We start from the raw sequence: 57,316 nt of genomic DNA, 5'->3' as shown, positions 1-57,316 counted from the left end.
CTTAATATTTCCATATAAAGTGTTTCACATTTTTCATTTGATGCTTCATCAATGTTTTTTGTAATATCTATGAATTCAATAGTTTTTGGTTCCTCACTATTTTTAGCAAATTTACATTCGAATTTCCAGAAATCTGCACCTTCAGGTAAGGGTTTCTTTTTTTCTCTCTTTATATATTTTCTAATTTCATGTTTAATAGATTCTACTTGTCTATCAGGGTGTTTATTTTCAACGTTTAATTTAAATGTTTTTTTCATTATTTTCCTTTATTGCATTATATCTGAACATTATTTGATATCACATTTCCCAAATTTGCACTTTAAAAGTCGATATAGCATATAAATAAAATATATTAAAATACCTATTTCAAATATTTGGTAAATTATTTCCATATTGAACTACTTAATGTTCATTTGAATCTAGATTTTCCATAATATAGTGGTAAATTCTTTCATATTCACTATCTTCTGTTTTATCTTCTTCAATTACTGCAAGTACATTTTGAAGTTCTACTAGAAGTGATTCCATTTCAGTCATTGCTAATTTATCATCTTCAGTTTCTTTATTTTCTTCTAAAAGTTTATGTAGATCTTCTAAATAAGCTTCTACTTCTGGAATCATTACTGTTGTAACTACATCTTTTAGTTTGTCTTTTATTTGTGACATATCTTTTCCTTAAATTAAAGTGTAATTATATTGTGAAAAAGATAGGTTTAGCTTAGATGTAATTTATTATGAAAAAAATTATTGATATTTTATTGTTTTAAACTAATTTTTCTTTTGAAATAAGAACACCATCATTATCTGCATAAAGATAATCGCCTTGATTAAATGTCAATCCATGAAAACTTATACTTTCACCTCTTGAAGATTGCGTTTTTTCAAAATTTCTTAAAGGACAAGTCCCAATTGCAAAAAGCCCTACATTTATATTTTGTGTCTCATCTGTATCTCGTACATATCCATTTACAATAATTGCTTGCCAGTTGTTTTTAGCAGCAAAGGCCATAAGTTTGTCACCTACAACACCAAAGAATTCTTCTGCATTATCAACAACAACTATTTTTCCTTCTCCATCTTCATCTCTAAGCATTTCTAATAAACGCCAATTACTTTTATCAAGTTTTATAGTTTCAATTTGACCATAAAATCTTTTTAATCCACCATAGTTTTTAAACTTTGATGGTAATACTTTTATCTCTTTATCTTGGTTCTCATCGCATAAATCTGCTGTATGTATATTCATTTCTCTTCCCTTCTTCTTAAATCTTAAATTCAAGGTTCTTATAATAGTAGAAAAAAATGTAAAAAAAGTGTAAATATTAAATAAATATTAAAATTTATAATTAATTTTAATAAATAAGTTAAATAACAAGTGATTTTAAAACTTTTAGCTTAAAAATTAGTATATAATTTGCAAAAAATAAAGATGTATTTATGAAAAAGTTTACAAACCAATCAATGTATGAGATTATAGAGTATTTTGAAAATATTTTAATAGAGAAAAATATAGTTAGTTTTGAAGTATTAAATCCTGATATTTGCGTTGATAATTATTCAGGTACAACTATACATTTAGATGAAAAATATATTTATCGTTCATATAAATCATGGACTGATTTATCAGAATTGATGTTTTGTAAGATGTTAACACCAATTATTAGTTCAAAATATACTGTAATTTTAAATTTTAAAAAGATTGATTTAGAAAACTCTTTTCATAAAGATGAAAATGATTCCAAAAATGAGAAATATGGAATAAAGTCAGAATTTTCAAAAATAAATAAAAATGAAGAACCATCATTTTTATTCCCTTATAAAAAAGCTCTTATTCACGCTAAAGTATATGAAAAAAAACAGATTCTAAATTTAGGTGTTAATAAAGCAGATGAGTTTAAAATCATTAAACAGATTGTTTATCCTGAAGTATTTAAAAATATAAATTTTGTGGGAATTGATTATTCTAAAAGTGTGATAGAAAAAGCAAAACAAAAATTTAGTGAAGATAATTTTAATTTTTATGCTCATGACATAAATAAACTTGATGAGTTGAATTTAAAAAAATCTGATTTAATCATATCTATTAGTACTTTACAATCAAGTAGTATAAATTTTAAATTAGTTTTTATGTCTTTAATCCAAAATTATTTAGAAGAGGGTGGTAGTATCATTTTAGGTTTCCCAAACTGTAGGTGGGTGGGGTCTGATATTATATATGGTGCTAAAAATCCAACTTATTCTTATTCTGAACAATCACTACTGTATAAAGATGTTTATTTTTGCAAAAAATATTTGCAACAAAAGAAATTTAAAGTTACATTAACAGGTAAAAATTATCTATTTTTAACTGCAACATCTATTAAAAAAAACATTAAATAACTATTTGTATTTTTTTTATTTTATGATACAATAGTTGTAATAAAATTCAAGGAGTATATTATGCCAAGTAAACATATTGAAGTAAAAACATTTAAACTAGCTCACTCTACAAGTGATACTGTTAAAATTGAACACGTTGAAAAACCATATGGTGAATATAGTAGTCCAGTTGTAAGTATTGCTATTTATTCTGATGGAACTAAAAAAACTTCTGAAATTGAAATACCCTATGAAAATATTGAAGAGTTTTTTAAAGCATTAAATGAATCAGTTGCACTTTGTGATTCAATTCCTAGAAGCGAAATTCATGCAGAATTAAACGCACCAATTGGTGGTGGAGCATAAAAGATGAGTTTACTCATCTTTTATAAGCTTTTCTTATAACTACTAAATCACTTCTAAAAAAAACTAAAAATTAAACTCCAAATCTAACCTAAAATATCGATAGTTTCTGATATAATTTTTCAAAAAATTAATAGGAATTATTTTGAATTCAACATCTACATATGTATTTTTATCTTTTATAACAGCTTGTTTAGCGACACTTGGTAGTTTATTTTTCTCAGAAATTATGGAGTTTATACCTTGTTCTATGTGCTGGTATCAAAGAATATTTATGTATCCATTAGTACTAATATTTTTAGTAAATATGTTATATCCAGATGATAAAATTGTTAAATATGCAATGCCTATTGCTTTTGTAGGCTGGGCATTTTCTGTTTATCATAACTTATTAATGTTTGAAATAATACCAGAGAGTATTGTTCCTTGTGTTCAGGGAGTTCCTTGTTCTACTGAGTATATAAATTGGTTAGGATTTATTACAATTCCTTTCCTTTCTTTTGTAGCATATTCAATCATTCTAGTTCTGTTATTAATTATAAAAAAAGGAATTTCTTCAAATGAAAAATAAAAAAATAGTTGTTATATCTTTACTTGTTTTAGTAATTGGTTTTATTTTTGCTACTTATGCTTTTAAAAGTAATGAAAGTAGTAAAGTAAGTGGTATGGTGAATAGTAAATCAGAATCTCCATTAGTGAGAGAACATTCACCAAAGTTTGGTGACAATAAAAAAGGTGTTGTAGTAGTTGAATTTATAGATCCTCAGTGTCCACCTTGTGGTGCTTTTCATCCAATTATGAAAAAAATGTATAAAGAATATTATGAAGATATTTCTTTAGTTATAAAATATATACCAAATCATCAACATTCTAGATTTGCTGTAAAACTATTAGAGGCGGCAAGATTACAAGGTAAATATACAGAAGCATTAGATGCAGTTTTTTCTAATCAAGATAAATGGGCAGATGTAAATAATCCTAAACCAGAATTATTGTGGACTTTTATATCTCAAATTGATGGTATTGATATAGAAAAAGTTAAAGTTGATATTAAAAACCCTATATTTGATGAAATGATGGATATTGATGCAAATGATTCAAGAACTTTAGGAGCTCGTGGAACACCTACTATATTTGTAAATGGGAAAAAACTAGAAGTATTATCATATCGTACTTTAAGTGAGCTAGTTGAGTCGGAAATATACAAATAGTATATTTTTCGTACTTTACAGTACTTTATATAGAGAAAATATAAAGAAAAATTATGTATACTAATATAAAAGTAGAAAAGTAAAAGGAAGTCAATGTCATTTCTAGAAAAAGTTAAAGAGTTCTTATCATTAGCTCAAGAAACAAATTTTGATATCGCACAAATGTATGCGCAAAATCCAAATGGTATATACGCTACTGTTTTAGTATTATTAGTAATCTTACTTATAATCATATTTTTTATAAGAAGAGCAGCTAAAATATCATCGGCTGTAAAACTAGTATCAAATATTCAAAACTCAAATGATTTTGAGGATTATGATTCAAAGCTTACAAAATTAGCAACTGAATTACCTAAAAGAGGTCCAAGATTAGCAAATAGTATTAATGCTCAGAAAAATGACATCTTAGAAAAAGAGTTAAATTTATTAAAAGATTTTAATATAAAAGACAAAATTTCGAGATATAAACAAATCTCAGCACAGTATGCACTGATTTCTCAAAATTCTAAAAAATTTAAAATGGATGATTTAACATCATATTATGATGAAAAATCAAAAACTTTATTAAGTGAAAACTTAAGAGATGAGATTACAGAATATAGTTTAAATACTAACTTTAATGAAAATGATGTTGAGTTTGTAAATAGTATTGTTTCTTATGCAAACACAACAACTGAGCCTGAATCACTTTTAACTCCACTTATTGAACAAATAAATAGATTTTCTTATTCGCATAATTTAGATTTATTTAAATTTACAAAAGCTTTAACTAAAGATAAATCAGTTCAAGTATATAAAAACTGTAATGAAAAACTAAATGAAGTTTTAGAAAGTGAAGATGAAAAAGTTTCAAATGTAATTTTATCATATATGTTAGAAAATGATGAAAAAGAAGTTGTATACTCTTATATTTCAAATCTTAAATCATCTACATACTTACAAGACTTATACCATAACTTCTTTGCAAAAACTGAAGATATTGATTTAGATTTAGCTTTTGTAGCAAATGAAACAAAAATTTCTTCTGATTATTCAAATCACATAGATTGTAAAATCACTGATAACTGGAGAGATTTAACATATGTTAATCACATAATTAAATCTCCAAGAGTTCTTGAAGCTATTGGACATATTTCATATAGAAATGTTTTAGAAAGAATCGAAAGACTTGAAAAAGATGAAGAAACAAATAAAGCTATAACTGAAGTTCTTCAAGTAGCTAGACGTGCAGAAGCAATTGCAAATGAAGCAAAAGAAATAGCAAGACAAAAATAAATATGTAAGGCTTTTGCCTTACATTACTTAAAGATAATATCATGGATTTACTAACTCTTATTTTAATTTTTCTTATATTTTTTGCAATCTTTTTATTTATTACAGCTAAAAAGAAGAAAAATATAAAAGCGCCTGTTGTTAAAAAAGAAGAGCTAATTCAAGCTTATAAAAATCAAATGAAAGAGCTTTTATTAAAGTATGAAGATGATAAGAAGCTTCAAACACAAGAAAGAATAAAACTACTAAAAAAGATAAATCAAGAGTTATCAATGAATCTTTTTTTTGAAAAAGAAGAAGCTACAAAACTTTTAAAAGAACTTTCAACTCTTAGTTAAGATATTTATTAACTATTAACTTATTTTTACTATAATTTCAAGTAATAAAACTAATAAACATTTAAAATAATCAAGGATAATCATGAAAATCAATTACATATTTGCCACATTAATTACAGCACTTTTTTTATTTACAGGTTGTGATTCAAAAGATATCGATGAAAGCTTAATTGCTAATACAAAAGAAAATACACCCTATGTAGAAAAGTTTGTTTCTCAGACATTTAAATTAACGACAACAGATGGAAAAATAATAGAACTTACAAATACAGAAGAGGGTTTAAACTTTAAAGATTATAAAGGGAAGAAAGCTATTTTAGTTGATGTATTTGCAACATGGTGTCCACCTTGTATTAAAGGTATTCCAGTTTTAAAAGAATTAAGAGAAAAATATAAAGATGATTTTGAAATTGTATCTGTATTATTTGAAAAAGAAGAAGATAAACCTACATCAGAAGTTATTGAGTTTATTGAAAAATATGGTATTACATATCCTATTACAGTCGGAGAGGAAAACTTTAAATTAGCAAAAGCTTTAGGAGATGTTCAAAGAATCCCTGAGTTGTTTTTATTCTCAAAAGATGGTGAATTTGTAAAAAAATTCCTTGGTGAATCAGAGTTAGAAACGTATGAAAAGTATGTTAAAATGGCTATAGGTAAAGAATAGATTTGAGATATGATGATATTAGTTCATTTATTGTAATGGATATTGTGCGTGAAGCACAAAAGTATGAAGATTCAATACATTTTGAAATAGGTCAGCCAGACTTAACACCAAGTCCAAAAGTGAAAAAAGCATTACAAAAAGCTTTAGATGAGGATAAGTTCTCATATACAGAAAGTCTTGGTTTACTTGACTTACGAAAAAAAATATCTACAATGTATAAAGAAAACTATAATGTAGATGTCCCACCAGAACGAATACTTTTAACGCCTGGTACTTCAGGTGCATTTTTAGTTGCTTATACTTTAACACTAAAGTATAAAGAAAACTTAGGTTTATCCGATCCTTCATATCCTTGTTATAAAAACTTTGCAAGTATGTTGGATATAAACCCAAGTTTTATGAATATTGATAAATCTACAAATTATGAGTTAACAGTAAAGCATTTAGAAAAAGAAGATATTCAGGCTCTTCAAATATCATCACCTTCTAACCCTACGGGAAATTTATATTCAAAAGAAAATCTTAAAGAATTAATTCAATATTGTAAGCAAAGAGAAATTTCTTTTATTTCAGATGAACTTTATCATGGTTTAACTTATGAAGAAAATGCACATACCGCTTTAGAATTTTCTGATGATGTTTTTGTAATCAATGGCTTTTCAAAATATTATTGTATGCCAGGTATGAGGTTAGGGTGGATTATAGTTCCAAAGAATTTATCTCGTGAAGCAGAAAAGATTGCACAGAATATATTTATCTCTGCACCCACATTATCACAATATGCTGCATTAGAAGCATTTGATAAAGAATATCTAGACAAGGTTAAAAATATATTTAAAGAGCGTAGAGACTACTTATATGCTGAATTAAGCACTATCTTTGATATAGATGCAAAACCTGATGGTGCATTTTATCTTTGGGCTAATGTTTCAAAATACACAGATGATAGTTTTGCCTTTGCTAAAGAGTTGCTTGAAAATATTCATGTAGCTACAACTCCTGGAGTTGATTTTGGTTCTAATAAAACAGAACAATACTTACGGTTTGCATATACAAGAGATATTGAGCATATGAGTACTGGAATAAAGAAACTAAAAGAATATTTAAATGATAGAAAATAAAAAGTATATTCTTTTTGATAATGACGGTGTATTAGTTGAAACTGAGCCTTTATATTTTGAAGCTAATGTAAAGGCATTAAAAGAGTTAAATATCGAATTATCATTTGATAGATATATGAAAATAATGGCAAGAGGTGGAACTGCTTGGGAGTTAGCTTACGAGAAGGGAATTTCTAAGAAAATAGTTGATAATAAAAGATTTCAAAGAGATATTTATTATCAAGAGTTGATTAAAACAAGACATATTGAAATAGCAAATGTAAAAGAAATACTAAAAGAGCTATCTAAAAAATATAAAATGGCAATAATCACAACTTCAAGGCGCGAAGATTTCGAATTAATTCATAAAAATAGAGGAATAGTTGATTTTATGGATTTTGTTTTATGTGTAGAAGATTATCCAAGAGCTAAACCTTATCCTGATCCATATTTAGCAGGGCTTAAAAGGTTTAAAGCATCAAATGATGAAACTATAGTAATAGAAGATTCACAAAGAGGATTGATTTCAGCTGTAAATGCAAAGATTGATTGTGTGATTGTTAAAAATGATTTTACCTTAACTCATGACTTTTCAAAAGCTTCTTATCGTATTGATAGATTAGAAGAGTTAATTAATCTTCTATCTTAGTTTGTTGCCATTATAAAACCATCATTTTCTTCTTCTTTAAAACATCCAAGTTGACAATTTGATACTTTAATATTTGACTCTTTTATTGAAGCTCCTATATCACTGATTGCTTTACCTTTTTCTTGTGATATTTTCCATGCAACTTCGCAATCTATTTTTGAATTATGAGAACGTTTTTTTAATATATTAAATATATCTTCATTCATGTCATTAAATTCAAGTTTTCCAAATACACCTAGTTCACAATTAGTGATTTTTATTTTCATATCTCGTGCAATTTGTGCGATGTGTTTAGGTTCCATTCCAATTAACTTTGCTACTTTAAATGCATTTATACAAGATAATGCACCATTTTCATCTAAGTTTGTAAGAACTAAATCTGTTTGTATTGAATCTAATTTAATCATTAAGTTAAGGGCCTTTTTATTTGAACTTATTATAAAAGTTTCAAGCTTATAATAACTTTATATCTATAAAATTATTACAACTTTAATGTATAAAAATTATACAATATTTATAAAAAAAAGAGTGCCTATAGAGGCACTCTTATGTTAACTTGTATTTGTAGGAGAAATCAAGTCAGTAAAATTAGGTTTTGGTTAAGAATATATCCTAACGCATGTAAGAATTATAATAGTTATCAATTAACCTATTTTAAATACAAGGTTAACAATTAGTAAATAGGAGAAATAATATCCTATTTACTAGTATTAAATGGTTTTAACATGATGATAAGTTTTGGAAGTAATAATAGTGCAGAAGCTAAAATTGTAGCCATTACAACAACTGTTAATACTCCAAAGTAAATTGTAGGAATAAGATTTGATAAAACTAAAATAGAAAAACCAATCATTACAATAATAGAAGTGTAATACATAGCATAACCAATGCTCTCATGACTTCTTTTCATTGCATTTAAGTAGTTATGGTCAGTTTTAAATTCTTCTTTAAATCTATGGATATAATGAATTGTATCATCAACACCAATTCCTATTGAAATAGCAGCTATTGTAATAGTCATAATATCTAAAGGAATTCCCAAAAATCCCATAATCCCAAAAATTGAAGATATTGGTATAACATTTGCAAGTATTGCTATGAATGCTACTTTTATTGATCTAAATAAGATTAAGAACATTATGAATAATAAAACAACTACAATACCTAAAGTTTTTATTTGAGAATCAAATAATGATTGAAGCATGTTGTTATATAAAATCATTAGATTTGACAGTTGAAATGTAGTTTCTTTATTTCTAATAATTTCTCTTAAATCTTTGTTGATTTTAGCAATTAATTCATTTCTTCGTAAATTTTCATTCGAATCTATAATTCTCATACTAACTCTAGCTTCATTGCTTTCTATATTTATATATGGAGCTAAAATCATATTTTTGTATTCTTCTGGAATTTTTTTGTAAAGTAGGGCTAACATAACTCCATCTAAATCTTTATCTTGATTTAAAAGTTTTCCTACTTTTAATAATGAAGCTAAAGATTGAACTTTTCCAACTTCTTCCAGATTATCTAAATATTCATGAACTCTTGTAATAGTATCCATTTTATCTTGAGAAAACCAGTATTGTTCATCATCAGATTTTGCGTCTATTTCTGCTTCAAAATCTCCAAATTCATCATCTAAAAAGCTTGTATCTTCATCTTTTTCTACTTGAACCACAGCTTTTTTTTCATCATCTTTAAACTTAATAATTACATCTAAAGGAGTAGTTCCTCCTAACTTTTGATCAATTACTTTCATTCCTTTATATATTTCAGTACTTTGTTTAAAGTAATTAATAAAAGAGTTTTCAACTACTAGTTTTGACGCACCTATAGTTGAAAAAAGAATAACTACTAAACTTCCAATAATAATAGTTATTCCTCTTTTTTCAACTAAAGAAGCACATAAAGTTATAAGTGAAAATGATGACTTAGCTTTTCTCTTTTCATGCTCATCTTTTTTAGGAAGCATTATTAGAATAATAGGAAAAACAAAAAAGGCAATGAACAATGAAACAGCGATACCAGCACTCATCATAAGTCCAAGGTTTTTAACAGGTTGAATACTTGATAATACAAGTGAAGCAAAACCTGTAATTGTTGTGATTATTGCAAAAAAAGAGGGTGAAAGTTTTGATAAAACAGTATTTATTACTAATTTATATTGGCTTGCATTCTTATATTTTACGTTTAATTCTCTATATCTTACAATTAAATGAAGAACAATTGCAAGTGTAATAATTAATTGTAATGATATAAAGTTTGATGAAATTACAGTAACTTCAAGGTTAAATAAACCTAAAATCCCAGCTGTTGAAACTACAGATAATAAACAAATAGTAATAGGTAAAACTACCCATCTTGGATGTCTAAATATTACCCATAAAATAAAGATAAGTAAGAAGATTAAAGTTGAACCATAAATAGCTAAATCACTTTTTACAAAACCAACAATATCATTTGCAATCATATCTATTCCACCAAGGAAAATTGATGCATTAGAATTATATTTTTTTATGATAGTTCTTATTTCTTCTATCTCTTTTTCATCTTTTTCTCTTATGAAGTCTCTATATTCTTTAAATTCTTGTATAGTGATTTCTAGTTCTACTTTCTCTTTTTCATTAAGATTTGAAGTTCTTTTCTTAGTTAAAAGAGTATTTCTTTTTTCTAAAAGTTCAAAATATTTCTCATCATTTTTTAAATTTAAAAGCATTCCAGTCGTTTTAAAATCAGCACTTACAAGATTGTTTGAATAAAGTTGTGAGTTTAAGAACTCTTTTTTTACTAAATCCATATCAAAAGTAGCAGTTTCCAAACTATCAACACCATCAACTAAATCAGTAATAGGTCTAAGAGGTGATTGTATTAAAGGAACATTTAAAATAGAAGTTATGCTTTCTATCTTTTCAACTTTTAATAACTCTTCGCTTAATCTTTTTAGAGTATCTATGCTTTTTTTTGAGAGTAAGTCTTCATTTGGAGTATAAGTAACAACCAAAAAGTTTGGATTGTAGTATCTTTTATTTACTTCACGTGAGAATTTTAAGTCTTTATCATCATCTAAAAGAAGTGTTTCAGCAGAGGCATCAATTTCAAGTTTTGTTGCATGATATGCAAGAGTACTAATAGCAAGAAAAAATGCTATTAGTACTGTAATTGGGTATTTTAAAACAATCTTGTCATAAAACTTTTTAACCATTTATTTTATTTTTAGCTTCAATTTCAGATATCATCTCTTCAAGAGATTTTTGTTTTAACAAACCTGCATATTGTTTTCTAGCAGTTGCAATTACACTTGTACCTGCTAAATCAATATCGTAAATTAACCATTCCTTGTCTCTATTTTGATAAAATAAATAATTTACAGTATAAGACTCACTTTGACCTATTAATTCTGTAATTAGTTTTATTCTTTCTACATTAGATTTTTGTGTAAATGTAGACTCTAAATCAACAACTTTTACTTTTTGATCTGTATATAAACCTAATTTGTCAATATATGAATTTTTAAGATTAATTTCGAATGCTTTTAAATATCTTTTCTTTTGATCTGTTGTTGCACTAACCCAGGCATCTCTACCTAAAGAAATTAGTGCCATTTTTCTATAATCAAAAACTTCATCAATAATTTTTACAATTTCTTGACCCTTTTGTTTATTTGTCATATTGTCTTTTTTTATAATAGAAATTGAATCATCAATTTTTTTTGACATCACTGTTTTTATTTCATCTTTTTGTAATGCAAAAAGTGAAGATATTGAAAAAAGTGTTATTAGTAAAACTTTAAATATATTTTTCATTTTATTCCTTAATTAGTGTATTTCTTCTTTGATTATATAAATCCCTAAAATATGGATATAAATCAAAGGCATCTTTCTTTAAACTTTCATATAGACCAAGTCTTAATGAAGTACTATTTATTGTATCAGTTGCTGTTATAGCTAAACTTTGTGTTTGAGTATCAGGTATTTTATATTTTATATCACTAGCCCCTGTAAATGATAATGCACTTGTATACGAATCAGCTACAAGTCCTACCATATCTCTTAAGTTTGATGGTCCTAAAAATGGTAATACTACATGGAATCCTTCTCCCACTCCATAAAACCCTAATGTTTGACCAAAATCTTCATTATGTTGAACCCAACCTAATTCAGTTTTTGCAGGATCCATAAATCCAGCTAATCCAAATGTTGTATTTATTAAAAATCTTCCTAACTCTTCAACTGAGTTTTGAAATTTAAATTGTAATATGTTATTTGTAAATCTTAATGGAAACATTAAGTTATCAAAGAAATTTGATACTCCTGATCTTACAGTTTTAGGAAGTATGTATGCATATCCTTTAGCTGTTGGATTTAAAGCATAAATAAATACTTTGTCATTAAAAGATGTCATAATTCTGTTATAACCACTTAGTGGATCAAATACTTCTTCTATTTTTGCATATCCACCATCAAAATCATCTCCAAAATCGTCATTGAATTCTTCTTCTAAAGTTTCCTTTGAAGTTTTATTGGCTATTTTTTTTTCTGAAATAGTAGGAATTGGTTTATCAATACTGCTTTTACTAGAACAAGCTGTAAATCCAAAAACTACAATAATCATAAAAACTAAATTTTTCAAAAGAGTCCTTTTTTTTAATTAAGATATTATTATATTGAAAAAATGTGGAAATAATGTTTAAGCAATTAAATTATTGCCTTTTAAGTTGGTTTAATAATGATATTGCGTTTAATGGGTCTACTTGAATACCATGTATTCTAAATGAAAAGTGTAAATGAGGACCGGTAACTCTTCCTGTATCTCCACTAAGACCTAGTATTGTTCCTTTTTTTATAAAATCTCCAACTTTATAATTCATTTTACTTAAGTGATAATAGCAAGAATAAACACCTTGTCCATGATCTATTACTATGGATCCTCCTGCATAAAATCTATCTTGTGATATTTTAACAATTCCTGAGTTTGATGCGAGTATTGGTGTACCAATTTTTGCTCTAAAATCTGTACCACTATGGTAAGATTTTAACTCTCCATTATAAACTCTTTTAGTTCCAAAATCACTTGTAATTTTTGTATTTAATGGATAGATAAAATCTTCATTCCATAAAATATCTTTTGAAACAGAGTTATAAACTTTCATAGCTTGTGCATACTCTTCTTTTGTTCTTTTTACTCTTGCTGGGTTTGGTTTAAATTTAGTTTTAGGAACATTTATAACTTCACTTTTATAATTTCCATCGATAACTTTTAGGTTTTTCCCTTCAAATATCTTTTTCCCATTTTCAATATATGAAACAATTACTCTATAATCTTTTTTTTGTTGATAATAAGATATAGGGAGAAGTGCATAATATGTATTTTCTTTAAAAGGATTTTTAAAAAAATTTATATTTTGCTTATGGAAAGTTAATTTTACATCAGAGATATTTTTCTTCTTTATATCAAGAAGGACTGTGTTCGCGTTTTTAACAGTTGATTGGTTTATTTCTAAGGCAAACAAATTGCAAAGAAAGATAAGTGAGATAATTAATATTTTTTTCATAAATTAATAATATCCAAAAATATTTTAGTAATAGTTTTAACAACTTATTAGTCTATAATTACAAACCTGCTATAATCCAAATAAAATTTGAGAATATAAACTATTGGAGTAATAATGGGTAGAGCCTTTGAATATAGAAAAGCGTCAAAATTAAAAAGATGGGGAGCAATGTCTAGATTGTTTCCTAAATTAGCAAAAGCTATTGAAATGGCAGCAAAAGCAGGGGTTCCAGATCCTGAAATGAATTCAGCACTTAGAACTGCTATTTTAAATGCAAAATCTGAAAATATGCCTAAAACGAATATTGAAGCAGCAATTAAAAGAGCAAGTGGAAAAGATTCGGCTAATTATACAGATGTAAACTTTGAAGGAAAAGGTCCTCATGGAGCTTTGATTTTTGTAGAAACTGCAACTGACAATAATACAAGAACAGTAGCAAATGTTAAAATGTACTTTAATAAAAATGGTGGAGCATTAGCACCAACTGGTTCTTTAGAATTTATGTTTGATAGAAAGGCATTTTTTGAGTTTAATAAAACTGAAGATATGGATTTAGAAGAATTAGAAATGGAACTAATAGATGCAGGTTTAGAAGAACTTGAAGAAGAAGATGGACTTGTAATCGTAACAGCTAACTATACTGATTTTGGAACTTTAAATAAAGCATTTGAAGATTTAGGAATTGAACTTACAAAAGCAAAATTAGAAAGAATTTCTAATAATCCACAAGAATTTACAGAAGAACAACAAGAAGAAATTGGAAAGTTACTTGAAAAACTTGAAGATGATGATGATGTTCAAGCTGTTTATACAAATATAATTTAGTTAGTTTAAATTAAACTAGAATAAGTTGAAATCAGAATTTGATTTCAACTTATTTAAAATCTCTTTCGAATTTTTCTAAAATATCAAGATTAAAATCTTTTACAACACTGCTTAATTTAAATCCATCTATTATCCATAATATAAAAAGACCAATTAGTATAATATAACCTATAAATATAACAGTTGTAATAAGCCCAATAAGACCTAAAACTATATAAATCCACCACTTCTTCTGTTTTGTATAAAGTCTATGCATTCCAAATATTCCAACAAACCACCATAGTAAATAAGCTAATACAACGTTTAATTGTTGTGTTTTAGCTTTTTCAAGTTCAAGATTATTCATGATTATTTTCTTTCCATTTTAGTAATAACATTTTTTATATCTTCGATTCTTGTTTCTGAACTTGGATGTGTTGAAAAGAATTCATTTGTACTTTCTTTTCCATCACTCATATTTTTCCAAAAGTTTAATGCTTCATAAGGATTATAACCAGCTTTTGCCATTAGGTAAATACCAATTTCATCAGCTTCACTCTCTTGTAATCTTCCATAAGGTAGCATAACACCAAGTTCTGTACCAATTCCATAAGCTTGATTAAATGTATTAGTAAATTCAGGTGCAGTTGTTGCAAGTACAACATTTCCTAATAATTGAATACCTTGTTGTATTTTTGATGAACTAACTCTCTCTGCTCCATGCCTTGCAAGTGCATGCGCAACTTCATGTGACATGACTGTTGCTAATTGGGCATCATTTTTAGCAGCTTTTAAAATACCTGTATAAACTACAACTTTTCCTCCTGGAAGACAAAATGCATTCATTGCCGTATTTTCTACAAGATTAAATTCCCATTTAAAATCAGGTCTATTTGCTGCAGCTGCAATTTTTTCTCCAATAGCTTTTACTCTTTTTGAATCATAAGTATTATTAACAACTTTTGCTTGGGATAAAGCTTGTTTATATGATTGTTCACCAAGTGCTAGTTCTTCTTCTGATGACATAAAAATCATCTGTGATCTATTAGTATATGGCGTTTTATGAGTACATCCTGCAATTATAAATAATGTAGTGATTACTAGAATGATATTTCTTAATTGTTTCATTTATTTTCCTTTTGTTAATCCTTAAATATTACGAACATTATAGCAAAAGAAAATTATCCTAAACTATAAGTGATAACTATATAAGTTATAATAATGCTTTTTTGTGAAGAATTGTGTAATTTAATAAAAGCTGTCAGTAATATAAAATATAGTATCCTAAGAAAAAATAATAAAGAGATTATAGATGAAATGTCCACACTGTCAAACAAATGTTAAACTAGACTCAAAGTTATATTTTAAAAGTTTTTTAGGAAGATATACATGTCCTTCATGTCTTAATAAATTTAAGTTAAAAAGAGGGATTAAGTATTATATTTGGATACTCATTGCTATATGTGTTGCTTTCTTAGATTCATATTTAGTAATGAATTTTGCGCAAACAACAACTTTTTCAGGTGTGATATTTGCTTCATGGTTAGTTTTATTATTCTTTGCTTTTTGCTATATTGATAGAAAACTTGAAAATAATATGCCTACAATAAAGATTGATTAGTGCAGGTTAGAAGAGGAAATATATATGGAATTTTCACAATTCTTTTATATTCATCATTAGCACTTTTTTCAATATTTACAAGTAATATTCCTGCTTTTGAATTAACATCATTATCTTTTTTTGTAGCTTCTTTTGTTGGATTAGCTTTCTTGAAAAAACAAAAAGTACATATTTCAAAACTAATTAAAATTCCTGCGAAAGCCTGGATTATAGGAATAAGTGGTTTATTTGGATATCACTTTTTTTACTTTCTAGCTATTAAGAATGCACCTGCTGTAGAAGCAAATCTAATAAACTATTTATGGCCATTATTAATTGTAATCTTTTCATCTTTTTTACCAAATGAGAGGCTAAGATGGTTTCATATTTTAGGAACAATTTTTGGGTTATTAGGAGCTTTTCTTTTAGTTTCAAAAGGTGGTAGTTTTTCTTTTGAAACACAATATACTTCAGGTTATATTTTTGCAATAATTGCAGCTTTAATATGGTCATCATATTCTGTAATTTCAAGAACATTATCGCATGTTCCTACTTTTGCAGTTACTGGTTTTTGTATGGCTACAGCTATATTATCAGGTATTTGTCATTTTATATTTGAAACTACTGTTATTCCAAATACTACAGAATTATTTGGAATATTAATGCTAGGCCTTGGACCTGTTGGTGGGGCTTTTTATTTATGGGATTTTAGTGTTAAGAATGCTGATATAAAACTACTTGGCTCAATTTCCTATTTCACACCATTATTATCTACGCTTTTACTTGTAGTTTTAGGATATGCCGAATTTACAACAGCAGTTACGCTTGCTTGTATTTTTATAATTGTTGGTTCTTTTATAAGTTCAGCGCAATATTTAAAATCAATAAAAAACTTCTTTTTTAAGAAATAAGGAAAATAGAATGCAAGAGATTATAAGCACAAAAGAAGTAAGTGATATAAATGAACCACAAATTAAAGAGTTTGTCTCTTTACGAAAATCAGCACATGATGAAAAGTATGTAGTAGTTGAAAGTACAACCGTTTTTAAAAAACTATTTTCTGCAAATATTAAAATACATAAGGTTTTTACAACACCTGAACATTTAGATTTTATAAAACAAAATTGTAAAAATATTGACTTTGAGATATTAACTGCATCAAATGAAATCATGAAGCAAATAGTAGGGCATAAAATACATCAAGGCATGCTTGCTGTTATTGATAAGCCAGAATTTATAAGCTTTGATGAAATTCAAGGAAATATAGTAATCCTAAATGGACTTACATCTCCTGAAAATGTAGGTTCAATAGTTCGTTCTTGTGCAGCTTTTAGTATTGGAACTTTAATCATTGATGAGAAAACTTGCTCACCTTTTATAAGAAGATGTATTAGAGTTTCTACTGGAAATTTATTTAATGTAAATGTATATAAATCAAGTGATTTAAAAAATGACTTGAAAAAGCTAAAGCAGGGTGGATATACAATATCTACAACTGCAAATACCCCTGATGCAATTAGTTTAAAAGATTATACTTTTCCTTCAAAATCTGGTATTGTTATAGGAAATGAAGGCTTTGGAGTCGATAAAGAAATTTTTGAATTATCAGATAATATACTAAAAATTGATATACATGAAGAAGTTACAAGTCTAAATGCAGCAATTGCTACGTCTATAGTTTTGTTTAAAATGAGTATTTAATAGAATATATTTTTATAAGATATCTTGCAAAAATGATGATAAATACAATAGATGGAGTAGTAACACTAGCAGAGAAACTAATCTCAATAGTTCCCAAAAGATGCACAACTAATTGTAAAAGTAAATGTACTAAACCAAGATATTTAAAGATTTCTTCTTCGAGTATACCTAAGATTATTAAAAATGGCAGTTCATGACCTGACCCCTTGTTTTTTTTCAATCAAGGTTCTACTCAACACCATTGGCTGATACACACCTTTTAAATGCTATTAAATATGTAGAACAAAATCCAGTAAAAGCCTTTATGGTTAAATACCCTTGGGATTATAAATATACATCTTGTTTAAAAAGACTAAATCTTGTAAAAGAAGATATTCTTCTTTCTTCTCATTCATTAATAAATAGTATTGAGAATTATAAAGAATTTTTAGAAGAAGATAATAAAATAGACTTAATTAAAGAAAAAACAAGAACAAGTAAGCCTTGTGGAGATGTAGAATTCTATAATAAAATAAAAGAAATTACAGGTATAGATTATACAAATAAGAAAGCAGGAAGACCAAAGAAAAATGATTGAAAATTAATTGGTATACTGTCCCCGGATTTTGGTCCCCGGATTTTGCTTTATCTATCCAATTATTAGGTATTTGGATGAAGGATTGAGTGTACGATGATTAAAAATATTAAGTTAATAAAGGATGATAATGAGTGTTAAGATTGTTGAAAAAGATGGTAAGAGATATATTAATGAAGAAGAAATATTACTTGAATATAAATGTATTAATAAATTACAAATCTTATTTTTTAGATTACCAATTTTTTTATTAATGATATATCTTTTTTTTAGAATAAATAAACAATTAGATACATATACTTTAGTTTGGTATTTATCATTTATTTTAATTTTTGGAGCATTATGGTCAATAAAAAGAGATATACAAAATTTTTATTATGTTGGCTTTTATTTGACGAATAATAACTTTATTACTTTTTCAGGAAGAGTTATACCTCTTAAAGAAATATATTTTAGTTTGGGTGTTGGATCAATGGGTTGGGGGGCTAGCTCTTAGTTTTTATTTAAAGAAGAATTTTATTATACATTGTATCGTAAAAAATAATTTAGATTTTAAAGAATTATTAAAAGTTTTATTTCAAATATCGAAAAATGAGCAATTTAAAGTATCCTCAATAACATTTGATAATAATTTGTTTGATTATACTAAAGTCAATAAAGAAGAAAAATATAAATTAATAAAAGAAGGAAAATAATATGGCTGATGGAACTGAATACTTAGAGAATATAGATGGAATCTATTTTGATTCTGTATCAACATTACTTACTGAAACTGGAAGTTCTATAGCTGGAAAATTCACCGCTACCGTTGGTTTAATCTCTGGAACCAAAATCCGGGGACAGTATACTAATTAAAAAATATTAAAACCAAGAAATACTTGTATCTATATGATTTAATAAAGCTTTCAATAAAAAATAGAAAATAGGGGTCAAGTTCTGAATCTCCACTTTTAAACTTTTAATAGAATAAGATATATTTATTATGTTGGTATTAATTTTATTGCCGAATCAATACTTGTTACATGAAATTATTACTAATATAGACAAAGTCTATATTAGTAGGAATTATTTATAATATTTGATGGAATAAGTATATAATTTTAAGAGTTATTTAAAATTATAAAGTTTATAATTAAATAAGATATATTTATATTAAAAGATCTTGTTCATATAACTACATCTTATTTAACTTTTATAATTCTTAAAGGAGTACTTATGGCTAATTTAAAAAAAAGACCAACTTCTGTTTCTTCAAGAGCAAAGAGCTCAAGAATTTCACCACGAAAACTCAATATTAAAGGTTTAGATAGTTCTGAACTTCTAAGTACAATTTTTGAGAAAAGGTCAAAGAGTAAAATAAACATAAAAATTCCAATGACCTTAAATGGAAAAACAAAACAAAAAACAAAAAACTTACCTGAATTACATATTTCATTAGATGATGATTGGAGAGAAATATATAAAAGGGAAAAGATTATTGAGATAAAGATTTATAATGCTGGCTTAAGTCCTGCCTATAATGCTTTTTTAGAAACATACACAACGCCAAAAGATCTCATAAGAAGAGGTGCTTCTTTAGGTACTATTGGACATTTTCAAGAAAGAACTTTTCAGAAATTAGAAACGATATACCCTGATTCTGAAGTGTCTATTCGTATTTTTTCTCCTGGATATGTTCTTTATGGTACTTTATTTGAGCCATATTTCTTTATGTGCTATGACATGCTACAAGATCCAAAGCCTGATATTCAAATTACTGAAAGTACAGATAACCTTTTGAATTATCTTATCGATAGTGCTTTAGAAAATAGAAAGTTACTTTATCTTGAACCTCGTAGAAGTTCAATTCTTTATAAACGGAAACCTTTTCCCGGTCAAATAAATGATTTATCTAAATATAGAAATATTAATATAAGCGCAAGGAGATAATTATGCCTGGAGTAGTAACACATATGGCTATTGCTGAAATAATAGCGGATAGATTAGATATGAATGTAGCTGATGAAGAAAAAATTAGTAATATAATTGAGAATAATGAAAAATATTATAAGATGGGTTCATTAGGACCTGATATGCTTTTCTTTGCACCTGATTATAGTCAAGATATAAAAGAATTATTAGAACAAATCACAAGCTTTTATGAAACTATTATTGAACCTATTGAAGAATTTCATGATACTTATATTGAACCAATAACTGATTTTGTAAGTGATGTAGGAGAAACTATTGATGAAGAAGTATTTTGTGGACTTTTTGGTGAAGTTGGAGATCAATGTGATCAAACAATGGAACTTGTTTCAGGAGTTATAAACAACTTTGTATTTTTAGCAGCAGATAGGAATATTGATATATTTGACATGATGCAACCTGCAATTCAAAAAGGTGAAAGTGAAAAGTCTTGGTATTGGTTTGATATGCTTCATTACAGAAAAACTGGTGACTTTGCAAAAAATATGTGGGCTAATGCTAAAACTGATAAAGAAAAAGCATTTGTTTTAGGATATGTAACGCATATTGCAGCTGATATTACTGGGCATCCTTTTGTAAATACAGCAGTAGGTGGACCTGCAAGATCTCACAATCAAAGACATCATTTCGTTGAAAATATGATGGATTCATGGGTATATGACAATATGCTTGGTCAAAGACTAACATCATCTTTTATACATAGAGATTTACCTCATGGCGAACTTTACGATGAAGAGGAATCACTACTTAGGACATTAGCTAGAAATGCAGATGAAGTTCCAGATGATTTAGATGGTATTTATGAAATAATGAATAGATCGATGAAAGATACTTTTCATTCAGAGATTCATCCTGAAAGATTAGATTCAGAGTACTTAACAAAAAAAGATTTAAACTTTTCATATTTAGCTATTTTAGCTTCAATTAAATCAGTATCTTCAAGTCATATTAGTAAACCAGCAGATCCTACTGAAGATATGTTTGATTCAATAAATGATGCAATGAATGAGTTTTTAGAAACAGTATCTAACCCTCCAACAAATTCTTCAAGTTCTAATGGTTCTTGTATTCCATTTTGGGATGATGATTGTGGTTTATCTGTGGACTCATTTCTTAATTTCTTAGAAAGTGTATGGGAAAATATTAGCTATTTAGGAGAACTTATTCAATGGGTTGGACAAGTTTTAAAAGATATGTGGGATTTAATAGCTTGTAGTATTACAGCACCATTAAAAGTAGTTATAAAATCATTATTTTGGATTATTCAATCTTCATTATATGTTATTTATGAAGAAGTTAGACAAGTACTAGTACTTGCAGCGTTATTGCCTCCTGAAAGTGAATGGTTAGATCAAAATCCTATAGCACAATCATGTGTTTCCTTGAAAGATAGATCTCCAGATGATGGACTTTTATATGGTAAATATTATCCACATAGAGCAGAGAAATCAAATAAAGGGTTTATTCGTTATCCAAAAACTTCACCTGAATCTGATACCACTGCACCTGGACCATATCCATATACTTCGACACCCGAAGATTTTATACTTAACACAGCCAATAATGAACAGTTATTTAGTGCTTATAGTCAAAGGGAAACTCCAATAGAGACTATAAAATTACAAGAAGAAACTAGATTAGAGTCTTTTGGTTCTTCAGTTGATGTTGCTAAAATACTAATGAAAAAAATATTTAATGGTAAAAGTATTCCTAATTGGAATTTAGATGCAGATAGAGGATTTGGATATAAAACTTGGAAGGTTAATCCTTCATCTAATTATAATCCTTTAGCTTGGAATAGTGGTAACGCTACAGTCAATGAAGAATATATAGATTAAAAAAGGCGTTTTAAACGCCTTTTAAATTTGATAGTCAGGTGTATTATCTTCCCATTCGAAAATAAAACACATTGGTAATTTATTCTTTTTATTTAAAAGAAGTGCTGTTACTATTGCAGAACCCATTATCGAAATAATAGCCAAAGCAGAAGCAAAAGCAAGTGTTGAAAGACCTGTAAGACCTTGTCCTACTGTACATCCAATTGATAAAACACCACCAACACCCATAAGTGCTCCACCTATCATATTGTATTTAGTTCTATTGATATTTTGAGCTGCAGTACATCCAAAACTATATTTTTTATTTATAAATGACATTATAAATGTCCCAAATAATACACCACATACCAATGAAATTGGAAATGATAATTCATTTACTTCATAATACATAAATAGTTCTAGAGTTTTTGCAGTTGGATAAACAAATGTAATTCCATCAAGAACAATTTCCCTCTCCATACTCTCAGCACCTACAACACCTGAAATATACCAAGCAAGTGATATTAAAATACCAATTACAACTCCATCCCAAAGGGTAAATAGTCTTTTGACTTTTTTGATTATAAATAGTAATAAAGCTACAAGTACAGCTAATACTACATATATATTCATAGTAATATTTGGTATGTAAGCAGATAGATTGATTAAAGTTTCATTGTTTATAATAGGTGATAATACACCATACAATAAACCTTTAGTTGTAGCATATGCAAAGATACCAATAAAAATAATTGTAATCAAAGAGTTTGAATCACCTTGAGCAAATTTTATTAGTTGTCTATTTCCACAACCATCTGCTAACATCATTCCTATACCAAAAAGTATTCCACCTGCAATAATTACAAAGTAATTAATATTTTCTTTATAGTACTTTGTTTCACTCAAATCAAGTTCAAAAACTGAAGACATAATTGCAGTTGCAATAATAGCAACTATCATTGCCATAACCACAGAAGCTGCTCTTTTCGTAGATTTTGTAAGAATATAATCTTTTATAGAACCAGAGAAACAAAACTGTTGTTTTTGAGCTACCATTCCAAATACAGTTCCTAGAACTAATGCTAAGATGTTTACTGTTTCAAATATTTCTAATTCAAACATATTATTTATCTATTCTCATTTCTTCTAAAACTTCTAAGATTTCGATTGCATCTTCATCTTTTAAGTTATTACTTTCAATGTCTATTAATACTTCATCAAAATATAGTTTAATATCTTCCATATATTTTAATTCATCTTTATCTTCTTTTGTAGATTTTTTTCCATCAACGATATCCATTAACTCATCAATGTTTTCATCAATTTCAGGTATTACATCTTCTTTTAATAGTTTTTCAAGTTCTGTTATTTTACTCATAAAATTTCCTAATTTTTTTTGAAAGTATATCAAAATAAGTTTCATTGCTTCATTATTTTGTATTTATAGTTAATTGAATGAGTAGAAAAGGAAAGGTTTTGTGAATATTTGTAAATAAAAAGGGAATAAATCCTTTTTATTTACATATTATTTATAACAATGAGCTGCTTTTACTTGACCAAATTTATTTTTAGTTCCAGTCTTGTCGCTTTTTGAAGAATAGTTTGTAGTTATTGGGTTACAAGAATCTATCCATTTATAAAACTCATAAACCTTTACCTTTTTAAATCCCATTTGTCTAAATGTTTCTGCTTCAATCGATGCTCTTCTAGCTGTATTACAAATAACAATTAGGTTTTGTTTTACAAAGTTGTCTTCATCATCAAGTGCATAGTTTGCAATTGCTTTTTCAGGAGCTTGTCTTCCTATTCTAACTGCACCTTTAATTCTACCTGCTGACCATTCTTCTTTTGTTCTTACATCTGCCACTATCCACTCTTTTGAAGCAATAGCTTCTTTAACTTCTTTCGTTGTTGCATAATTTCCAGCTTTTTTATTTTCAGCTACCATTTTACTTGTTAATGTTTTGTAATCAATAAATTCATTAGCTAGCAATGCACTACTTGTAAGTATTCCTGTCATTAGTAATATTTTTAATTTCATTAGTATTCCTTATGTTTTATTTATTGTCTATTATAAGAAATAATTATTAAAATAATATAAATATTTAGAATTAATTATAAGAAATACAAATAGATAAAAATTACTTATACTTATTGTAATAAATGTACCAATATTGGGGACTTTGACTTTTAACTTTTTATTATGTAAGATTGTTAAAAAAAGGACAGATTATGAAAAAGATATTAACATTTTTATTTGTAGGATTAATTGCATTTTTTACTACATTAAATGCTCAAGAAACAGCTGAACCAAAGGTTCACAAAGTTGTGATTCAAGTAAGCACTGATGATATGAGAACACAGAAAATTGCTTTAAATAATGCAGTTAATTTACAAAAACTTTATGGTCTAGATAATGTTGAAATAGAAATAGTTGCCTTTGGTCCAGGAATTACTTTACTTACTGATAAAAGTAGACAAGTTAAAAGAGTTGAAAGTCTTGCTTTGCAAGATATCTCATTTTCTGCTTGTTTAAATTCAATAGAAAAACTTGAAAGTGTAAGTGGATCAAAAGTTGAATTGTTAGAAGGTGTAGGAACAGTAAGAGCAGGGGTAGCTAGAATTATTGAATTACAAGAAGATGGATATTCATATATAAGACCATAAATAAAAAGAGTAATAAGTAGAATAAATTTCTACTTATTAAAAATTAAAGTTTAATCACATAGATTCCTTCAAATTCAACACATACTTTATTATCTTCGATTATTTTAGATTTTATTTTTAATGATGCACTACCTTTGCTATTTATTTTCTCTTTTAATATTGAAATTTCTTCTTTTGAAGGTTTTTGTGTATAGCAGATAATATCTTTTCTAACAGGTTTTAAATAAGAATTTTCATTTTTGATAATAACTATATTCTTACTATCAATTTCAAGTTCTTTAGAAATTAGCCAACAGATACTCCAAGCAGAAATAATTGTTATAGTACTTAGGCTTCCACCAAAGGCTGTACCTTTATCATTTATATTAACATTTAAAGGAGCAGAGGTAATTAATTCTTTTTCATTATAAGTATTTACTTTTAATTTCATTAGTTTAGTTAAGGGAATCTCTTCATGTAGTTTTTTTTCTAATTGTTTAAGCAAAGTTATCCTTGTGTATTATTTAATATAGAATTATAATAATAAAAGCTTAAAGCAATCTCCTTATCAAAAGCACAAAAGTTGTACATATATAGAATATATACAGATAAACTACTATTAAAAATAAAAGTGTGTATAAAAGTAGCTATTATAATTAACTCTTCTAAACACCTTAAAAGACTTAAAATAGATGTTTTTATCTATCTTCACTAATAATAAAGCTAGATATTGTAACTTTTATTTACAAAAATAAAAACTTGTACATCTCTTTACAATAATTGTACATACTAATTTTATGCTTTATGCTATAATCTTATCAATAAAATTAAATCAAATAGGAGATAATATATGAGTTTATTAGTAAATTATAAAGCACATACAGAAGAAAGAGCTAACGAAGGTGGTTTACCTCCATTAGCATTAACTGCTGAAGAAACAGCACAATTAGTTGAATTATTAAAAGCTGATACAGTAGCTGAGTCTGAGTACGTATTAGATTTATTCAACAACAAAATCAACCCAGGTGTTGATGATGCTGCTTATGTTAAAGCTGCATTTTTAAATGATATTGTTCAAGGTAATGTTGCATGTTCAGTAATTTCAAAATCTGAAGCTGTGAGAATTTTAGGAACAATGATGGGTGGATTTAATGTTGTTCCATTAATTGATGCACTTAAAATTGAAGAAGTAGCTGCTGCTGCTGCTAATGAATTAAAAAATACTATCTTAGTATATGATTCATTTAATGATGTTAAAGATTTAATGGATGCTGGAAACTCTTATGCAAAAGAAGTTATTGAGTCTTGGGCAAATGCAGAATGGTTTACTAACAAACCTGCACTAGAAGAAGAAATGACTTTAACTGTATATAAAATTCCTGGTGAAACAAATACAGATGATTTATCTCCTGCAACTGTTGCATTTACTAGGTCAGATATTCCATTACACGCAACTGCAATGTTACAATCAAGAATGGATAATCCATTAGATACAATGAAAGAACTTAAAGCAAAAGGTCACCCATTAGCATACGTTGGTGATGTTGTTGGTACTGGTTCATCAAGAAAATCTGGGATTAATTCTGTTCAATGGCACATGGGTAGAGATATTCCAGGTGTTCCTAATAAAAGAACTGGTGGTGTTGTAATTGGTTCTATTATTGCTCCAATTTTCTTCAATACTGCAGAAGATTCAGGATGTTTACCAATTGAAGCTTCTGTTGATGCTTTAGAAACTGGTGATGTTATTACTGTTAAACCATACGAGGGTGTGATTCTTAAAAATGGTTCAGTTGTTTCTGAATTTGATTTAGCTCCTAATACATTAACAGATGAAATGAGAGCAGGTGGAAGAATTCCATTAATTATTGGTAAAGGTCTTACAGTTAAAGCTAGAGAAACTTTAGGATTAGATGCTACAACTGCATTCGTTGCTCCTTCTCAACCAGCTGATAACGGTAAAGGATTTACTCAAGCACAAAAAATGGTAGGAAGAGCTTGTGGTATCGAAGGTGTTAAACCTGGTATGTACGTTGAGCCAATTGCTACAACTGTTGGATCTCAAGATACAACTGGACCGATGACTAGAGATGAGATTAAAGAATTAGCTGCACTTTCTTTTGGTGCTGATATGGTTATGCAATCATTTTGTCATACTGCTGCTTATCCAAAGCCAGCAGATATTAAATTAAGACATACTTTACCTGAGTTCATTTCTTCAAGAGGTGGAGTTACATTAAGACCAGGTGATGGTGTTATTCACTCTTGGTTAAATAGATTATGTTTACCTGATACTGTTGGTACTGGTGGAGATTCACATACTAGATTCCCAATTGGTATTTCATTCCCAGCTGGTTCTGGACTAATTGCATTCGCTGGTGTTACTGGTGCTATGCCTTTAACTATGCCTGAGTCTGTTCTTGTTAAATTCAAAGGTGAAATGCAACCAGGAATTACTTTAAGAGATTTAGTAAACGCAATTCCTTACCAAGCTATTCAAGATGGTTTATTAACTGTTGAGAAAAAAGGTAAAAAGAATGTATTCGCTGGAACAATTATTGAAATTGCTGGTTTACCTGACTTAAAAGTTGAGCAAGCATTCGAATTATCAGATTCAGCAGCAGAGAGATCAGCAGCAGCTTGTTCTGTTCAATTAGATAAAGAACCAATTATTGAGTACTTATCTTCAAACATCGCTTTAATTGAAAAGATGATCGAAGAAGGTTACGAAGATGCTAGAACTCTTCAAAGAAGAGCTGATAAAATGAGAGAATGGATTGCAAACCCAGAATTACTTCAACCAGATGCTGATGCAGAATATGCAGCAACTATTGAAATTGATTTAAATACAATTACTGAGCCAATCTTAGCTTGTCCAAATGATCCAGATGATGTTGATACATTAACTAACATCTTAGCTGATGATAAAAGAATTAAGAACATTGACGAAGTATTCGTAGGTTCTTGTATGACTAATATTGGATTATTCAGAGCACTTGGTGAAGTACTTAAAGGTGAGGGTGAAGTTCCAACTAAATTATGGGTTGCACCACCAACAAAAATGGATAAAGAACAATTAACTGAAGAGGGTTACTATTCAATCTTTGCAGCTGCGGGTGCAAGATTAGAAATTCCTGGTTGTTCATTATGTATGGGTAACCAAGCATCAGTTTCTGAAGGAGCTGCTGTATTCTCTACATCTACTAGAAACTTTGATAATAGATTAGGAAAAGGTTCTCAAGTTTATCTTGGATCTGCTGAAGTTGCTGCAGTTGCTGCACTTCTTGGAAGACTTCCAACAAAAGCTGAGTACATGGAAATTGTACCTAAGAAAATTACAGAAAAAAACAAAGAGGGTGTTTATAAATACTTAAACTTCCACGAAGTTACTTCTGAACAATTAACAAACTTAGTTCACTCTTAGGAACTATTTCAAAGATAAGTTGGGGTTTATCCCAACTTATTAACTCTTTAATATACTTCTAAAGGCTAATAGTTCTTATTATTTGGTAAGGTAATTGTAAATTTTGTACCTTTGTAGTTTTTTTCATTATATTTAAAGTGAATATTAGAAGCTTGAATATTTCCATCTGAACCATCAACAATAAGATTATATGTCATATGAAGACCTAGTCCTGTCCCTTGAGATTGATGTTTTGTAGTAAAATATGGATTGAATATTTTTGTAAGAATATCTTTTGGTATCCCTCCTGCACTATCTTTAAAAGTAATAACAACATCATCTTTTTTCTCTTTTACTTTTATGAAAATTAGTCTATCTTCTTCATTAAAATCATTTAATGCATCTTTACTATTGTTAAAGATATTGATAAAACACTGTATTAGTTCATTCGGAAAACCAAACATATTGATATTATGATCTGTTTCTACAACTAGTTTTATTTGGTGATTTTTTATAGAGCCTTCTACAAGTTGAATAAAACTATTTATGACATCTTTTAGGTTAAAGTTTTTTTTAGATCTATCACCTTTAATGAAATTCTTAAAATCATCTATTGTTTTTGAAAGGTACTGGGCATTTTTATTAATTGTAAGCATATTTTTTAAAAATATATCATCTGTTAAATCATTTAACTCTTTTAACATCATAGTACCTGTTGCACATGTTGATATTACAGATAGAGGTTGTCTCCACTGATGAGCTATATTACCTATCATTTCACCCATTGTAGCCATCTTTGATTGCTCATAAAGAAGTTTATCTTTAATATCTTTTTGTTCAATATTTCTGCAAGAAATTAAGGAATGCGTGAATTTCTTATTTATAGGTATTAGTGCTTTGCATGTATTTACTTCAAAAGTAGTATGATTCTTTATAAACATAATTAATCCAAAATCTTTTAATTCATTTAGATAATAATATGCATCGTCTTTTGAAATAAAATAGGGTAAATCTTTATTAAAATATTCTTTCTTAATTGTTTCTATATTTTTTTCTATATTTATAATTATTTCTAAAATTGTTGAGTCATTTTTAAAGATTTTAGGTTTTGCAGTGTGTAAATTATATTTACTATCATTTTGTTCAAATAATATAACTCCTGAACAATCTAATTGACGTAAATAACTTGTTAATGCATCTTGAACTGTTGTCTCTAATTCAAATGAAGTACCAATATTTAATAAGATTTCTAATAATGCATTATTTAGTTGTAGATTATTCATTGTCTTCTACCTTTGCTATTACAGCTGTTTTATTATAAAACTCTAAATAGTGTTTTTTATTGTTAGCTATTTCACCTAAGGTTAATGCACCAATTATAACGTGTTCATCATCATTTACAATATCAAGTTCCTTATGAAACTCTTCTTTTAGAAATAATACTCTTGAAATACAATCAATAAATAAAACAAAATAATTTTTTTCTTTTATTATTGTTTCTTCTTTAGCTTGTAAAGCTGCATTGATTAAAGAGTCTACATCTCCTTTTAAAACAGAGACAAAGGAGTTTTCATTGATTTCTCCAATACAAACTAAACTTGTATCTTCTAATATAATAGGATCACGTACTATTATGTCTCCTTGAAGTTTATTTATCCCTAATGGATAATCTTTTGCAATATCAAAGAAATTCTCTTTAGAAATACTTTTTTTAGAATATTTTTCTACAATCTCTTTATATGCATGATATGCAGGTTTATAATCCAATTCAATTATTCTATTATCTTTTGACTTTGTGACTTTAAGTGCCTGAGAAATAGGAGTCCAGCCATGTTTTACTCCTATTTCACTATTTAATATTGAAGATGCAATAACAGCACAATCTTCATGTATTCCAGTATTTGTAATAATAGAAGGTTTCTTTATAAAAGATAAAGAACCAGCTCCTGCACCTATATAATTAATTGATAAGCCAAAGTTATCAAATAAAGTTGATATTAAATTATTAATATTTTTACTTAAAGCATCAACAAAGACAAACATCATTTTTGTATCATTACTAAGTACATCATAATGCTTTTCAATTTTTTCATCTAAGACTTTGTTTGTGGAAGATGATAAATTTTTGATTAATAAAATATCTAAATAATCATCTAAGGGAACTAATATTGTTCCTTTTTTATAGTTTTTATTTTTATAAATTATTTGAGGGAAAATAGCTCCAATGATTGGAATTGTATGTTCTTTTAAAATATTGTTCATCTTATCTGTATTATAATTGTTTTCATCACAGCTAAGAATCAAAATAGACTTTGCACTTTGTGATAAATTATTTAATTCTTTTTCTAGCTTATTTATGTCATCGTTTATAAATTTAATTTTCATATTGTCACCACTTTAATAATTTCTAAAACATTGGTTTAACTACACTAATGTTAAAAATTGTACCATAAATAATATTTAAATAAGATATTTATTTAGATATGGAGTCTAAATATAATAATTTATATTCTTAATTTAATTATCTAAATATTATGATTTTTCTACATATTAGTTACATTTTATTTTAATAACTTTTTAGATACTATTCATGCTTTATTTTAAGGATTTGAACATGAGTACAGCACGATTTAGTCGCTTTGGATTTATTTTAGCAGCAGTAGGTTCTGCAGTTGGTTTGGGAAATATTTGGAAATTCCCTTATGTTACAGGTGAATATGGTGGTGGAGCTTTTGTTCTAGTTTATTTATTAACTGCCTTATTTATTGGGGTTTTTATTTTAATTGCAGAGTTATTAATTGGTAAATTAGGACAAAGTGATGCGGTTAGTATGTTTGAAAAACTAGCAACTAAGAAGAAAAATATTTGGAAATATGCAGGATTTATTGCGATTGTTCCTTTGATAATTCTTTCTTATTACTCTGTTGTAATTGGATGGATTTTTCATTATATTGCTATCTCCTTTCAATCTTTACCTTCTTCAGTTGAAGAATCAAAAAATATATTTATGGGTTTATTAACATCTGATTTAAAAACACAATTAATGTATCATACAATTGTGTTTGTATTAGTTACATCTATTATATTAAAAGGTGTAAAAGATGGAATTGAAAAGATAAATAAGATTTTAATGCCATTATTAGCCTTAATTTTAACTATTCTTTTTGTTTATTCTATTTCAGTTGATAGTTTCTCAAAAGCTGCATCTTTTATGTTTAATGCAGACTTTACAAAATTAAGCTCAGAAGCAGTTATTGTTGCAATTGGACAAGCTTTTTATACTTTATCTTTAGGTATGGGTATTATAATAACATACGCAGCGTCACTTCCTAAAAAAGTGAATATTGTAAAATCATCATTACTAATAGCAGTTATTGATACATTAGTTGCACTTGTAGCGGGACTTATTATCTTCACTTTATTATTTGATAAAGGCGCTGAATCAACAAAAGGTGCTGGGTTAGTATTCATTTCCCTTCCTTCTGTTTTTTATGAATTTGGTAGTATTGGTACTTTTTTAGCTGTTTTATTTTTTGTAGCTATTGCTTTTGCAGGTATTACATCAGCTATTTCAATGCTAGAACCTATGGTTTCATATTTTGTAAATAGATTTAATTATTCAAGAGTAAAAGCTGCATTAATATGTAGTATTTTCTTTTATGTACTAGGAATTGCTGCTTTATTATCAAATATTACAGATTATTCACCTATGTTAATGGTAGGAGATAAAAACTTATTTGATTGGTTAGATTTTGTTTCTTCAACTATTTTAGTTCCTTTAGGTGGAATTTTAGTTGTTGTATTTGTTGGACATTTTATGGATAAAGAAAAAATAAACGCAGAACTAATACCTTTAATAGGAACATTTTTTACAAAGGTTTGGTTCTTTATGGTTAGATATATTATACCTATAGCACTGATTATTGTAATTTTAAATGAAACAGGATTATTTAAATTCTAAATTAAAAGTAGGTACTTAGTACCTACTTCACTATCATTTTTGACTATAATCGATCCCTTCTTCCTATTACTTTAGAATAATAGTAAAACTATATTTAAATACTTATCACTACTAGATATATATTAAAACAAATCAAAAGGAAAATAATGAATAATAATTTTAAAACAACAATATTAAAACCTGTATTTATACCATCAGTGTTATTTATAATATTGTTAGTAGTCTTTACAGCTATTAGTCCAGAGCTTGCAAATAATATTTTTAATACAGTAAAGAGTTTTGTAGCAGAAAAATTTGGCTGGCTTTATATGCTAAGTGTAGGAATTTTTGTACTTTTTGTACTTTTTTTAGCAATTTCACCTTTTGGTAAATTTAAACTAGGTCCTGATCATTCAAAACCTACATATAGTAATTTATCATGGTTTGCAATGTTATTTTCAGCAGGAATGGGAATAGGGTTAATGTTTTGGGGTGTTGCTGAACCTGTTATGCAATATGTTTCTCCTCCTGTTGGTTCAAAAGAGAGTATTGAGTCTGCAAAATTGGCTATGAATATTGTATTTTTTCATTGGGGAATTCATGCTTGGTCAATCTATGCCTTAGTTGGATTGGTATTAGCATATTTTTCTTTTAGACACGGTTTACCTTTATCAATTAGATCAGCATTATATCCTTTAATTGGTGAAAAGATTTATGGTGGAATTGGACATACTGTTGATACAATTGCTGTTTTAGGTACTGTTTTTGGTGTTGCTACTTCACTTGGTTTTGGTGTTTTACAAGTAAATTCAGGTTTAAACTATTTATTTGATATTCCAGTTGATATTATTACTCAAATAATATTAATATCTGTTATTACTGCTTTAGCTACTATTTCAGTTGTTTTAGGTTTAGATGGTGGAATAAAAAGATTATCAGAAATAAATCTTTACTTAGCAAGTTTTTTACTTCTTTTTGTATTTATTGCAGGTCCTACTTTTTTTCTTTTAGGTGCATATGTTCAAAATATTGGAGCATATTTATCAAATATTGTTGAAATGACATTTAATCAATATATTTATGATAAAACTTCTTGGATGAGTTCATGGACATTGTTTTATTGGGCATGGTGGATTGCTTGGGCTCCTTTTGTTGGTATGTTTATAGCTAGAGTTTCAAGAGGAAGAACTATTAGAGAGTTTGTAATAGGTGTACTTTTTGTTCCTGCTGGATTTACATTTCTTTGGATGACAGTATTTGGAAATAGTGCCTTAGATGCTATTATGAATGATGGTTTTGTAATGTTAACTTCTGCTGTATCAGCAGATGTTTCAACTGCACTTTTCAAATTCTTAGAACATTTTCCTTTCTCTGGATTTACTTCAATTATTGCAATTATATTAGTAATCACTTTCTTTATAACTTCAGCAGATTCAGGTGCTCTTGTAGTTGATACAATTGCATCAGGTGGAAATGATAAAAATCCTGTTTGGCAAAGAATCTTTTGGGCAGTAACTCAAGGTATAGTAGCTATTGCTTTATTAATTGCAGGTGGTTTAGGTGCCTTACAATCCGCTTCTATTATTATTGCGATACCTTTTGCTATTGTTATGTTAATTGCTGCTTGGGGATTATATAGAGCTTTAAAACTTGAGACGATTAGAAATGAAAGTTTAAAACATCATATGAATGCAGGTCGTCATGGAAAAATAAGTGGTTCTTGGAAAGTAAGATTAAATAGAATTATTGAATTTCCAAATAAAGATGAAGTGGAAAGATTTATAAATGAAGATGTTACATTTGCAATGGAAGCTGTAAAAGAAGAGCTTTCTTCATATTCATGGAATGCAGAAATAAAAAATGACAAAGAAAAAGCTATTTCTATTTTAAGAGTAGAGCATTCTGAAGATTTTGATTTTATCTATGAAGTTCGTACAAAGAATTATGATACTCCAAGTTATGCATATCCTGAGTCAATAAATCCTACTAAAGAGCAAAAAAGGTATTCAAGAGTAGAAGTTTATTTACAAGATGGAAATAAAGCATATGATATTTATGGTTATGATCATAATGCAATTGTAATTGATATTATAGATCAATTTGAAAAACATAGACATTTTTTACATAATACATCAACATTAAACCCAGTAGTTCCAATAGATTAATTACTACTTTTTATACTATAATATCAATCTTAATAAAAAAGGATTGATATAGTGTATAAAGCGGTACATTTAATTACAAATGAGAATGACGAAGAAACCCTTAAAAAAATTACAGATTATATAAAAGAAAAATATACTTTAGAAACTAAGATATTTTCAAATACTCTTCGAATAGATAAAACCCATGATAAAACTTTACATCTTTTACTTTTAGATGATAAAAATGTAAAAGAATTTTTAAAAGACAATCTTAATAGCAGTATTCAAATAGGTCTTTTACCTCATGATCAATGTCCCAATACAATAAGTAATTATGGTATTTGTTCAGATATCTATGAGGCAATAGATGATTCATTAAATCTTGAATTGTTAAGCAAAATAGATCTATTAAAGTGTAATGATAATATTGCTTTAAATCGTATTTCTATTGGAGATATGCATGGAATGAATCGTGTTGATTATAATAAAAATAGCAAATTTCAGAAATTTAAAATATTTTATAAGAACTTAAAAGAGTTAACATTTAGGACTTATACTTTAACAACATCAAAAGAACACTCTATTCAAACAGTGGCTTCTGGAATAACTATTTTAGAACATTCAACTATAATAAATAAACAATCAGCAATTAATGATGAACTATCTATTCATGATGGAAAATTAAATGCTTATATCTTAGCTCCAAATTCACTATTCTCTTATATTTGGTATTTAATAGCGATATTTTTTTATCAAAAAATATCTTTAGTTTCCTTACCAAAAAGTTTAGGATATATAAAAACTGAGAAATTAACAATCTCTTCGGATAATATTTTAGATTATAAAATAGATAATTGTGAACTACATCAAGCTTCAAATATTGAACTTGAAGTATTAAAAGATTGTGTAAGTCTACATTTAGGAAGAGTTTTATTAGATGTTGTTAGTGCAAATAGTAATAATACAGAAGAAAAAGATGTTATTAAAGTAAACTTATTACCAAAAGGTGAGTTGAAAAATATTTTAATTAACAATAAAATCCCTTTAATTAAAAAGGCTAGTGACGATGATTTTAAAGATTTATTAACAGTTTTAAAAGATAACTCAAAGTTTTCAGCAACATATTTAATTCTTATGATTTTAAGTACATTATTAGCTACTACCGGACTTTTTGCAAATTCTGCACCGGTTATCATTGGTGCAATGATATTAGCCCCTTTAATGGCTCCTATTATCTCACTATCAATGGGTATAATTAGAACTGATCAATTTTTATTATTTAAAAGTATTAAAACACTGGCTATTGGTATTTTTATGGCTTTACTATTCTCTTCTGTTTATACACTATTTATTCCTTTAGAACAAATAACTGCTGAAATGCAAGGGCGATTACATCCAAATTTATTAGATTTATTAGTTGCTGTTTTTTCTGGAATTGCAGGAGCTTATGCTACATCTAAAGAAGAAATTGCAAAATCACTTGCAGGTGTTGCAATTGCTGTTGCCTTAGTTCCACCTTTAAGTGTTACAGGTATTGGAATTGGTCTTGGAAATTTTGATGTAATTTATGGCTCATTTTTACTTTTTATTACTAACTTAGTTGGTATTACACTAAGTGCTGCCTTAACTTTTATAGTTTTAGGATTTGCCCCTGTAACAAAAGCAAAAAAAGGAGTATTCTATACTTCCCTAATCATGGCTATAGTAGCTATTCCATTGTTTTTATCATTTATGAAAGTAGTAGATAGAAATAAGTATTTGGATGATTTAAATAGTATTAAAACTATAACAATAAATAAAGAAAAAATAGATTTAAAAATTAACACAATAGAAAATAGAAAAGATAATATATTAGTAAATATTGAAGTGATTTCAAATAAACCATTAAGTCTTACAACATACAATAGTATAAAAAATAAATTACAAGAAAAAACAGATAAAAAAATTGTTTTAAAAGTAACACCTATTTTTCTATTAAATTAGAAAATAGGGTAGTTACCTTCTTTTATTCCTAACATCTTTAATCCATAATAAATTTAAAATAAATACAGATAAAAATGCTAAAACAGTAGATGTGATAGCCGTACCTACATATAAAGATAAAGCTATTTCATTTATATTTTCATTCATAGTTTCAAAACTAAATTCAATAGGATCTTTCACGTTTAATACAAAATTTCCTAATTCATACTCAAAATAGTAGATAAAAGGCATTGTCAGTGGATTGGAGATCCAAACTAATAAAATAGTAATAGGTAAGTTAACGTTAAATATAATGGCTAATAATGCTACTAAAGGCATTTGAAAAGGCATTGGTATAAATGCTACAAAAATACCAATAAAAACACCACCTAGAATTTTTCTTCTTGAAGAACTCCATATTTCTCTTTTATTAAGTAGTTTACCAAAAATCTTTAATATCTTTTGTTCTTTAATTTTTTCATGTGATGGTAAAATTTTTCTTAATCTTGCTCTTGGCATTTTCCCTCTTTTTAATACAATTTTATATTATATTGTGAAATTTATTAAAATTGATAATTATAAGGAGAAAGATAATCAAAAAATTATTCTAAGTTAAGTTTATAACCAAGACCTGAATAGTTTTTAATTATATTTTTAAAAGTTTTCTTTCTAAAATCTCTGATTAAAGATTTTAATGCAGCATTTGTACAGTCCTTATCCCAAATATAATATTCCAATTCTTCATAAGTGATTATTTTTTCAGGATTTTGAATAAGTAGATTTATTAGTAAACTCTCTTTTTTATTTAAAATATAAGAAATATCATCTTTTATAATACTTTGTGTTTGAAAATTAAAGAAGATACCTTTTGAAAGTTTTGTATTACTATAAATTCTTCTCTCAATTATCTCCATACATTTATTAAGCGCTATTATAAGGGTGTCTTTTGTAAATGGTTTTACAATATACTTTGTAATATAAAGCTCCATTAACTCACTTAAATATTGATTTTCTTGATTATTTGTTAAAACTATAAAGGCCGTTTTTATATCATCTTTTCGTAAATCTGATAAAAAATTAATAGTGCGTTTATCTTTAAACGCACTATCAACTATTATTAAACAAGGGGAGTGTTTAAAATATTGTTTTTTAGATTCTTCTATTGTTTGGGAAAAGAAAACTTTATTAACGCTCTCATATAGTATTTCAGATACCTCTTCTTTACTACTTTGATTATCCGTAATATAAAGAACTGATAAATCTGAAAGTTCCATATTACTCCTTTATTAAGTCAATTATTTCATCTGTTGTTTGTACTTTTGCAAAAGCAAACTCTAAAGCATACATATATGCTGCATGAACTGAAGCAGCATCTACTTTTACACCTTTAAATTCTAAGTCATGAGTTGCACAAGCATCATGAGCTACAAAACAGTTATATCCAAAATCACTAGCTGCTCTAGTAATAGAATCAATACATATATGTGACATTGCTCCAACGATAATAACATTTTTTATATTAGAATCATCTAGAATCTCTTTAAGTTTTGTATCTTTAAAAGAGTTGACATTGTGTTTTAAAACTTGTATTTCATCGTTTAAAGGTTTTAAAGATTCATGTATTTTTGCACCTTCAGTATTTGGCTGAAAAAATGGAGCATCAGGTGCTTCAAACTCATGATGAACATGAATAACTTTAATATTCTGTTCTCTACATTGCTTTAAAATCTTAAGTGCATTAAAAGTAGCATCTTCTGTTTTATCTAATTTCCATTTAGCAGTTTGAAAAGTAGGGAAGTAGTCATTTTGTAAATCAACAATAATTAGGGCTGTATTTTTCATTTTTTAATCCTTTTTTTTTAATAAAAAATTATACAAATAAAAAGGAGGAAAAAAGAAGGATTATAGAAAAGTATTTTATAATTTAATATTTAAAAGTATAGAAAAAAAATGAAAATGTATAAGTATAATATGAAAAATAGTATAGATATGATAAGTGAATATTTATATCTATTAAAATGCTCATAAAGTAGTATAAGATAAAAATACACAACAAATGTAATAGTATTATTATAGTTTAAATAATAGCCTTATAGACTATATATAAGCTATTTTAAAATCATAAAGATCTTTAATATCTATACAATTATTTAAAATATAATGAAGAACTCACATTTAAGAATAACAGGTTAAATAAAGTTTAGAACTCTTTGAAATTAAAAGAATAGTATATTATATATTATACATATTTATACTCTTTGTTTTTGAAAAAAATATAGATTTATTGTTATATTAGCTAAATATATTATTTAACTTTAATAATAACTCTTAAATTAAATAAATAGGGTAGGGCTTATGTGTTTTTTACAAGCTTTTAAATTTTAATATAAATTAATTTTATATAGCTATTTATTATAAAATTAATGTTATACATAATAGTTGAATTATAAGAATATCTATATGTATACATAATGTATATAAATACTCTATATACATTAATATGTAGTGCTTATAGAATTAATAATTTTTTGAAATAAAAATCATTATATAGATTATTAAAAGAAGGTATTGTATTCAATTAAATATTACAAAGTGTTAGTATTATAATATATATAAAAGATATACAATATAAAATAATAAATTTTATTTTTCTGATTTATTAAGATAGATAAAATTACTATATGCTAGAATTACAAAAAAATTAAGGCTAAGAAAATATGATTAAAACAACTCATGAAATATCAAATGAAGATGGATATATTAAGTATAACTTTTTTGAAATACATCCTAGTTTAGAAGGAATTTTAAGTGATGATTATTATAAATATGCTTCAAAAGATTTTACAAAAGATGAATTATGTGAAGCTTTGTATAAAGAAAATTTTTATGATAAATATGATGAATCTCAATACAAAGAAGTATATGAAAAATATATAAACAATAAGAACTTTAAAGATAAAGCGTTGTTTATTTATTCTGTTATTGATTTTGATAGATATAAAGAGTTTGCTTTAGCAAATGATACTATTGAAAATCCAAATGAATTGACTCTTACTTATAGTATTCTTGATAGTTCAGGTGTTAAAGTTAATATTTATAATTTAACAATAACTGATATTTCTTTTGTTTTTTAAAATACACTTTTTTTAATATTCTATCCTTTACATCTGTTATGCTATAATTCCGCCTATTAAAAACTAAGGCTTATGTATTATGGAAACACCAGAAGTAAAAACACAAAAATTTATAGTAAAATTTTTCCCAGAAATTATGATTAAAGGTTCATCTGCTAAAAAGCAGATGATTAATCAACTTTTTAACAATCTTACAAAACTTCTTAAACAAATTGATGAAGAAATAAACTTACGAAAATTCTTTGATAAAATTGAAATAGTATGTCCAATTGATTTAGTTACAGAAACTAGACAAGTACTTTTAGAAACACCAGGTATTGAACTTGTGTTAGAAGCAATTCAATTTGATCAAGTTACTACATTAGATCAAATCAAAGTTATTGTAAATGATGCTATGTATCAAGAAATAGAAGGTAAGACATTTGTAGTTAGAGCTAAACGTTCAGGAACTCATGATTTTAAATCAACTCAAATAGAGCAAACTGTTGGTGGATATATGCTAGCACATAATAAAACTAAAGGTGTAAATTTAAGAACTCCTGAAGTTACTATAAATGTAGAGCTTATGAATAATCAATTAAATATCATTACTTTAAAACATAAAGGACTTGGTGGTTTCCCTCTTGGCACTCAAGGTGATATTTTATCTTTAATGTCAGGTGGTTTTGATTCTACAGTTGCATCGTACCTTACAATGAAAAGAGGAATTAAAACTCACTTTATTTTCTTTAACCTTGGTGGTGTTGCACATGAAATTGGTGTTAAACAAGTTGCTTTATATTTATGGAATAAATTTGGTTCCTCTCATGATGTTTCATTTATTTCTGTACCTTTTGATGATGTGATTACTGAAATATTCAGATCAACTGCTGAATCATATATGGGTGTAACTCTAAAAAGATTAATGCTAAAAGCTTCTGAAAAAATTGCTGATGATTTAGGAATAGATGCTTTATTAACAGGTGAAAGTGTTGCTCAGGTATCAAGTCAAACATTAAGAAACTTAGCTTTAATTGATCAAGTTACAAATAAACTTATTTTAAGACCACTTTCAACTATGAATAAGCCAGAGATTATGAGTATTGCAAATGATATTGGTACAAGAAGATTTGCAGAAACTATGCCTGAGTATTGTGGTGTAATTTCAAAAAATCCGATTACTCATGGTTCTTACAAAAGAATGGAAGAAGAATCTAGAAAGTTTGATTATTCTGTATTAGATACAGCTGTTGAAAATGCTGTTAGTATTAAAGTAAAAGAAATTGTAAATGATGTTTCAGATATTGGCCAAATGGAAGTAATTAGTGATCTTACAAGTGGAGAATTTACTGTTATTGATATTAGACAAAGTGATGATTGTATTGAAACTTCTAGTGAAACTTTAAAAATTCCATTTTATAAATTAAAAAGTGAATTCAAAAAACTTCCTAAAGATAAAGAGTATTTATTTTATTGTGATAAAGGTATTTTAAGTCAACTACACGCTCAGTATTTAAGAGATGCAGAAAACTTTACTAATATAAGAGTTTATAGACCATAAACCCTTACTCTAAAAATAAGAAATAAAGTGAGTATAAACCCACTTTATTTTTAAAATTGTATTGCAATTTTACCTATAGCTTTTCCTGATTCACTTAGTTTATGAGCATCTTTTATATTTTCTACATTAAATCCCTGAAAAGTTTTTGATAATGTTGTTTTTATTTTACCACCATCAACTAATGTAGCAATTTCACTTAATATTTCACCTTGTTTTTCAATATCATTTGTATTAAACATTGGTCTTGTAAACATAAATTCCCAGATAAAAGTTACTGATTTTGATTTTAATTTATTTATATCAACAGGTATTTCTGCATCTACAATTGAACAGATTTTTCCTTGTGGAGCAATAAGTTCTGCCATGGCATCCCAATGAATTTCAGTATTTGCTACATTAAAAATATAATCAACAGTTTCAAAACCTGTATTTTTCACTGAATTTACTAAATCCTTATGATTTACTACATAATCTGCACCCATTTTTTTACACCAAGAAATTGTTTCTTCTCTTGATGCTGTTGCAATTACAGTTAAGTTAGTGCTCTCTTTTGCAATTTGTGTAGCAATAGAACCAACACCACCAGCACCACCAATGATTAGAATTGTTTTTTTATCATTTTTATTTATGTTCATTCTATCAAACATTGCTTCCCACGCAGTTAATGAAGTAAGAGGCAATGCCGCTGCTTCATCATCTTTTAAAGAAGTAGGAGCTAGGGCTACTATTCTTGAATCAATTAGTTGAAACTGCGAATTTGAACCATTTTTTGAAACATCTCCTGCATAAAAAACTCTATCACCTATTTTAAAATTTGTGATATGTTCTCCAATCTCATCAACAATACCAACTGCATCATATCCAAGTATTTTGGGTTCATCAAGAATAATATCTTTTGCCGCATTTGCTCTAACTTTTGTATCAACAGGGTTCATTGATACTGCACTTACTTTTATAACTATATCAAAATCTTTTGCTTTTGGTTTTTGTATATTAAATTCAATTAAACTCTCTTTGTTCTCAATTTCTTGTGATGTTTTAAATCCTATTGCTTTCATTTATTTCCTTTTATTTTGTTTTTTATAAGTAAATTATTCCATGTTTTTTATAAATTAAAAAATCTTGAATTATTTTTTGTCTTGATTCTTTAAAAAATGCTTTTAATTCATCGGCTAAATTTTTACGTTATTGAACCAGATTTTAAATAAGTAATATCTAAATCTTTATTTAAAAAATATATGCTTGCTAAACTAGCAAAAGGATGATAAATTTCTATATTATTAAACGATGGTTTCGCTGGTAATAATTCAAATCCTACAAAAGTATTATCTACTGAAATTTTTTTTGTCATATATTCCCCTTAAGTTTTTTTATAAGTATAGTCAATAAGAATAATTAATTCTCTATCTTAAATTTCAAAATTATTATCTTATATTGCTATTAATCCTATCTTATGTTATAGTAAGATATGAAAAAAGACACAAAACATATACGAGCAGATATTGTAAACAAATCACTAAACTATATTTATAAATATATTGATACAAATATAAATCTTGAAGAATTAGCAAAGTTAAATAGTGTTAGTAAGTTTCATTTTCACCGTATTTTTAAAGAAGAAACTGGCGAAAACTTATTTGATAGAATAACTTCTATAAGATTACAAAAAGCAGCTAACCTTCTTATTACTAATAATTATTCAACTGTTACCCAAATTGCTAACTCTTGTGGATATGCCTCTCATACTTCATTTATTAAAGCCTTTAAAAAACGATTTACATATACACCAAGTCAATGGAGAAAAGGATCTTTTAAAAATTTTACTAAAGATAAATTAGATTTAGAAGAGAACTTTTTAGAAAGCTTTCATGGATTAGAACCAAAGATAAAAGTAATTCCTAAAAAAACATGTGCATATATTAGATATAAGGGGTATGATGGAGTCGCTCTTTCAAAAATTTGGCAAAGACTTTTAGCATTTGCATATCAAAGTGGACTAAATGACAATACTCAAATTGGGCTTTATCATGACAGTACAATTATTATTCCCTATGAAGAGTGTAATTATATTGCAGCTTTAGAAGTAAGCCCAGATTTTGTACCAACTAATTCTATAAGTAAATTTGAAGTTCTTGAATCTTTATGTGCAGTTTTTTTCTATGAAGGTAAATATGGAGATATTTGTAAACTAATGACTTATATTTATCAATACTGGATGCCAAATAGTGGATATGAAGCTATAACTCTTCCTTCCTATGCGATATACCATCAAAATCATTATTTAGAAGAGAATGAAACGTTTATTTTAGACTTTTATGTTCCAATACGTGTTGTCTAATTTTTATTATCTAATGTATATTTATTAATACATAGTTAATTTGAAGGTTTTATAAAATGTATATAGTATAGTTTTTACTAGGGCTTGTTACTCTTTTGTTAACAAATTTTAAGTATAATGCAAAAAAATTATTACTTATGAAAAGGGGGACTTCTATGGAAAGTATAGAATTTTATTTACTAATTACATCTTTTTTATTACTTCTTAGTGTTGTATCTAGTAAATTATCAAATACATTTGGAATACCTTCTTTATTTATTTTCCTAGGATTAGGAATGCTAGCTGGTTCTGATGGGGTTTTAGGAATATATTTTGATGATGTTGAACTAGCCCAAAATATTGGAACTTTAGCACTTATTTTTATATTATTTGGAGGTGGTTTAGATACTACTTGGAAAGCTATTAAGCCTGTTTTAAAAGATGGTTTGATTTTGGCAACACTTGGAGTAATTTTAACAACTTTTTTTGTAGCTTTATGTGTATATTATTTACTTGATTTTACTTTTTTAGAATCTTTATTATTAGGTGCAATTATTTCTTCAACCGATGCAGCTGCTGTTTTTGCAATATTAAGAGCAAAAGGTATTTCTTTAAAAAAGAGACTTTCTCCACTTTTAGAGCTTGAATCAGGAAGTAATGATCCTATGGCGATTTTTTTAACAGTTGCTATTTTACAAGTGTTAATGTTACCCGAGAGTTCGACACCTGCTGAGTGGATTTTCAAGTTTTTCTTACAATTTTTTATAGGTGGAGTTTTAGGATATTTATTTGGATATTTATTACCAATAATATTAAATAGAATACATTTAAATTTTTATGGTCTTTATCCAGTATTTACAATAGGATGGGTTTTACTTTTATTCTCTTCTTCTGTATTACTTGAAGGGAATGGTTTTTTAGCTGTTTATATAGCAGGAATTGTTGCAAATACAAAAGAGTTTGTTCATAAAAAGAACCTTATTGGTTTTCATGATGGATTATCATGGATTATGCAAATTACAGTTTTCTTAGCTTTAGGACTTTTAGTTTTTCCCTCAGCACTTCCTGATGTGGCATTAACAGGTTTATCTATTGCTTTTTGGTTAATGTTCGTTGCTCGTCCTGCTGGAGTGTTTTTAAGTACAATGTTTAGCTCTTTTACTTTTAAAGAAAGGGCTTTTATTTCTTGGGTTGGTTTAAGAGGAGCTGTTCCTATTATTTTAGCAACCTATCCTTATTTACAAGGATTTGAGAAATCAAACTTGATTTTTAATATTGTATTTTTTATTGTATTATTTTCAATTTTAATTCAAGGTACAACACTTCCTTTAATGGCAAAATGGTTAAAAGTTGAATCAAAAAAGAAAGATGTAAAATCAGAAAAACTAGTAGCTTCACCACTTTTTTATCATACATTAAAACAGTTTTATATTGAACCAAAGTCTAAAGTGATAGGATTGAGTATTATTGAACTTGATTTACCAGCAGATTTTTTAATTCTTTTGATAAAAAAAGACAAAGATTATATAAAACCAACAGGATCTACTCTTTTAGAAGAAAATGATATGCTATTAATTCAATGTAATAGTGATAGAAAATATAAAAAGATACTAAAGAAATTTAAACCAGAAGATGAAGCTCTTTAAAAAGCAAGCCAATTTTATTGGCTTGACTAGAAAATAAATAAAAATAAATAAATACAAACACCCATATATGAGCTAATTGTTAAAGAAAGAAAAATAGCTTTTCCTATTCTTTTATGCTTTGTACTTTGTATAGTTTTAAACTTGTCTTTTTTATATGCTTTAAAAGAAGTAATAAAAAGATATAACCATCCTGAAATAGATGCAATTGCAATAATGATATGAATAATTAAAAATACTAACATAAAATTATATGAAATATTTGTATCTTTTGAATACTCTATAAATCCACCAGAAACTCTAATTCCAATTTCAAATATAATAACAACTAAAAGTGTTACAAATAAAAGAACTGCTTGAGAAGAAAAATGTTTTTTATAATTCTTTTTAATTGCATAATAAATACTAAAAGCTAGAAGAAATGGAAGTAGTGCAAAATAAATTGTAACTAAATCCATATACATAGGAGCTCTTGTTCCTAAAAAACCTATTTGTGAAAACAAAAACTTAATCTTTGTTTTGGTTTTTTATTGCTTTTTCAATTAGAATAAAACCAAAAGGTATAAGAGAATATACAAATAACTGTAAACCTAAACCTTTATTCCATTTGCACTTAAACATAACATTGAATAGTGCAATACAAAATAGTATAAACAGCACACCATGTGCCATACCTACTACTTTTACTAAATAAGGGTTGTCTGCTAAGTATTTCATTGGCATTGCAATAAATACTAGTATTAAATATGAAAGACCTTCAATAAGTGAAATAAGTCTAAATCTTGAAAATGATGTGTTTAACATTTGATTCCTTTTGTAAATAAAAAATGATTATATTAAAAAATGATTAATGAAAAGATATAATATAGTATAAATTAAAAAAAAGAGTTAATATGGATATGAGTAAAATTATTTTTGCCCTTTTAGTATTATATATACTTGCAGATATGGCAAAAACTTATTTATTTTAAAAAAGAAGAATTAATCTTCTTTTTTATTTAAGTCACATTGTTTTGAAATCATGCAGGCAGGACAAAAGTTTGCAACACCAGCTATTAAAGGAATTATTCCTAAATAAAACCATGGATTACCAGTATATAAACCAATAGCAATTAATACAAGACCTAATATAATTCTTAATGGTCTACAAAAAGCTCTCATTTTTTCAAAGATATTCATAAGTTTTCCTTATTATTTAATATTTAAATATTATAATTATATCTTATATAAACTTAACTTGTTTTAAACTTTTGAATTTTGCCATTAATTATACATCTTTATCTTACGGCTTAAGTTTTTATATACTATACTCAATAATCTAAAAACATTAAAAGTATATTTATGAAAAAACACTTTCTTGAACAATCAATCATCTTTTTCTCCGTAAGCAAATGGCTAATAATATCAACTGTAATAGGTATAATAATAGGTTGTATCGTAACTTTTTTTGTAAATACTTTAGAGTACGCAGAAGATTCAAGAGATTTACTTGGATTTAAATACTACTACTTACTTCCCTTTGCTTTAGTTTTTACAGTATGGCTTACTAAAACCTTTGCACCAAATGCAAAAGGGCATGGAACAGAAAAGGTAATAGAAGCAATTCACAAAAGACATGGAAAAATTGATATTTTAGTAATTCCTATAAAACTAATAGCAACAGTTATTACTATTTTTGCAGGTGGTTCAGCTGGTAAAGAAGGTCCTGCTGCACAAATAGGTGCGGGAGCTGCATCTTTTATAGCTGATTTATTTAAGTTTTCAAAAGAGCATAGAAAAAAAATTGTAATTTGTGGAATAAGTGCTGGATTCGCTGCTGTATTTGGAACACCAATTTCAGGTGCAATATTTGGAGTTGAGGTTCTAATTGTAGGTATTATTATGTATGATGTTTTACTTCCTTCTTTTATTGCAGGATTTGCTGCTTTCACAACTGCTCAATTTTTAGGTTTAAACTATACATACTTTGATATGAGATTCTCACAAGCTATTCCACTTGAACTTACTTTAATAGGACAGGTTGTACTAGCTGGACTATTTTTTGGAATTATTGCAGATTTTTTTATTACATTTTTAAAAAAATCAGAATCATCAATTAAATCAATTAAAATGAATGGCTATTTAAAGGCTTTTCTTGGAGGAACTTTTTTAGTTGCTTTATCTTTTATTGTAGGTGATGCTTATTTTGGTTTAGGATTAGAGACTGTTAATAATAGTTTCTTTTCTGATAAAAGCTTATCAGCGGATATTCCTTGGTATGCATTTATATTAAAAACTATATATACTTCAGTAACTCTTGCAGCTGGTGGAAGTGGGGGAGTTTTAACACCTTTATTTTTTGTTGGTGCAACTAGTGGTAATTTATTTGGTACTTTAATGGGAGATCATATTGCTTTCTTTTCAGCAATTGGATTTGTTAGTTTATTAGCAGGTGCTACAAATGCCCCAATAGCAGCTATTATTATGGCTGTTGAGTTATTTGGTTTAGAAATTGCACCTTATGCAGCAATATCAGTTGTAATTACATTTTTAATTACAGGGCATAGAAGTGTTTTCCCTTCTCAAATATTAAGTATGAAAAAAAGTGAGATGTTAGATATTAGTATGGGTGAGGATATAGACCACTCTTCTATTAATGTAAGAGAACAAGATAAGCAAAAATTTAAAGAGTTAAAACAAAGACTTAGAGCTAAAAATAAAATAACACATATAAGAGTTCATAAAGAAAAAGATAAAAAAGAAACATAATTATTTTTAATATTTCCCTAAACAATTACTAACGATGATTGTGTTATAATAACTTTAATTATATAATACAAATATCGGAGGAAGTTATGAGTATCAAGAAAAATATTGTAGTAGGTATTGATTTTTCAAAATTTAGTACAGAAGTTTTAAAAAGAGCATTTCAATTAACAAAACAAAAAAATGCGAAACTAACAATTGTTCATGCAATTGATAAAGGTTTATTTGATAAATACTTCTCTAATTCAAACAATGAAGAATTAATAGCAAAGGCTAAAACAAATATTGAAGAGATAATTACAACTCTTCAAATTAATGATATAGAATATGCAATTGTAGTGAAAATTGAATCACCATCAAGTTTAATTATTGATACAGTAAAAGACACTAATCCTGAACTTATAATAATAGGTGTAAATAGTGTTGATAACTTTAAAACAAAAGTATTTGGTTCAACAGCAATTAGAACTATACAAAATACAAAATTACCTGTATTAATAGTAAAAAACAATTATGAAAAAGATTATGATAGTATTTTAGCATTTACAGATTTATCACCTATTTCAGTAAAAAGTATTAACTTCACAAAAGAGTTTTTTGATAAAAGTAGCATAAAAGTAATTCATGCATATAAACAGTTAAATGACTTTGTCTTAACTTTCCATAACTCACTTGAGCATAAAGATGAAATTCAAGAAGATATAGTTATAAAAGCAAAAGAGAGATTTGAAGAGTTTGCTAAAGAAAATGAAATTACAGATAGTGAACTTATTGAAGTACATCATGGTGTAAGTCAAGTATTACTAGAAAAAGCAAAAGATGAAAATAAAGACCTTGTTGTTCTTGGTTCAAATGGTGTTAAGAATGCAGGTTCATTCCTTTATGGTTCAACTTCATTATATATGATGGAAAATGTTACAAATGATGTTTTAATTTACGTACCAAAAGAAGCATAATAAAAATCTGCTTCTTTACTATTTAGTTTATGATTTGATAACTTTCATATATACTAATATAAAGCTAATAATTACAAATAAAAATATACCTATAGTAAAAAAGAAGCTTTGAACTCCAAGGTAGGAAACAAGTGGATGAAATACTATAGGTGAACTAAATTGACCGAAGAAAATAGCTGAGGTAAAATATCCAGATGTTTTGACTCTTTTTTTAATACTAGTCTTACTTAACATCCATGCAGTTATATTAGTCATCATAATACCACCACCAAAACCTAAAATTGGACTTGTTATATAAAATAAATATGAATGGTTTACAAGACCAACTCCTGTAAAGCCAATAGCAATGATAAATAATCCAATTAAATATATATTAGAGTAAGAAAATCTATTCTTTATCTTAGCAAAGGTAATAGCGCCAAGAGCATTAGATACAAAAGCAAGGGCTATAATCGTTCCTGCAAAACTACCACTTGCTTGAAATTTCTCTATAAGTAAGAAAGGTATTTGCGTTGGCAAAATAAAAAAGATTAGCATATAAAAGAATGCGAGAAAATATATAAAGTACATATTAGAATCAACTTCTATTTCCTCACTATTATTATCATTTACTATAACTTCTTTGATTTGAGTTAACACAAAAGGTAGAAGAATAAATCCAATTAAATAAATACCAAAAGAGTAACGCCAGTTAATATCTGATAAAACTCCCCCTCCTATTACAAAGACAACTCCACCTAAAGCCATAAAAGCACTTTGGTATCCCATAAATTTATGTCTATACTCAGCTTTAAAATAATCTCCTATAAGTGAAGTTGACACAATCATTAAAGTCGCAACTGCTATACCAAAAATAGCACGTGAAAAAAGAAGCATTTCTAGTGTTTGTAAATACAGACCAGCACTTCCTGAAATAGAAAAAATAACAAGTGCAATAACAACAGATTTCTTTTTTCCATACTTAAATATTATATGACCAAGTATTGGAGCTAAAAGTGCAATTACAAGTGAAGGAAGAGTAAGCATAAGACGTGAATAGAATTCAATATTTGCTATATTTGTAAAATGTTCTTTTAGATGAGGTAAAGCTGTTACTATTGCTACGTTTGACATACTAGTAGTCATTGCTAGAAGCAAAAGGGTAAAAATTGTAAGTTTTTTTATATTTGTCATTTAGGAAGTATATAGAAGTATTGTTTAAATCTTTGACTAAAAATTAGTCAAAGATTTTTTTATAAACATGACAATATGGAGTTTTGCCAGTTCTTAGATAATAATTTTGATGATACCCTTCTGCTGCATAAAAAGGTGAGTGAGGTTTAAGTGTAGTTGCTACATCATAACCTTTTGTTTCAAGAATTTTTATCAAGTTTTCAGTTATTTTCTTTTCCTTCTCATCTCCATAAAATACTACAGATAGATACTGACTTCCAATATCTGGACCTTGACCATCTTTTTGAGTTGGGTCATGTATTTCAAAAAATAGTTTTGTTAAATTCTCATATGATATTTCTTCAGGATTATATATAACTTCTACAGTTTCAACATGTCCTGTATCTCCTTTTACTACACCGTAATAACTGGGGTTTTTAACAGTTCCACCCATATATCCGCTGATTACATCTTTCACACCTTTTTGTTTTTCAAGTAAATGTTCAACACCCCAAAAACAACCACCTGCAAAATATGCTTTTTTAGTATTTGTATAATCAATATTTTTATCTTTAGGTACTACAATTTCTTTAGAAAAATTTGTAGAGATAAAGGCTAATAAGCCAACAACTACGATTATTATATATTTGTTCATATCTTATCCTTTATCTCTAATAATAATAAAATATTGTGTAGTTTCTGTTTACTAAAAAATGCATTAAAGAAAGAATCTATGATAAAATAGATAAAAATACATGTAAATAATTGCTTTTTGAATTATATTTGTAACTTTTGTGTATATTATATATAGAAATAAGCTGTTTTTACATAATTTTTACATAATATTATGTTATCGTAATTTCGAATAAAAGGAGAATCAATGAAAAAAATATTAAGTTTAGCTCTTGCTTCTGCATTAACATGCAGTGTAGTAGCGGCAAAAGAGATTAAAGTAGGTGCAGTTATGCCAATGTCTGGACCATTAGCAGCTTATGGTCAAGTTACACACTTAGGTTTAGAATTAGCTCATAAGCAACAACCAACACTTAAAAATGGTGATACAATTAAAATTGTATTATTAGATAATAAAGGTGATAAAGTTGAAACGGCAAATGCTACAACTAGATTAATCTCTTCTGATAAAGTTGTTGCTATTTTAGGTGCATTAACATCTACAAATACAGCTCAAACAATCGCGATTGCAGATAAGAAAAAAGTTCCAGTAATTGCTTCTGTTGCTACAAATGATAAATTAACAGCTAGAAGGACATTTGCAAATAGAGTTTGTTTTACTGATAGTTTCCAAGGTGAAGTTGTTGCAAACTATGCAATTGAATCTGGATATAAAACAGCAGTTGTTATTATTGATCAAGCACAAGTTTATTCTTTAGGACTTTCTAAAGCATTCCAAAAAGCTTTTACAGCTAAAGGTGGAAAAATTGTTAAGAAAATTAAAGTAACTTCAGGTGATAAAGACTTTAAAGCAGTAGTTTCTCAGATTAAACAAATTAATCCAGACTTCATGTTTTTACCTTTATACCATCCAGAAGCTTCAATGATTACAAGACAATCTAAACAATTAGGTTTAAATAAACCAATGTTTAGTGGAGATGGTGTTGCTAACCAAACATTTATTGATTTAGGTGGAGATTCTGTTGAAGGATATATGTTTACAGATTTCTTTGATTCTACTAATCCTCCATCAAAAACTTCTGCTGATTTCGTAACTTTCCATGAAAAAGAAACTGGAAATAAAGAAATGAATTCATTCACAGCATTAGGTGCAGACACATATAATATCTTAATTGATGCAATGAATAGATGTGAAGACCCTACAAATTCAATTTGTATTAATGAACAAATTAAAAAAACAACTGATTTTGATGGTGTTTCAGGAAAAATTTCTATTAATCAAGAAGGTAACGCAACTAGATCTGCAGTTATTAAAGAAATTAGAAATGGTAAAGCTGGATTTAAAGCGACAGTTAACCCGTAGTTTATAAGTAAATTTAAAAAGTCTAGTAAAAGTTTACTAGACTTTTTTTTTGTATTAATAAAAGTAAAAAAGCTACTTTTATTAGTGTGAATATTGACAGTTTTAAAAAATCAGGAGATTTAATGGATATATTAACGTTTATGCAACAGATGGTAAACGGTTTTAGTTTGGGTAGTATGTATGCCCTTATTGCAATCGGATATACTATGGTATATGGAGTGCTTAGGCTTATTAACTTCGCCCATGGTGATATTATGATGGTAGGTGCCTTTTTAGGTTATACATTTATGGCAGTATTTGATTTAAGCTTCCCTGTAACTATGATGTTATCAGTTACAATAGCCGCATTACTTGGTGTTCTAATGGATAAAATCGCTTATAAACCTTTAAGAGAAGCTCCAAAAATTTCATTACTTATTACGGCAATTGGTATCTCTTTCTTTTTAGAAAATACATTTACAGTATTTGCAGGTGGAACTCCAAGATCTTTTCCTGTTCCTGAATATATGGAAAAAATATTTGATGTTTCAGGTGTAGTTTTTTCAGTTGCATCTATTACAGTTCCAATTGTAACTTTAATTTTATTACTTGGAATTTTGTTTGTATTATATAGAACAAAATATGGAATGGCTATTCGAGCACTTTCTTTTGATATTAAAACTGTAAACTTAATGGGTATTGATGGAAATAGAATTATTGCTATTGTATTTGCTCTAGGATCTGCACTTGCTGCAGTTGGTGGCTTATTTTGGGCTATTAATTATCCTAGTGTTGAACCAATGATGGGAGTTTTAGTAGGACTTAAAGCTTTTGCTGCTGCTGTTGTTGGTGGTATTGGCTCTGTAACTGGTGCTGTTATTGGTGGGTTTATTATTGGATTTACTGAAGTTGTATTTATTGCGTTTTGGCCAGAACTTGGTGGTTATAAAGATGCTTTCGCATTTATTTTATTAATTTTTGTATTAATTTTTAAACCAACTGGAATTATGGGTGAAGACCTTGAGAAGAGTAGGTTCTAATTATGATTGAAGATAAAATATTTACTAACCAAAGGTTAATTAACCTAGCTATTATTGTAACTGCTATTTGGTTTACATGGTTTGCTCAAAATACATTTGATGAATATACAATTAGAATTATAAACAACGTTGCAATTTTTATAATCCTAGCCGTTTCTTATAATCTTATTAATGGTATTACTGGTCAGTTTTCACTTGAACCAAATGGATTTGTTGCAATTGGTGCTTATGTTACGGCTATATTAATTGTAGATGCAGATACAATGCTTTATCAATATGATATTGAAGATCCATCAGCTTGGATTTTAGCTATGCAAACAGAGTTTGCTTGGGCACTATTATTTGCAGGTATTATTTCAGCACTTGTTGCATTATCTTTATCTTTTCCTGTATTTAGAGTAAGAGGAGATTATCTTGCAATTGTAACTTTAGGTTTTGGTTTTATTATTAAGATTTTAGCTATTAATAATCCTCAAATTACAAATGGTTCTTTAGGTATAAATGATATTCCAGAATATTCTAATCTTTATTGGACAGGTGGAATTGCTATTTTTACTGTACTTGCTATCTTAAATATCATTTATTCTAAATATGGTCGGGCTATGAAAGCAGTTAGAGATGATGAAGATGCAGCAACTGCAATGGGTGTTAATACATTTAAAATTAAAACTTATGCGTTTACAACTTCAGCTTTCTTTGAAGGTGTTGGAGGAGGATTATTAGCTTCTTTATTAACAAGTATTAGTCCAGATTTATTTACATTCTTCTTAACATTCCAATTACTAATTATTATTGTATTAGGTGGTTTAGGAAGTACAACAGGAGCGATTATAGGAACTATTTTTGTAATGGCAGGATTAGAATATATGAGATTCCTAGATGAACCTATGAGCTTTATGGGAATTGAAACTGATGGAACACCTGGTATGAGAATGGTTGTATTCTCACTTATTTTAATTTTTGTAATGCTTTTTGCAAGAGAAGGTTTAGTTGGTAAAAAAGAACTAAAAGATTTCTTCAAAAAGAAAAAGGCTGATAAATGATTTTAGAAGTTTGTAATGTAACTAAAAAATTTGGTGGTGTAACAGCCATCAAAGATACTTCTTTTAGCGTTCAAGCAAAAGAGATTTACGGATTAATTGGTCCAAATGGTGCTGGAAAAACTACAATGTTTAACATCATCACTGGAAATTATGAACCAACGGAAGGTGATATAAAGTTTCATGGGCAAAAAATAAATGGTATTAAACCTTTTAAAATTGTGCATAGAGGAATAGCTAGAACCTTCCAAAATATTAGACTATTTAATTCAATGACTGTAATGGACAATGTTTTAATTGGTTTTGATTATCAAGCAACTTATACTTATTTTGAAGCTATTTTTAGACTTCCTAGATTTTTCAAAGAAGAAAGTAGAGTTCGAAAAAGAGCTATGGAGATCATGGAGGTTTTAGATATTGCTCAATATGCAGATGAGCAGGCCACTTCACTTTCTTATGGACAGCAAAGAAAAGTTGAAATTGCACGAGCATTAGCTGCAAGTCCACAGCTTTTACTTTTAGATGAACCAGCAGCTGGTATGAATCCACAAGAAACACATGAGTTAGCTGAGTTATTCTTTAAGATTAGAGATGAGTTTGATATTACAATTTTATTAATTGAACATGATATGAAATTTGTAAATAAACTATGTGATAGAGTTATGGTTTTAGATTATGGTAAAACTATTTTTGAAGGTGATATTAAAGACGCGATTAAAGATGAAGAAGTAATAAAAGCTTATCTTGGAGATTTCAAACATGCTTAAAGTTAAAAATTTAGAAGTGTTTTACGGACTTATAAAAGGTGTTAAAAACGTAAATTTCGAAGTAAAGGAAGGACAAATAGTTTCTTTAATTGGTTCAAATGGTGCAGGAAAAACTTCAACTTTACAATCTATTGTAAATGATGTTAAAAAAAATGGTGAAATTACATTTAGAAATGAAGATATTTCTTCAATGAAAACTCATACTATTATTCAAAATGACATTGCCTTAGTTCCCGAAGGACGAAGATGTTTTCAAAATCTTACTATTGAAGAAAACCTTAGAATGGGTGCATTTAATAATGATGATAAGTACGAAGAACTTCAAGAAGAGATGTTTAGACTATTTCCAAGACTTGTTTCTAAAAAAGGTCAATTAGCAGGAACTATGAGTGGAGGGGAACAACAAATGCTAGCAATTGCAAGAGCTTTGATGTCAAGCCCAAAACTTTTAATGCTTGATGAACCTTCTTTAGGCCTAGCTCCTAAAATTATTGGAGAGCTATTTGAAACAATAGTTAGATTAAAAGATGAAGGGATTACTATTTTATTAGTAGAACAAAATGCCTTTGCTGCTTTAGAAATATCTGATTATGCTTATGTTCTTGAAAATGGTGTAGTTGCACTTGAAGGACCAGGAAATGAACTTGTAAAATCTGATGAAATTAGAGCTAAATACTTAGGTGCATAAAACTAATTAAAAAAGAAATAAATAGAAAATTATCTGATATAATACGAAAAAATAAATAAAAGGTTTTTTCGTGTTATCATTTGCTGATTATATCCAAATAGCTATAGGTATTGTGACAATTTTCTCACCCTTTGCAGCTATTCCAATTTTTGTATCACTTACTTCAAATACAACTATTCAACAAAAAAATCAAACTGCTAAAACAGCTTCAATAGCTGCAGGAATTACAGGACTTATTTCTGTATGGATTGGTGAATATATTTTAATATTTTTTGGTATATCTATATCTTCATTTAAAATTGCGGGAGGTATTTTACTTCTTTTAATGGCAATAAATATGTTAAATGCTAAAACACCAAATGCAAAAAGTACTAAAGAAGAACTTGAAGAAGCTCATGAAAAAAGTACAAATATTAGTGAAATTGCAGTAGTTCCACTTGCTATTCCTTTGATTGCTGGGCCTGGAGCAATTTCTACAATTATAATTTATTCTCAACAAGAAAAGACTTTAATACATCTTTTTTATATGAGTATAATAATCTTTTTAATTTCAATAATAATCTTTTTATCATTAAGAGGCTCAACTTATATTACTAAGAAACTTGGAATTACTGGTATAAATGTTATTTCAAGAGTTATGGGACTTATTTTAGCTTCTATTTCTATTGAGTTTATTATTTCTGGATTACTTGTAGTTTTCCCAATTTTAAGTATTAAAAGTTTTTAGATGCTAGAAATAGAAGATTATATAAAAATATTTTTTGGAGTTTTTGCAATTATGGGACCTTTTTCAGTTATGCCTATTTTTGTAAATTTAACGGCAGGAAAATCAAAACTTGAAAAACAACAATTAGCAAAAAATGCTTCAATTGCAGGTTTACTTGTAGCTTTATGTTCTGTTTGGTTGGGTTCATATATTTTAGGTTTTTTTAATATTGGAATTCCTGCATTTAGAGTTGCAGGTGGGATTTTACTTTTAAGTCTTGCTATTAATATGATTAATGCAAAAATTCCAGGTGCTAAACAAACTCCAGAAGAGTTAGCCGAAGCAAAAGTATCAAATAGAGATTTAGCAATTATTCCTTTGGCTATTCCCCTTATTATGGGGCCAGGTGCAATTTCTACAGTTATTGTCTTTTCAAATAATTCAAGTGGAATTGGTCATTTAGTAATTATGAGTATAATTGTTTCAATTCTTATTCTTAATATATTTATTTTTTTAAGAGCAGCAGCTTATCTATCAGAAAAACTTGGTTTAATTGGAATAAATGTAATTTCAAGAATTATGGGATTAATATTAGCAGCTATTGCTGTAGAATTTATGGCAAGTGGATTGATTAAATTATTTCCAGGTTGGGCATAATAAAATAATAGTTTATTATTGATTAACTTTTTATGAATATAATATACTAAATAATATAAATATAAATTAGGATTTAATATATGTTACTAATGCAATTAGAAGCAAGAGAAAAATTTTCATTTTTACAATTAGCACATTACTTGGCTAGAATTGATAGCACTTGTGGTCATAGAGAAGAAGAAGTAATTCTATCTTATTGTACTGAAATGGGAATTGAAAATGTTGATTCATTTGATATTGATTCCTTTTGTTTAGAAGAGAATTTAAACAATTATAAATCACAAAGAAGTCAAAGAATAATTCTTTTAGAACTAATGATATTAATTCATATTGACAATGATTTTCATGTTAATGAAAAAGATTTAATTAACAAAATAACAGAAAAATTTGGCTTTGATAGTAAAGATATAGATGATTATTCTCAATGGGGAAAATCAGTTGCAATGTTGTACCAAGTAGCAAATATTTTTATAAATGAAGTAAATTAGCGAAATAACTATTATTTAAATTTTTTTACTAGGAAAATTTAGGTAGAATGCGCTTATGGAAATAATAGAAACATTAAATACAAAAATTGATAAACTATTACATGATTATGAAAGATTAAAGCTAGAAAATCAGTCATTGAAACAAGAACTTGATTCTTTACAAAATGATAATGATGAATTAGCAAGAAATAATCAGGATATGTTTCTAAGAATAGATAGTACACTGAATCTAATAAAGGCACAAAAAGGTGAATAAAGATATTACTTTCCATATTAATAATATGGCATATACTATTAACGTAACTCCTAACATGGAAAAAGAACTTACAAAATATTTAGATTTAGAAAAAAGTAATGATACAAAAGATTTATTAGCTGCTTATATTAGGATAACTCAAGA

66 protein-coding genes (2 of these 66 running past the window's edge) are annotated in these 57,316 nt (G+C 27.3%); 39 read left to right on the top strand and 27 right to left on the bottom strand.

Annotated elements, in window-relative coordinates; all coding sequences use genetic code 11:
* From KO488_RS10535 to rraA, 3 genes are all read right to left on the bottom strand, one after another.
* On the bottom strand, positions 1–257 hold the 5' portion of the coding sequence (locus KO488_RS10535; protein WP_228319108.1) for a DUF6172 family protein. It extends 67 nt beyond the left edge of the window; 257 of the gene's 324 nt are visible here — the first part of the coding sequence; its start codon is at positions 255–257; the stop codon falls past the left edge of the window.
* Between the two features lie 145 nt (positions 258–402).
* Positions 403–666, bottom strand: coding sequence for a hypothetical protein (locus tag KO488_RS10530; RefSeq protein ID WP_216058758.1), 264 nt, complete (start codon positions 664–666; stop codon positions 403–405).
* 97 nt (positions 667–763) lie between these two features.
* Positions 764–1,246 (bottom strand): ribonuclease E activity regulator RraA, encoded by a 483-nt coding sequence (gene rraA, locus KO488_RS10525; protein WP_216058757.1) that lies wholly within the window; start codon positions 1,244–1,246, stop codon positions 764–766.
* A 191-nt stretch (positions 1,247–1,437) separates the two neighbouring features.
* Here rraA and KO488_RS10520 point away from each other — a divergent pair, with 191 nt between their 5' ends.
* From KO488_RS10520 to KO488_RS10480, 9 genes are all read left to right on the top strand, one after another.
* Positions 1,438–2,379: a methyltransferase domain-containing protein gene (locus KO488_RS10520; RefSeq protein WP_216058756.1), complete on the top strand. Its 942-nt coding sequence runs from the start codon at positions 1,438–1,440 to the stop codon at positions 2,377–2,379.
* Positions 2,380–2,439: 60 nt separating this feature from the next.
* Positions 2,440–2,724: a hypothetical protein gene (locus tag KO488_RS10515; RefSeq protein ID WP_216058755.1), complete on the top strand. Its 285-nt coding sequence runs from the start codon at positions 2,440–2,442 to the stop codon at positions 2,722–2,724.
* Positions 2,725–2,866: 142 nt separating this feature from the next.
* On the top strand, positions 2,867–3,292 hold the full coding sequence (locus KO488_RS10510; protein ID WP_216058754.1) for a disulfide oxidoreductase: 426 nt from the start codon (positions 2,867–2,869) through the stop codon (positions 3,290–3,292).
* Positions 3,282–3,932, top strand: a complete 651-nt coding sequence (locus KO488_RS10505; RefSeq protein WP_216058753.1) for a DsbA family protein — start codon at positions 3,282–3,284, stop codon at positions 3,930–3,932. The genes KO488_RS10510 and KO488_RS10505 overlap by 11 nt, the downstream gene beginning before the upstream one ends.
* Before the next feature lie 93 nt (positions 3,933–4,025).
* The gene (locus KO488_RS10500; RefSeq protein WP_216058752.1) at positions 4,026–5,207 is read left to right on the top strand and encodes a hypothetical protein; all 1,182 of its coding nucleotides are present in this window, start codon (positions 4,026–4,028) and stop codon (positions 5,205–5,207) included.
* A 41-nt stretch (positions 5,208–5,248) separates the two neighbouring features.
* Entirely contained in the window at positions 5,249–5,542 is a 294-nt protein-coding gene (locus KO488_RS10495) for a hypothetical protein (RefSeq protein WP_216058751.1), read from the top strand.
* A gap of 82 nt (positions 5,543–5,624) precedes the next feature.
* On the top strand, positions 5,625–6,209 hold the full coding sequence (locus KO488_RS10490) for a TlpA family protein disulfide reductase (RefSeq protein WP_216058750.1): 585 nt from the start codon (positions 5,625–5,627) through the stop codon (positions 6,207–6,209).
* A 2-nt stretch (positions 6,210–6,211) separates the two neighbouring features.
* Positions 6,212–7,330, top strand: a complete 1,119-nt coding sequence (locus tag KO488_RS10485; protein WP_216058749.1) for an aminotransferase class I/II-fold pyridoxal phosphate-dependent enzyme — start codon at positions 6,212–6,214, stop codon at positions 7,328–7,330.
* On the top strand, positions 7,317–7,958 hold the full coding sequence (locus KO488_RS10480) for an HAD family hydrolase (RefSeq protein ID WP_216058748.1): 642 nt from the start codon (positions 7,317–7,319) through the stop codon (positions 7,956–7,958). Before KO488_RS10485 ends, KO488_RS10480 begins: the two co-directional genes overlap by 14 nt.
* On the opposite strand, the gene KO488_RS10475 is transcribed toward KO488_RS10480, so the two are convergent.
* The 5 genes from KO488_RS10475 to KO488_RS10455 all read right to left on the bottom strand — a co-directional run bounded on the left by KO488_RS10475 (position 7,955) and on the right by KO488_RS10455 (position 13,509).
* The gene (locus KO488_RS10475) at positions 7,955–8,365 is read right to left on the bottom strand and encodes a hypothetical protein (RefSeq protein ID WP_216058747.1); all 411 of its coding nucleotides are present in this window, start codon (positions 8,363–8,365) and stop codon (positions 7,955–7,957) included. The genes KO488_RS10480 and KO488_RS10475 overlap by 4 nt on opposite strands.
* Before the next feature lie 290 nt (positions 8,366–8,655).
* The gene (locus KO488_RS10470; RefSeq protein ID WP_216058746.1) at positions 8,656–11,160 is read right to left on the bottom strand and encodes an efflux RND transporter permease subunit; all 2,505 of its coding nucleotides are present in this window, start codon (positions 11,158–11,160) and stop codon (positions 8,656–8,658) included.
* Positions 11,153–11,761: an ABC transporter substrate-binding protein gene (locus KO488_RS10465; RefSeq protein WP_216058745.1), complete on the bottom strand. Its 609-nt coding sequence runs from the start codon at positions 11,759–11,761 to the stop codon at positions 11,153–11,155. The genes KO488_RS10470 and KO488_RS10465 overlap by 8 nt, the downstream gene beginning before the upstream one ends.
* A gap of 1 nt (position 11,762) precedes the next feature.
* Positions 11,763–12,587: a VacJ family lipoprotein gene (locus KO488_RS10460; RefSeq protein ID WP_228319106.1), complete on the bottom strand. Its 825-nt coding sequence runs from the start codon at positions 12,585–12,587 to the stop codon at positions 11,763–11,765.
* A 70-nt stretch (positions 12,588–12,657) separates the two neighbouring features.
* Positions 12,658–13,509, bottom strand: a complete 852-nt coding sequence (locus KO488_RS10455) for a M23 family metallopeptidase (protein ID WP_216058744.1) — start codon at positions 13,507–13,509, stop codon at positions 12,658–12,660.
* Between the two features lie 114 nt (positions 13,510–13,623).
* Between KO488_RS10455 and KO488_RS10450 the strand changes: the two genes are divergently transcribed.
* Positions 13,624–14,334 carry a YebC/PmpR family DNA-binding transcriptional regulator gene (locus KO488_RS10450; RefSeq protein ID WP_216058743.1) on the top strand — a complete coding sequence of 237 codons (711 nt, stop codon included), beginning with the start codon at positions 13,624–13,626 and terminating at the stop codon, positions 14,332–14,334.
* 49 nt (positions 14,335–14,383) lie between these two features.
* On the opposite strand, the gene KO488_RS10445 is transcribed toward KO488_RS10450, so the two are convergent.
* Entirely contained in the window at positions 14,384–14,680 is a 297-nt protein-coding gene (locus tag KO488_RS10445; protein WP_216058742.1) for a TM2 domain-containing protein, read from the bottom strand.
* Between the two features lie 2 nt (positions 14,681–14,682).
* Complete coding sequence (locus tag KO488_RS10440; protein ID WP_216058741.1) at positions 14,683–15,441, bottom strand: M48 family metallopeptidase; 759 nt, start codon at positions 15,439–15,441, stop codon at positions 14,683–14,685.
* Between the two features lie 184 nt (positions 15,442–15,625).
* On the opposite strand from KO488_RS10440, the gene KO488_RS10435 reads away from it, so the two are divergent.
* The 3 genes from KO488_RS10435 to KO488_RS10425 are packed head-to-tail and all read left to right on the top strand — an operon-like array spanning position 15,626 to position 17,614.
* Entirely contained in the window at positions 15,626–15,934 is a 309-nt protein-coding gene (locus KO488_RS10435; RefSeq protein WP_216058740.1) for a hypothetical protein, read from the top strand.
* The gene (locus tag KO488_RS10430) at positions 15,934–16,824 is read left to right on the top strand and encodes a DMT family transporter (protein ID WP_216058739.1); all 891 of its coding nucleotides are present in this window, start codon (positions 15,934–15,936) and stop codon (positions 16,822–16,824) included. The genes KO488_RS10435 and KO488_RS10430 overlap by 1 nt, the downstream gene beginning before the upstream one ends.
* Before the next feature lie 10 nt (positions 16,825–16,834).
* A complete protein-coding gene (locus tag KO488_RS10425; RefSeq protein ID WP_216058738.1) occupies positions 16,835–17,614 on the top strand; it encodes a TrmH family RNA methyltransferase in 780 nt (259 codons plus the stop codon).
* On the opposite strand, the gene KO488_RS10420 is transcribed toward KO488_RS10425, so the two are convergent.
* Entirely contained in the window at positions 17,598–17,834 is a 237-nt protein-coding gene (locus KO488_RS10420) for a hypothetical protein (protein WP_216058737.1), read from the bottom strand. The genes KO488_RS10425 and KO488_RS10420 overlap by 17 nt on opposite strands.
* 21 nt (positions 17,835–17,855) lie before the next feature.
* Here KO488_RS10420 and KO488_RS10415 point away from each other — a divergent pair, with 21 nt between their 5' ends.
* The 5 genes from KO488_RS10415 (at position 17,856) to KO488_RS10395 (ending at position 21,994) form a co-directional block, all read left to right on the top strand.
* A complete protein-coding gene (locus KO488_RS10415) occupies positions 17,856–18,191 on the top strand; it encodes a hypothetical protein (RefSeq protein WP_216058736.1) in 336 nt (111 codons plus the stop codon).
* A gap of 127 nt (positions 18,192–18,318) precedes the next feature.
* On the top strand, positions 18,319–18,684 hold the full coding sequence (locus tag KO488_RS10410; RefSeq protein WP_216058735.1) for a hypothetical protein: 366 nt from the start codon (positions 18,319–18,321) through the stop codon (positions 18,682–18,684).
* 200 nt (positions 18,685–18,884) lie between these two features.
* Positions 18,885–19,043: a hypothetical protein gene (locus KO488_RS10405; protein WP_216058734.1), complete on the top strand. Its 159-nt coding sequence runs from the start codon at positions 18,885–18,887 to the stop codon at positions 19,041–19,043.
* A gap of 360 nt (positions 19,044–19,403) precedes the next feature.
* A complete protein-coding gene (locus KO488_RS10400; RefSeq protein ID WP_216058733.1) occupies positions 19,404–20,117 on the top strand; it encodes a hypothetical protein in 714 nt (237 codons plus the stop codon).
* A 2-nt stretch (positions 20,118–20,119) separates the two neighbouring features.
* Positions 20,120–21,994, top strand: coding sequence for a zinc dependent phospholipase C family protein (locus KO488_RS10395; RefSeq protein WP_216058732.1), 1,875 nt, complete (start codon positions 20,120–20,122; stop codon positions 21,992–21,994).
* 21 nt (positions 21,995–22,015) lie between these two features.
* Here KO488_RS10395 and KO488_RS10390 read toward each other — a convergent pair whose 3' ends face one another.
* From KO488_RS10390 to KO488_RS10380, 3 genes are all read right to left on the bottom strand, one after another.
* Entirely contained in the window at positions 22,016–23,095 is a 1,080-nt protein-coding gene (locus tag KO488_RS10390) for a YeeE/YedE family protein (RefSeq protein ID WP_216058731.1), read from the bottom strand.
* 1 nt (position 23,096) lies between these two features.
* Positions 23,097–23,351 (bottom strand): hypothetical protein, encoded by a 255-nt coding sequence (locus KO488_RS10385; RefSeq protein ID WP_216058730.1) that lies wholly within the window; start codon positions 23,349–23,351, stop codon positions 23,097–23,099.
* Between the two features lie 147 nt (positions 23,352–23,498).
* Positions 23,499–24,014, bottom strand: a complete 516-nt coding sequence (locus KO488_RS10380) for a rhodanese-like domain-containing protein (protein ID WP_216058729.1) — start codon at positions 24,012–24,014, stop codon at positions 23,499–23,501.
* Between the two features lie 191 nt (positions 24,015–24,205).
* Here KO488_RS10380 and KO488_RS10375 point away from each other — a divergent pair, with 191 nt between their 5' ends.
* Positions 24,206–24,640, top strand: a complete 435-nt coding sequence (locus KO488_RS10375; protein ID WP_216058728.1) for a DsrE family protein — start codon at positions 24,206–24,208, stop codon at positions 24,638–24,640.
* 43 nt (positions 24,641–24,683) lie between these two features.
* Here the strand turns inward: KO488_RS10375 and KO488_RS10370 are convergent, their stop codons facing one another.
* A complete protein-coding gene (locus tag KO488_RS10370; RefSeq protein ID WP_216058727.1) occupies positions 24,684–25,124 on the bottom strand; it encodes a YiiD C-terminal domain-containing protein in 441 nt (146 codons plus the stop codon).
* Positions 25,125–25,469: 345 nt separating this feature from the next.
* Between KO488_RS10370 and KO488_RS10365 the strand changes: the two genes are divergently transcribed.
* Positions 25,470–28,043: a bifunctional aconitate hydratase 2/2-methylisocitrate dehydratase gene (locus KO488_RS10365; protein WP_216058726.1), complete on the top strand. Its 2,574-nt coding sequence runs from the start codon at positions 25,470–25,472 to the stop codon at positions 28,041–28,043.
* 65 nt (positions 28,044–28,108) lie between these two features.
* Here KO488_RS10365 and KO488_RS10360 read toward each other — a convergent pair whose 3' ends face one another.
* Both KO488_RS10360 and KO488_RS10355 read right to left on the bottom strand, forming a co-directional pair.
* Entirely contained in the window at positions 28,109–29,305 is a 1,197-nt protein-coding gene (locus KO488_RS10360) for a sensor histidine kinase (protein WP_216058725.1), read from the bottom strand.
* Complete coding sequence (locus KO488_RS10355; RefSeq protein WP_216058724.1) at positions 29,298–30,407, bottom strand: FIST signal transduction protein; 1,110 nt, start codon at positions 30,405–30,407, stop codon at positions 29,298–29,300. The genes KO488_RS10360 and KO488_RS10355 overlap by 8 nt, the downstream gene beginning before the upstream one ends.
* A 229-nt stretch (positions 30,408–30,636) precedes the next feature.
* Between KO488_RS10355 and KO488_RS10350 the strand changes: the two genes are divergently transcribed.
* From KO488_RS10350 to KO488_RS10340, 3 genes are all read left to right on the top strand, one after another.
* Positions 30,637–31,983 carry a sodium-dependent transporter gene (locus KO488_RS10350; RefSeq protein WP_216058723.1) on the top strand — a complete coding sequence of 449 codons (1,347 nt, stop codon included), beginning with the start codon at positions 30,637–30,639 and terminating at the stop codon, positions 31,981–31,983.
* Positions 31,984–32,129: 146 nt separating this feature from the next.
* Positions 32,130–34,127, top strand: a complete 1,998-nt coding sequence (locus KO488_RS10345) for a BCCT family transporter (protein ID WP_216058722.1) — start codon at positions 32,130–32,132, stop codon at positions 34,125–34,127.
* Between the two features lie 51 nt (positions 34,128–34,178).
* A complete protein-coding gene (locus KO488_RS10340) occupies positions 34,179–36,089 on the top strand; it encodes a TIGR00341 family protein (protein WP_216058721.1) in 1,911 nt (636 codons plus the stop codon).
* A gap of 12 nt (positions 36,090–36,101) precedes the next feature.
* On the opposite strand, the gene KO488_RS10335 is transcribed toward KO488_RS10340, so the two are convergent.
* From KO488_RS10335 to KO488_RS10325, 3 genes are all read right to left on the bottom strand, one after another.
* Positions 36,102–36,587 carry a DUF2062 domain-containing protein gene (locus tag KO488_RS10335; RefSeq protein WP_216058720.1) on the bottom strand — a complete coding sequence of 162 codons (486 nt, stop codon included), beginning with the start codon at positions 36,585–36,587 and terminating at the stop codon, positions 36,102–36,104.
* A gap of 83 nt (positions 36,588–36,670) precedes the next feature.
* Positions 36,671–37,342: a response regulator transcription factor gene (locus tag KO488_RS10330; RefSeq protein ID WP_216058719.1), complete on the bottom strand. Its 672-nt coding sequence runs from the start codon at positions 37,340–37,342 to the stop codon at positions 36,671–36,673.
* 1 nt (position 37,343) lies between these two features.
* On the bottom strand, positions 37,344–37,910 hold the full coding sequence (locus KO488_RS10325; protein WP_216058718.1) for a cysteine hydrolase family protein: 567 nt from the start codon (positions 37,908–37,910) through the stop codon (positions 37,344–37,346).
* 875 nt (positions 37,911–38,785) lie between these two features.
* Here KO488_RS10325 and KO488_RS10320 point away from each other — a divergent pair.
* Together KO488_RS10320 and thiI are read left to right on the top strand one after the other, a co-directional pair.
* On the top strand, positions 38,786–39,202 hold the full coding sequence (locus KO488_RS10320) for a hypothetical protein (protein WP_216058717.1): 417 nt from the start codon (positions 38,786–38,788) through the stop codon (positions 39,200–39,202).
* A 79-nt stretch (positions 39,203–39,281) separates the two neighbouring features.
* Complete coding sequence (gene thiI / locus KO488_RS10315; protein WP_216058716.1) at positions 39,282–40,742, top strand: tRNA uracil 4-sulfurtransferase ThiI; 1,461 nt, start codon at positions 39,282–39,284, stop codon at positions 40,740–40,742.
* A 50-nt stretch (positions 40,743–40,792) separates the two neighbouring features.
* Here thiI and KO488_RS10310 read toward each other — a convergent pair whose 3' ends face one another.
* Together KO488_RS10310 and KO488_RS10305 are read right to left on the bottom strand one after the other, a co-directional pair.
* Complete coding sequence (locus KO488_RS10310; protein WP_216058715.1) at positions 40,793–41,800, bottom strand: zinc-binding alcohol dehydrogenase family protein; 1,008 nt, start codon at positions 41,798–41,800, stop codon at positions 40,793–40,795.
* Between the two features lie 122 nt (positions 41,801–41,922).
* The gene (locus KO488_RS10305; RefSeq protein WP_216058714.1) at positions 41,923–42,093 is read right to left on the bottom strand and encodes a hypothetical protein; all 171 of its coding nucleotides are present in this window, start codon (positions 42,091–42,093) and stop codon (positions 41,923–41,925) included.
* Positions 42,094–42,210: 117 nt separating this feature from the next.
* Between KO488_RS10305 and KO488_RS10300 the strand changes: the two genes are divergently transcribed.
* Complete coding sequence (locus KO488_RS10300) at positions 42,211–43,080, top strand: AraC family transcriptional regulator (RefSeq protein ID WP_216058713.1); 870 nt, start codon at positions 42,211–42,213, stop codon at positions 43,078–43,080.
* A gap of 155 nt (positions 43,081–43,235) precedes the next feature.
* The gene (locus tag KO488_RS10295) at positions 43,236–44,705 is read left to right on the top strand and encodes a potassium/proton antiporter (RefSeq protein WP_216058712.1); all 1,470 of its coding nucleotides are present in this window, start codon (positions 43,236–43,238) and stop codon (positions 44,703–44,705) included.
* A gap of 26 nt (positions 44,706–44,731) precedes the next feature.
* On the opposite strand, the gene KO488_RS10290 is transcribed toward KO488_RS10295, so the two are convergent.
* From KO488_RS10290 to KO488_RS10280, 3 genes are all read right to left on the bottom strand, one after another.
* Entirely contained in the window at positions 44,732–45,205 is a 474-nt protein-coding gene (locus KO488_RS10290) for a DUF420 domain-containing protein (protein WP_216058711.1), read from the bottom strand.
* A gap of 4 nt (positions 45,206–45,209) precedes the next feature.
* Complete coding sequence (locus tag KO488_RS10285; protein WP_216058710.1) at positions 45,210–45,506, bottom strand: DUF3817 domain-containing protein; 297 nt, start codon at positions 45,504–45,506, stop codon at positions 45,210–45,212.
* A 177-nt stretch (positions 45,507–45,683) separates the two neighbouring features.
* The gene (locus KO488_RS10280) at positions 45,684–45,881 is read right to left on the bottom strand and encodes a DUF2892 domain-containing protein (RefSeq protein ID WP_216058709.1); all 198 of its coding nucleotides are present in this window, start codon (positions 45,879–45,881) and stop codon (positions 45,684–45,686) included.
* A gap of 162 nt (positions 45,882–46,043) precedes the next feature.
* On the opposite strand from KO488_RS10280, the gene KO488_RS10275 reads away from it, so the two are divergent.
* Positions 46,044–47,450, top strand: a complete 1,407-nt coding sequence (locus KO488_RS10275) for a chloride channel protein (protein WP_216058708.1) — start codon at positions 46,044–46,046, stop codon at positions 47,448–47,450.
* Positions 47,451–47,536: 86 nt separating this feature from the next.
* Positions 47,537–48,403, top strand: coding sequence for a universal stress protein (locus tag KO488_RS10270; RefSeq protein ID WP_216058707.1), 867 nt, complete (start codon positions 47,537–47,539; stop codon positions 48,401–48,403).
* Between the two features lie 27 nt (positions 48,404–48,430).
* On the opposite strand, the gene KO488_RS10265 is transcribed toward KO488_RS10270, so the two are convergent.
* Together KO488_RS10265 and msrA are read right to left on the bottom strand one after the other, a co-directional pair.
* Complete coding sequence (locus KO488_RS10265; protein WP_266099297.1) at positions 48,431–49,576, bottom strand: MFS transporter; 1,146 nt, start codon at positions 49,574–49,576, stop codon at positions 48,431–48,433.
* Positions 49,577–49,619: 43 nt separating this feature from the next.
* Positions 49,620–50,210: a peptide-methionine (S)-S-oxide reductase MsrA gene (msrA, locus tag KO488_RS10260; RefSeq protein ID WP_216058705.1), complete on the bottom strand. Its 591-nt coding sequence runs from the start codon at positions 50,208–50,210 to the stop codon at positions 49,620–49,622.
* Positions 50,211–50,435: 225 nt separating this feature from the next.
* Here msrA and KO488_RS10255 point away from each other — a divergent pair, with 225 nt between their 5' ends.
* The 10 genes from KO488_RS10255 to KO488_RS10210 form a co-directional block, all read left to right on the top strand.
* Complete coding sequence (locus tag KO488_RS10255; protein WP_216058704.1) at positions 50,436–51,551, top strand: ABC transporter substrate-binding protein; 1,116 nt, start codon at positions 50,436–50,438, stop codon at positions 51,549–51,551.
* A gap of 122 nt (positions 51,552–51,673) precedes the next feature.
* Positions 51,674–52,570 (top strand): branched-chain amino acid ABC transporter permease, encoded by an 897-nt coding sequence (locus tag KO488_RS10250; protein WP_216058703.1) that lies wholly within the window; start codon positions 51,674–51,676, stop codon positions 52,568–52,570.
* A gap of 2 nt (positions 52,571–52,572) precedes the next feature.
* Positions 52,573–53,613 carry a branched-chain amino acid ABC transporter permease gene (locus tag KO488_RS10245; RefSeq protein ID WP_216058702.1) on the top strand — a complete coding sequence of 347 codons (1,041 nt, stop codon included), beginning with the start codon at positions 52,573–52,575 and terminating at the stop codon, positions 53,611–53,613.
* Positions 53,610–54,377 (top strand): ABC transporter ATP-binding protein, encoded by a 768-nt coding sequence (locus tag KO488_RS10240; protein WP_216058701.1) that lies wholly within the window; start codon positions 53,610–53,612, stop codon positions 54,375–54,377. The genes KO488_RS10245 and KO488_RS10240 overlap by 4 nt, the downstream gene beginning before the upstream one ends.
* Positions 54,370–55,065 (top strand): ABC transporter ATP-binding protein, encoded by a 696-nt coding sequence (locus KO488_RS10235; RefSeq protein ID WP_216058700.1) that lies wholly within the window; start codon positions 54,370–54,372, stop codon positions 55,063–55,065. The genes KO488_RS10240 and KO488_RS10235 overlap by 8 nt, the downstream gene beginning before the upstream one ends.
* 70 nt (positions 55,066–55,135) lie before the next feature.
* Positions 55,136–55,792, top strand: a complete 657-nt coding sequence (locus KO488_RS10230; RefSeq protein ID WP_216058699.1) for a MarC family protein — start codon at positions 55,136–55,138, stop codon at positions 55,790–55,792.
* Positions 55,793–56,428: a MarC family protein gene (locus tag KO488_RS10225; protein ID WP_216058698.1), complete on the top strand. Its 636-nt coding sequence runs from the start codon at positions 55,793–55,795 to the stop codon at positions 56,426–56,428.
* An 80-nt stretch (positions 56,429–56,508) separates the two neighbouring features.
* A complete protein-coding gene (locus KO488_RS10220; protein WP_216058697.1) occupies positions 56,509–56,916 on the top strand; it encodes a TerB family tellurite resistance protein in 408 nt (135 codons plus the stop codon).
* A 55-nt stretch (positions 56,917–56,971) separates the two neighbouring features.
* Positions 56,972–57,172: a cell division protein ZapB gene (gene zapB / locus KO488_RS10215; RefSeq protein WP_216058696.1), complete on the top strand. Its 201-nt coding sequence runs from the start codon at positions 56,972–56,974 to the stop codon at positions 57,170–57,172.
* Positions 57,165–57,316: the 5' portion of a hypothetical protein gene (locus KO488_RS10210; RefSeq protein WP_216058775.1), read on the top strand. 58 nt of this gene lie beyond the right edge of the window; the window shows 152 of its 210 coding nt (coding positions 1–152); its start codon is at positions 57,165–57,167; the stop codon falls past the right edge of the window. The genes zapB and KO488_RS10210 overlap by 8 nt, the downstream gene beginning before the upstream one ends.

The organism is Poseidonibacter lekithochrous (genome assembly GCF_018861145.1).
In the GTDB taxonomy this organism is placed as follows: Bacteria; Campylobacterota; Campylobacteria; order Campylobacterales; family Arcobacteraceae; genus Poseidonibacter; species Poseidonibacter lekithochrous_A.
The sequence above is the reverse complement of the archived record's forward strand: the minus strand, read 5'-3'. Positions and strand labels throughout refer to the sequence as shown.

Excerpts from the sequence above, each read along its gene's own strand:
- KO488_RS10280 (WP_216058709.1), bottom strand. The coding sequence starts at position 45,881 with ATGAATATCTTTGAAAAAATGAGAGCTTTTTGTAGACCATTAAGAATT.
- KO488_RS10365 (WP_216058726.1), top strand. The coding sequence starts at position 25,470 with ATGAGTTTATTAGTAAATTATAAAGCACATACAGAAGAAAGAGCTAAC.
- KO488_RS10310 (WP_216058715.1), bottom strand. The coding sequence starts at position 41,800 with ATGAAAGCAATAGGATTTAAAACATCACAAGAAATTGAGAACAAAGAG.
- KO488_RS10470 (WP_216058746.1), bottom strand. The coding sequence starts at position 11,160 with ATGGTTAAAAAGTTTTATGACAAGATTGTTTTAAAATACCCAATTACA.
- KO488_RS10345 (WP_216058722.1), top strand. The coding sequence starts at position 32,130 with ATGAATAATAATTTTAAAACAACAATATTAAAACCTGTATTTATACCA.
- KO488_RS10530 (WP_216058758.1), bottom strand. The coding sequence starts at position 666 with ATGTCACAAATAAAAGACAAACTAAAAGATGTAGTTACAACAGTAATG.
- msrA (WP_216058705.1), bottom strand. The coding sequence starts at position 50,210 with ATGAACAAATATATAATAATCGTAGTTGTTGGCTTATTAGCCTTTATC.
- KO488_RS10400 (WP_216058733.1), top strand. The coding sequence starts at position 19,404 with ATGGCTAATTTAAAAAAAAGACCAACTTCTGTTTCTTCAAGAGCAAAG.
- KO488_RS10305 (WP_216058714.1), bottom strand. The coding sequence starts at position 42,093 with ATGACAAAAAAAATTTCAGTAGATAATACTTTTGTAGGATTTGAATTA.
- KO488_RS10265 (WP_266099297.1), bottom strand. The coding sequence starts at position 49,576 with ATGACAAATATAAAAAAACTTACAATTTTTACCCTTTTGCTTCTAGCA.
- KO488_RS10235 (WP_216058700.1), top strand. The coding sequence starts at position 54,370 with ATGCTTAAAGTTAAAAATTTAGAAGTGTTTTACGGACTTATAAAAGGT.
- KO488_RS10440 (WP_216058741.1), bottom strand. The coding sequence starts at position 15,441 with ATGAAACAATTAAGAAATATCATTCTAGTAATCACTACATTATTTATA.
- KO488_RS10270 (WP_216058707.1), top strand. The coding sequence starts at position 47,537 with ATGAGTATCAAGAAAAATATTGTAGTAGGTATTGATTTTTCAAAATTT.
- KO488_RS10245 (WP_216058702.1), top strand. The coding sequence starts at position 52,573 with ATGATTGAAGATAAAATATTTACTAACCAAAGGTTAATTAACCTAGCT.
- KO488_RS10410 (WP_216058735.1), top strand. The coding sequence starts at position 18,319 with ATGAGTGTTAAGATTGTTGAAAAAGATGGTAAGAGATATATTAATGAA.
- KO488_RS10355 (WP_216058724.1), bottom strand. The coding sequence starts at position 30,407 with ATGAAAATTAAATTTATAAACGATGACATAAATAAGCTAGAAAAAGAA.
- KO488_RS10330 (WP_216058719.1), bottom strand. The coding sequence starts at position 37,342 with ATGGAACTTTCAGATTTATCAGTTCTTTATATTACGGATAATCAAAGT.
- KO488_RS10445 (WP_216058742.1), bottom strand. The coding sequence starts at position 14,680 with ATGAATAATCTTGAACTTGAAAAAGCTAAAACACAACAATTAAACGTT.
- KO488_RS10350 (WP_216058723.1), top strand. The coding sequence starts at position 30,637 with ATGAGTACAGCACGATTTAGTCGCTTTGGATTTATTTTAGCAGCAGTA.
- KO488_RS10390 (WP_216058731.1), bottom strand. The coding sequence starts at position 23,095 with ATGTTTGAATTAGAAATATTTGAAACAGTAAACATCTTAGCATTAGTT.
- thiI (WP_216058716.1), top strand. The coding sequence starts at position 39,282 with ATGGAAACACCAGAAGTAAAAACACAAAAATTTATAGTAAAATTTTTC.
- KO488_RS10450 (WP_216058743.1), top strand. The coding sequence starts at position 13,624 with ATGGGTAGAGCCTTTGAATATAGAAAAGCGTCAAAATTAAAAAGATGG.
- KO488_RS10515 (WP_216058755.1), top strand. The coding sequence starts at position 2,440 with ATGCCAAGTAAACATATTGAAGTAAAAACATTTAAACTAGCTCACTCT.
- KO488_RS10240 (WP_216058701.1), top strand. The coding sequence starts at position 53,610 with ATGATTTTAGAAGTTTGTAATGTAACTAAAAAATTTGGTGGTGTAACA.
- KO488_RS10250 (WP_216058703.1), top strand. The coding sequence starts at position 51,674 with ATGGATATATTAACGTTTATGCAACAGATGGTAAACGGTTTTAGTTTG.
- rraA (WP_216058757.1), bottom strand. The coding sequence starts at position 1,246 with ATGAATATACATACAGCAGATTTATGCGATGAGAACCAAGATAAAGAG.
- KO488_RS10375 (WP_216058728.1), top strand. The coding sequence starts at position 24,206 with ATGAAAAAGATATTAACATTTTTATTTGTAGGATTAATTGCATTTTTT.
- KO488_RS10475 (WP_216058747.1), bottom strand. The coding sequence starts at position 8,365 with ATGATTAAATTAGATTCAATACAAACAGATTTAGTTCTTACAAACTTA.
- KO488_RS10500 (WP_216058752.1), top strand. The coding sequence starts at position 4,026 with ATGTCATTTCTAGAAAAAGTTAAAGAGTTCTTATCATTAGCTCAAGAA.
- KO488_RS10285 (WP_216058710.1), bottom strand. The coding sequence starts at position 45,506 with ATGTTAAACACATCATTTTCAAGATTTAGACTTATTTCACTTATTGAA.
- KO488_RS10255 (WP_216058704.1), top strand. The coding sequence starts at position 50,436 with ATGAAAAAAATATTAAGTTTAGCTCTTGCTTCTGCATTAACATGCAGT.
- KO488_RS10275 (WP_216058708.1), top strand. The coding sequence starts at position 46,044 with ATGAAAAAACACTTTCTTGAACAATCAATCATCTTTTTCTCCGTAAGC.
- KO488_RS10465 (WP_216058745.1), bottom strand. The coding sequence starts at position 11,761 with ATGAAAAATATATTTAAAGTTTTACTAATAACACTTTTTTCAATATCT.
- KO488_RS10490 (WP_216058750.1), top strand. The coding sequence starts at position 5,625 with ATGAAAATCAATTACATATTTGCCACATTAATTACAGCACTTTTTTTA.
- KO488_RS10520 (WP_216058756.1), top strand. The coding sequence starts at position 1,438 with ATGAAAAAGTTTACAAACCAATCAATGTATGAGATTATAGAGTATTTT.
- KO488_RS10505 (WP_216058753.1), top strand. The coding sequence starts at position 3,282 with ATGAAAAATAAAAAAATAGTTGTTATATCTTTACTTGTTTTAGTAATT.
- KO488_RS10425 (WP_216058738.1), top strand. The coding sequence starts at position 16,835 with ATGCAAGAGATTATAAGCACAAAAGAAGTAAGTGATATAAATGAACCA.
- KO488_RS10225 (WP_216058698.1), top strand. The coding sequence starts at position 55,793 with ATGCTAGAAATAGAAGATTATATAAAAATATTTTTTGGAGTTTTTGCA.
- KO488_RS10220 (WP_216058697.1), top strand. The coding sequence starts at position 56,509 with ATGTTACTAATGCAATTAGAAGCAAGAGAAAAATTTTCATTTTTACAA.
- KO488_RS10385 (WP_216058730.1), bottom strand. The coding sequence starts at position 23,351 with ATGAGTAAAATAACAGAACTTGAAAAACTATTAAAAGAAGATGTAATA.
- KO488_RS10300 (WP_216058713.1), top strand. The coding sequence starts at position 42,211 with ATGAAAAAAGACACAAAACATATACGAGCAGATATTGTAAACAAATCA.
- KO488_RS10395 (WP_216058732.1), top strand. The coding sequence starts at position 20,120 with ATGCCTGGAGTAGTAACACATATGGCTATTGCTGAAATAATAGCGGAT.
- KO488_RS10380 (WP_216058729.1), bottom strand. The coding sequence starts at position 24,014 with ATGAAATTAAAAATATTACTAATGACAGGAATACTTACAAGTAGTGCA.
- KO488_RS10295 (WP_216058712.1), top strand. The coding sequence starts at position 43,236 with ATGGAAAGTATAGAATTTTATTTACTAATTACATCTTTTTTATTACTT.
- KO488_RS10480 (WP_216058748.1), top strand. The coding sequence starts at position 7,317 with ATGATAGAAAATAAAAAGTATATTCTTTTTGATAATGACGGTGTATTA.
- KO488_RS10455 (WP_216058744.1), bottom strand. The coding sequence starts at position 13,509 with ATGAAAAAAATATTAATTATCTCACTTATCTTTCTTTGCAATTTGTTT.
- KO488_RS10325 (WP_216058718.1), bottom strand. The coding sequence starts at position 37,910 with ATGAAAAATACAGCCCTAATTATTGTTGATTTACAAAATGACTACTTC.
- KO488_RS10335 (WP_216058720.1), bottom strand. The coding sequence starts at position 36,587 with ATGCCAAGAGCAAGATTAAGAAAAATTTTACCATCACATGAAAAAATT.
- KO488_RS10435 (WP_216058740.1), top strand. The coding sequence starts at position 15,626 with ATGAAATGTCCACACTGTCAAACAAATGTTAAACTAGACTCAAAGTTA.
- KO488_RS10320 (WP_216058717.1), top strand. The coding sequence starts at position 38,786 with ATGATTAAAACAACTCATGAAATATCAAATGAAGATGGATATATTAAG.
- KO488_RS10405 (WP_216058734.1), top strand. The coding sequence starts at position 18,885 with ATGGCTGATGGAACTGAATACTTAGAGAATATAGATGGAATCTATTTT.
- zapB (WP_216058696.1), top strand. The coding sequence starts at position 56,972 with ATGGAAATAATAGAAACATTAAATACAAAAATTGATAAACTATTACAT.
- KO488_RS10360 (WP_216058725.1), bottom strand. The coding sequence starts at position 29,305 with ATGAATAATCTACAACTAAATAATGCATTATTAGAAATCTTATTAAAT.
- KO488_RS10495 (WP_216058751.1), top strand. The coding sequence starts at position 5,249 with ATGGATTTACTAACTCTTATTTTAATTTTTCTTATATTTTTTGCAATC.